Raw genomic sequence first — 55811 nt, 5'->3', positions numbered from 1 at the left:
CAGCCAGCCGCTCTCCCACGGGGCCGAGAGGTAGGCGCTGAGCAGCGCGGTGTGGAGGAGGCCGGCGCCGGCCACCAGCGGGCTGCGTTCGGCCAGGCCGAGGACGAACAGGCCGACACCGAGGACGTACCAGGGCGAGGCGTAGGTGTTCACCAGGAGGTCGAGGTCGAAGTGCCGGCTGTCGGCGAGGACCCGCGCGAGCACCACGGCGGCGGCCAGCGCGCCGACTCCGGCCGTGGCGCCCAGCCAGGTCGTGCGGCGCGGGACGATCCCGCGGGCCTCGCCGCGCCGCCGGTACCAGCGGGCCAGGGCGAACCAGGCCAGCGGGAGCAGTGCGAACCAGACGCCCCAGGCCAGGCAGCGGAGCACAGCCCCGGCGAACTCGCCCTTCTCGCAGGCGGCTCCGGGGGCGTGCGGCACGCACAGGCCGGTCAGCTGGGCGTAGGCGAAGGCCGGGTAGGAGGTGATGTCCCGCCCGTTGGCGCCGAAGTTGAAGGCCTGCCCGGCGACCGGTACGGCCGCCAGCGCGAGCAGGCCCAGGCCGAGCAACGGGACCCCCGCCCCGCTCAGTCGGCTCCTGGCCCTCGCCCGCAGCCCGTTCGTGGCGGCCAGCAACTCGGCCGGGCCGCCCTGCTGCAGTGTGGTCACGCTCCACCCCCTCGGTGCCGTCGGCCCCTCCGACGGCCCGTCAACTTTGCAATGCAAAGTACATTGTGGTCAAGAGTTCACGGGGATGCAGAGCCGGGGCGGTCACGGGGTCGGTTGCGGCGAACGCGGCGGCCCCTCGCGCGGATCGTCCGGTCGGCGGGGAAGCCGTCCGGGATCATCGGATCGAGCAGCTCGCACGCGGGAGCCGGTCGTGCATGATGACCCGATGAAACGTAGCGACCGGCGCTTCCACGTCATCGTGCTGTCGAACTTCGCCAGGGGCTTCGACAAGTACGCCTTCGCCTACGGCAAGGCGGGCATCCCGGAGAGCACCCATCCCGACCGGTTCCACCTGCTGACCCGTGCGGAGCTGGGCATCGGCGTCGGCAAGGCACGACGCCTGCTGGAGCGGCTGGCCATCCCGGGTGACCGGCTGCTGGTGCTGGAGACCGCGGTGGACCCCGACGAGCTGGTGCCCAACGCGGCGACCGGCCTCGGCATGGAACTGCACGAGGCCCGCATCCGGCTGTCAGCCGTCCACGAACTCGACCACGCGGACGACCCCGACGACCCCGACCACCCGGCCACCCTCGACGAGCCAGCCACCGCGAGCGAAGCGGGCGACGGGCTCACGCTGCGCCCGACGACCGTCGAGGACGCGATGGCGGCCTCCCTGCGCCTGCACGGATCGGCAGATCGTCACTACGCCGACCTGAGACCGCGCTCGGTCTCGCTGCTGCCGGTCGCCTCCGCCTGCCAGGCCCGGTGCTCGTTCTGCTTCTCCGCGGCGTCGATCTCCAGTGACCAGGCGCCGGCCCGGGTCCCGTGGGACGCGGTCGCCCACTGGCTGGGGCGCGCCCGTGCGGCGGGCGCCGAGCGTGCGGTGATCACCGGTGGAGGGGAGCCCACGCTCATACCCTTCGACCAGCAGCTGCGGCTGGTGTCCGCCTGCTCGGCGGCCTTCCCGAAGGTCGTCCTGATCACCAACGCGCACACCCTGGCGAAGGGCGGGCACGCCGACCGGGCCGACCGGCTGGCAGCCCTGGACGCCGCAGGCCTGAGCGTGCTGGCGGTCTCCCGGCACCACCAGGACGACGCCGTCAGCGAGCGACTGATGGCGCTGCGCACGCCGGTGGGCTCGGTGATCGACACCTGGCGGGTGGAACGCGACCGCTGGCCGTCGCTGCGGACGCGGCTCATCTGCGTGCTCCAGCACGGCGGCGTGGTCGACGCGGCCGGCGTCGCCGACTACCTCTCGTGGGCCGCGGCCCTGGGTGTCGAGGAGGTCTGCTTCAAGGAGCTCTACGTCTCCACCAGCACCGAGTCGCTCTACTTCGACCGCGCCGCCAACGTCTGGAGCCGGGAGCACCAGGTGTCACTGTCCGTCGTCACCGGGTTCGCCGAGCAGCACGGCTTCGAACTCGCGAGCCGCCTGCCCTGGGGTGCGCCGGTCTACCGCGGCAGCTGGGACGGCCGGCCGATGCGGATCGCCGCCTACACGGAGCCCAGCCTGCTCTGGGAGCGCACCAGCGGGGTCGCCCGCAGCTGGAACGTCCTGGCCGACGGGCGCTGCTACGCCTCCCTGGAGGACCGGGCCAGCGAGATCCTGCCGGAAGGGGCGGTGGCATGAGGTTCGACGAGTTCCAGGACTTCCGGCAGCGGCAGCTCGACGCGTCCCCGTCGCTGCTGGACGCCGCCGAGACCAACCTGTACCGGGCGCTCGCGCCGATGCGGCCGGAACCGCCGGACGACGCGCGTACGGTGCACCGGTGCGATCTCGCCCGTGCCTGGCTGCGGCGCTACGAGCTGCCGGAGGAGTGGTCCGGTCGCGCCATGGTCTGTCGAGGGGTCCGCCACGGGCTCGACGTGGTGTTCCGCCGGCTGCGCGCCGTGCGGGCGAGGGTGTGGCTGCCCGCGGACGTGTACCCGGTCTACTTCGAGCTGGCCCGCGCCGCGGGCCTGGCGCCCGCGGCCTACCCGACGCTGCCGTCACCGGTCCTGCCGGGGGCGCCGGCGGACGACCGGCCCGAGTACCTGCTGCTCGCCAACCCCAGCAAGCCGCTCGGCCGGTACCTGTCCGACGCCGAGGGCGCCGAGGTGATCGCCTGGCTGCGGGAGTCACCGCAGCGGCGCCTGCTGATCGACGGCGTCTACGACCTGGGCGCACCGTTCGCCGCCGGCACGCGGCGGTTGCTGGACACCGGTCGTGCGGTCCTGCTGCACTCGGTCACCAAGGGATGGCTCTGGCCGCGCACCTTCGGCGTGGTCCTGCTGGGCCCGGATCAGGCCGAACTGGCCGACTCGTTCCGCGCGGACCCGCCGACGCCCGAGCAGTTGAGGCTCGCCGACCGCCTGCTGACCGTGCACGGCGACGTGCCCGGGCAGATCGCCGCCGAACTGGCCGTACGGGCCGAGCGGTTGTTCGACCGGCTGCCGGCCGACGTGCTCGGGGCGATCGCGCCGGGGAGCCGGACCTGCCCGGGCAACTACTTCTTCCCGGTCGACGTCCCGGCGGAGACGCTCCGCCGCGCGTACGGCGTGCTCGCCCTGCCGGGCGGCGTCTTCGGCGAGACCGGTTGGTCCGGCTCCGTCCTGACCAGCCTCGCCGACGCCTTCGGCCCGACGCCGTCGGCGGTGCGACCGGGGTGACGCCCCCGGTGGTCCCTCAGTGCTGGGCCAGGGCCTCCAGGACGCGGTCCAGGGAGGTGCCGAGGCCCCAGCGGGTGGAGAGCTCTTCGAGGGTCATCGGGTCGAGGGGTTCGCGGGGGAGGACCGGGTCGAAAGCGGGGAGGGGGGCGTCGTCGGCGACGCGGACGACCTTCGGGGCGACGTCGAGGTAGGCGGCGCCCTCGACGATGTTGCGGCGGCGTGCCGGGGTGAGCTTGGAGGCGAGGTCGAGGGCGGCGGCGCGGATGGCCGGGAGGTCGCCGTACTCGTTGATCAGCTGGGCGGCGGTCTTCTCGCCGATGCCCTTGACCCCGGGCAGCCCGTCCGACGGGTCACCGCGCAGGGCGGCCATGTCGGCGTACTGGGCGCCGCGCACGCCGTACTTCTCCAGCAGCAGCGCGTCGTCGGTGACCTGCAGGTTGCCCATGCCCTTGACCGGGTAGAGCACGGTGATCCCCCGGGCGTCGTCCACCAGCTGGAAGAGGTCGCGGTCGCCGGTGACGATCTGCACCGGACCCTCGGCGCGGGCGGTGAGGGTGCCGATCACGTCGTCCGCCTCGTAGCCGGGGGAGCCGACCCGGGCGATGCCGAGCGCGTCCAGCACCTGCTCGATCACCGGGACCTGCGGGGCGAGCGTGTCGGGCACCTCCTCCTCGCCGTCCACGGCGGCCTCGGCGACCCGGTGGGTCTTGTACGAGGGGACGAGGTCCACCCGCCACTGCGGGCGCCAGTCGGCGTCCATGCAGGCCACCAGCCGGTCGGGGCGGTGGTCGTGGACCAGCCGGGCGATGAAGTCCAGCAGGCCGCGGACGGCGTTGACCGGCTCGCCCTGCGGCGAGCGCAGGGTGTCCGGTACGCCGAAGTAGGCCCGGAAGTACAGGCTGGCGGAGTCGAGCAGCATCAGTCGCGGTGCGGTCACGTCACAGATCATGCCGCACCGCGCTGACGGAGTCCCGGTTCTCGGCGCTCCCGCGGCCCGGTTCCCGGTGCTCGTGCGGCCCGGTTCTCAGTGCTCGTGCGGCCCGGCGCGGTGGACCGGGCCGTGGGCGTCGGCGCAGTGTTCGGCGGCCGTGTCGCCCGGTGCGGCGATCTGCAGCAGCGCGCCCGCCTCGTCCTCGCCGACGTGGTCGACCTGGAGGGTGCTGTGGGTGATGCCGTACTCGTCGGCCAGTCGGCGCTGGAGCCGGCGCCGGACGGCGTGGCAGTCGCCGCCGGGGGTGACCAGGACGTGCGCGGAGAGCGCCGGCTGGCCGGAGGTGATCTCCCAGATGTGCAGGTCGTGGATCTCCTCGACCAGCGGTTCGGTGACCATCCGGTCGGCCACCGCGTCGGGGTCGATCCCGGCGGGGGCGGCCTCCAGGAAGATCCGCCCGGAGTCGCGGACGAGGCCGATGCCGGCCTTGAGCATCAGCGCGACGACGATCAGCGAGGCGATCGCGTCGGCCCGCTCGAAGCCGGTGGTCAGGACGACCACACCGGCGATGGCGGTGGCGATGAACGCGTACAGGTCGGTCAGGACGTGCTGGAAGGCGCCCTCGACGTTCAGCGAGCTGCGGTTGGCCTTGGACATGCACCAGGTCGCCGCGAGGTTGACGACGATCCCGACCAGCGCGGTGACCAGCACCAGCGAGCCGGCGACGTCCGGCGGTTCGAGCAGCCGGGTGACGGCCTCGTAGCCCAGCCAGGCCGAGAGCACCAGCAGGGTGACGCCGTTGGCCTGCGCGGAGAGGATCTCGGCCCGCTTGAGGCCGTAGGTGTAGCCGCCGCGGGCCGGGCGGGCGGCGAGCCGCATCGCGACCAGGGCGAGCACGATCGAGGCGGCGTCGGTGAGCATGTGCGCCGCGTCGGAGATCAGCGCGAGGGACTGGGCGGCGAAGCCGACCACGACCTCGCCGGCCATGAAGACGACGATCAGGGCGAGCGCGCCGAGCAGCCAGCGGCGGTCCGCGTCGGCGGCGACACCGTGCGAGTGCCCGCCGTGGCCCCCGTGTCCGCCGTGCGCGTGTCCGCCGCCGTGCCCGTGCCCGTTCGACTGTGCGTGGTCATGCGCATGATCATCGTGCGAATGCTCGTGCCTGGCCATGGAAGTCCTCTCTGGGCGCACGAAGGCGAACGGGGGTGCGGCGCGACCGCCCCGCAACCGAAGTGAACCGCAGAATCGACAAAGATCCAAAGGCTGTACTGGTGACCGTTGTCGTTGCCGTTCGGCCGGCCGGACGCGGTGCACTCCGCACCCCTCCGACCAGCCGATGTCGCCTGCGCCCGCGCCCAGTTGAGCTACCCCAGCGCGACCGGGTCCAGGGCCGCCGAGCCCGGGACCGCGGCATCGGCGACGGCGGCGTCCAGGGCCGTGGCGTCCAGCGCGGCGGCGGTGGCCGCCCGCACCAGGGCCCGCATCAGCCGCAGGTCGTCCCCCTGCTCCGGATGCCACTGCACCCCGAGCGTGAACCCCGGCCCCTCCACCGCCTCGACCGTGCCGTCCGGCGCGTGGGCGCTCACCCGCAGGCCCGTGCCCACCCGGTCGACGGCCTGGTGGTGGAAGGTCGGGACCTCCAGCTCGCACTCCGGCAGCAGCCCGCCCAGCAGCGTGCCCGGTACCGGCCGCACCAGGTGCGTGCCGTACCGTCCCGGCGACCCGCCGTGCACGTTCACCGGCAGCACGTCCGGCAGGTGCTGCACCAGCGTTCCCCCACACACCACGTTCAGGACCTGCATCCCGCGGCAGACCCCGAGCAGCGGCATCCCCGCGGCCAGCGCCGCCCGCAGCAGGGCGACCTCCCAGGCGTCGCGCTCCGGCGAGTCCACCTCGGTCGCCGGATGGGCCGGCTCCCCGTAGTACGCCGGGTCGATGTCCGGCCCGCCCGCGATGACCAGCGCGTCAAGCCGGGCCAGCACCTCCGGCGCCCGCTCCGGGGCGTCCGGTGGCAGCAGGACGGCGATCCCGCCGGAGTCCCGGACGTACGCGGTGTACCGCTCGGGCACGAGGGCGACCCGGCGGCCCCGCCAGTCGCTCCAGCTCGCGTCCACGAGGTAGGTGCTGACGCCGATCAAAGGCCTGCGATTCATGGCGCGCATTCTCCTCCCGAACCACCTGATCCACCGTCAACCACGCATATCGGCGCGCCACACCAGTCCGCCCTCTTCCGCCCCGCGAGTCGCAGGCCGTACGGTTCACTGTGACTGCTTGATCTCGAAGAGTGATCGAAGGAATGCAGGACGTCGAGGAAGGAGGGCTCCGCCATGTCCGGGAACGCCGCCCCCGAGAACGCCGGCCCCGGCAACACCGCACCCGGGAACTCCAGGCCCGGGAGCGCCACCCCGCGGAGCGCCGCCCCCGGGAACGCCGCGCCGGAGCGCACCACGTCCGGGACCACCGCCGCGGCCGTGCCACCCCGGCCGCCGCTGACCCTGGACGAGCTGCGCACCCTGGTGGACGCCGGCGAGGTGCACACCGTCGCGCTCGCCTTCACCGACATGCAGGGCCGGCTGCAGGGCAAGCGCTTCGCCGCCCGGTTCTTCCTCGACGAAGTCGCCGAGCACGGCGCCGAGGCCTGCGACTACCTGCTGGCCGTCGACGTCGACCTGAACACCGTGGACGGCTACGCCTTCTCCTCCTGGGCCACCGGCTACGGCGACTTCGCGATGCGCCCCGACCTCGGCACCCTGCGGCTGACCCCATGGCAGCCCGGCACCGCCCAGGTCACCGCCGACCTCGCCCGGCACGGCGGCCACCCGGTGGACGCCGCCCCGCGCCAGCTGCTGCGCCGCCAGATCGCCCGGCTCGCCGAGTACGGCCTGGCCGCCGACATCGGCACCGAACTGGAGTTCCTGGTCTTCCGCGACACCTACGAGCAGGCCTGGCTCGGCGGCTACCGCGGCCTGACCCCGGCCAACCTCTACAACGTGGACTACTCGATGCTGGGCACCGCCCGGGTCGAGCCGCTGCTCTCCCGGATCCGCAACGAGATGGCCGGCGCCGGCCTGGTCGTGGAGTCCGCCAAGGGCGAGTGCAACCTCGGCCAGCACGAGATCGCCTTCCGCTACGCCGACGCCCTCACCACCTGCGACCAGCACAGCGTCTACAAGACCGGGGCGAAGGAGATCGCCGCCCAACTCGGCTGCGCGCTCACCTTCATGGCCAAGTACGACGAGCGCGAGGGCAACAGCTGCCACATCCACCTCTCGCTGCGCGACGCCGTCGGCGCCCCGGCCTTCGCCGACCGCGACGGCCGGATGACCGACACCATGCGGCACTTCCTGGCCGGCCAGCTGAAGGTGCTGCGCGAGTTCAGCGTGCTCTACGCCCCGAACATCAACTCGTACAAGCGCTACCGCCCCGGCTCCTTCGCACCGACCGCCGTCGCCTGGGGCCGGGACAACCGCACCTGCGCCTACCGGGTGGTCGGCCACGGCCCCGGCCTGCGGATGGAGAACCGGGTGCCCGGCGGCGACGTCAACCCCTACCTCGCCGTGGCCGGGATGATCGCGGCCGGTCTGTACGGGCTGCAGCGCAAGCTGGAGCTGCCCGCGCCCTGCCTGGGCAACGCCTACGCGGTCGAGGAGTACGCCCGGGTGCCCGGATCGCTGCGCGAGGCCGCCGACCTGTGGGCGCAGAGCGAACTGGCCCGGGAGGCCTTCGGCGACGACGTCGTCGACCACTACCTGAACATGGCCCGGGTCGAGCAGGCCGCCTACGACGGCGCCGTCACCGACTGGGAGCGCTACCGGTCCTTCGAACGGATGTGACGCATGACCGACGGAAGTGGAGACATGACCGACGGAGGCGGGGCCAGGAACGTCGTCATCCAGAGCGAGGAGTGACAGCCCGATGAGCGAGAAGCACGCCGCGCGGGACGGGGTGGTCTGCCGTCGGCTGGTCGGCCGCACCGCCGTGGTCACCGGCGCGGGCAGCGGCATCGGCCTGGCCGCCGCCCGCCGGCTCGCCTCGGAGGGGGCGAAGGTGGTCTGCGCCGACCTCGACGAGGAGACCGGACGGGCCGCCGCCAAGGAGGTCGGAGGGCTGTTCGTGCACACCGACGTCGCCGATCCGTACATGGTCGAGGCGCTCTTCGACGAGGCGTACGAGACCTACGGCAGCGTGGACGTGGCCTTCAACAACGCGGGCATCTCGCCGCCGGAGGACGACTCGATCCTGACCACCGGCCTGGACGCCTGGAAGCGGGTCCAGGAGGTCAACCTGACCTCGGTCTACCTGTGCTGCAAGGCCGCCCTGCCGTACATGCGCCGGCACGGACGCGGCTCGATCATCAACACCGCCGGCCTCGTGGCCCGGATGGGCGCGGCCACCTCGCAGATCTCCCACACCGCCTCCAAGGGCGGGGTGCTCGCGATGTCCCGCGAGCTGGGCGTGCAGTTCGCCCGCGAGGGGATCCGGGTCAACGCGCTCTCCCCGGGGCCGGTGGACACCCCGTTGCTGCGCGAGCTGTTCGCCGAGGATCCGGAACGGGCGGCCCGCCGACTGGTGCACGTCCCGCTCGGCCGGTTCGCGCGGGCCGAGGAGATCGCGGCCGCGGTGGCCTTCCTGGCCAGCGACGACTCCTCGTTCATCACGGCGAGCGAGTTCCTGGTGGACGGCGGCATCTCCGGGGCCTACGTCACCCCGCTCTGAGGGCCGCCGTCGGGGACCGCCACGCCTTCTCACCGTAATCTCATCGAAAGCCGCGGGAATTCCGTGCCGCGCTGATTTCGCGTTTATCCGGCTGCCTTTAGATTCTCTGCTGTGAGTGAGCAGATTCCCGCCGGGTGGTACCCGGACCCGAAGGCCACCACCGGCGACCCGGCGACGCAGCGGTGGTGGGACGGCAAGGGCTGGACGGGCGCCACCCGGCCCGCAGTCTCGGACGTCCCGGAGCCGGACGTCCCGGAGCCGGACGTCCCGGAGCCGGACGCCCCGGAGCCGGGCGCCGCGTCGGCGTCCGGTGCGGCGGCGGCCCCCGCGGCTCCGCACGCCCCGGAAGCCTCGGACGCCCCGCAGGCCTCGGCGGCCGGTGAGCACGGGGCGGGGACGGCCGAGCAGCCCACCGTGCTGGAGGGGGAGGTCCTGGAGAGCGGCCCGACCGTCCGCTACCCGGAGCCGCCGCCCTTCGGTGCCGCATTCGGCGCGGCCGTGCCGCCGCGCAAGGCCCGGCGCAAGCCGTCGAAGCTGGTCGTGGCGACCACCGTCGCCGCGCTGCTCGGCCTGGGCGCGGGCTCGGGGATCACCTACCTCGCCATGGACGGCCACGACGACAAGTCCAAGCCGGTCGCCCAGCACACCCCCCGCGGCAACTTCGGTCCCTGGGGCGGCTACCCGGGCTCCGGCGGCGGCGACGGCAGCAGCCAGGACGGCCAGGGCAACGGTCAGGGCAATGGCAAGGGCAACGGGAACGGCAAGGGCAACGGCAACGGCAACGGCCAGGGGAACGGCAACGGCCGGGTCCGGCCCGGCGCCGACACCGCGATCGACATGGTGAACAGGCTCACCCTGCCGGTCCCGAACGGCTGGCAGGCCGACACCACCGACAACGGCTACGCCATGATCACCGTCGGCCCGTACGACTGCCCCGACGGCAGCGGCAACGAGTGCACCCTCGGCGGGGCGAACACCGGACGGATCGACGGTGCGGGCACCGACGCCCAGACGGCGGCCAAGGCCGACATCGACAAGGCCGCCAAGGACTCGTACGTCGGCATCACCGGCCACCAGGAGCTCAAGTCCGAGGCCGTGAAGGTCAACGGCAAGGACGGCTACCTGGTCCGCTGGAAGGTGGACGTCGCCAAGGGCAACCCCGGCTACGTGCAGACCGTGGTCTTCCCGTCCGCCGACGGCAAGGCGCTGGTCTCGGTGCACTTCGGCTTCGACATCGCCGACAAGGCGCCGGACGTCGCCGTGATGGACACCATCGTCAAGGGCATCACCGACTACAAGGGCAAGCTGCCGAGCATCCCCGGGCTGCCCGGCTCGGGCGCCGGCCCCGGCGGCGCGGGCGGCGGCGCCGGAGGCACCGGGGGCACCACCACCTGAGCCCGCGCTCCTCACACGGCGGCGGCCCACCCGGGAGGCAGACCTCCGGGGTGGGCCGCCGCCGTCATGCGGTCACGGGAACCGGGCCGGACGGGGGTGTGACCGGCCCGGCGCCCGCGTCCGGCGTCAGGAGTCGCGTCGAACAGCCTCGACACGACGGCGCCGGAGCACCATGCCGGCCCAGCCGACGCCGATCGCGGCGGCACCGGCGAGCAGCAGCGGGCCGGTGGCCGAGGTGCCGGCCACGGCGGCGGAGGTGGTCGGGACGATCTGGCCGGCCGGGGCGTTCGGGTCCCCGCCGTGGCCGTGGTGGGCGACTGTGGACCTGGGCGCGTCGGCCGCGATCTGGGCGTCGCTGGGCGCGGCCGGGGCCTGCGCGGCGAGCGCCGGGGCGGCAGCGGCGGCGGTCGAGCCGAAGTCGACGTCGGAGCAGCTGTAGAACGCCTCCGGGCTGTCGCTGCGCTGCCAGACCATGTACAGCAGCTGGCGGCCGGTGCGCTGCGGCAGGGTGCCGGAGTAGGTGTAGTACCCGTCGGTCGCGGTCCGGGTGACCTGCACCTGGGCCACCGGGGTGGGGTCGAGGTCCGACCACTTCAGCGGCTTGGCGGGGTCGTAGCTCGGCTTGGTGATGTAGACGGTCTGGGTGCCGACGTGCGGCGCGGTGGTGCGGAACTGGAAGTTGAACGCGCCCGCCTTGACCGGGGTGGCCGGCCAGTCGGTGCGCGGCCAGTCCAGGGCCTGGTACTTGTCGCGGTTGGCCGAGCAGAGCTTGCCGTCCGGGATCAGCGCCTGGTGGTTGCCGGCCGCGTTGGCGATGTTGACCTCGTTCCAGTCGTAGAGCGGCTGGGTGCCGCTCGCGGCCACGAGGTCCTTGCAGACCTGGGACACCGGGTGCTCCGGGCCCTCCGCGTAGCAGGCGGCGACCCGGCTGACGGGGTTGGTCATCGTGCCGTGGGCGCTGGCGGTGCCGGCGGTGGTCGCGGCCACCGCGAGGACCGCGGCGCCGACCACGCCGACGGACAGGGCACTTCGCTTGATGGACATGGGGTGGGGACTCCTTGACCGTCGTGCCGGGCGAGTTGTGGGGGAGAGCGGGCACGCCTGCCCGTTCGGGGGCCGGTCGGCCCGGATCGCGGCCCCCGGCCCGAGCGTAGGATTGGTCTGGACCAGAGCGCAATAGCCGCGCGTGGACCACTTGTTGACGGACTGTAGGCCCCGGAACAGCGCAAAGGCCCGATGGAAGGCTGTTGTTAGCCGTTCCATCGGGCCTGGTTAAGGCTGGGGAAAGGTCAGAAGTTCAGGTCGCCGTTGATCGTCTCGGTCGTGACGACCTTGCCGTGGCCGACCTGGAGGACGGTGCCGTGGACCGTCATGTCCTTGAGCTCGTTGTGGTAGACGGTGACCTGCTCGGGCCGCTTGGGGATGAACTCGTCCAGGATCGCCTGGAGTTCCTCGGCCATCGCCGGGTTGTCGGCCAGCAGCCGGCGCAGCTTCGGCTCCCACTCGCCCTGGGCGCTCTGGACGGCGGACTCGCGGCTGTCCTCCGGCGCTGCGGCCAACTCGGCCCTGGTCTCGTCCAGATCCTCGGAGATCGACTCCGCCCTGCGGCCGAACATCGCGGCGACACGCGGCTTGACCCGGTCCCAGGCCGAGGTGACCATGAGGCCGGCCAGAGCGGTCGCGCCCCTCGTGGCGATGTCCGTGAACTCGGGGTCCATGCTGCTCCCTTGTCGTACCGTTCGGTCGGCACCACGGTAGGGCAGAGACGGGCGAACCGTCAGAGAAATGTCTTCCCCTCACCCCGGTACGTCGGCACGGTCCGGACGACGCGTTCGCCCTCGATCAGGTGCAGCTCCGCGAAGCGCTCGCACAGCTCGCCCGCCTTGGCGTGCCGGAACCAGACGCGGTCGCCGATCAGCAGGTCGTCCGCGGCCGGGCCGAGCAGCGGGGTCTGGACCTCGCCGGCGCCCTCCATGGGGTCGTAGCGCAGGCCCGGCGGCAGGTACGGCACCGGCGAGCGGTCCGGGCCGGCCGCGCCGGAGGCCGGGTAGCCGCCGCCGAGCACCGTGACCACGCCGACGCCTGGGCGGCGCACCACCGGCTGGCCGAACAGGGCGGCCGGACGGCCCCGGAAGGAGCGGTAGTTGTCGAACAGCTGCGGCTGGTAGAGCCCGGAGCCGGCCGCCACCTCGGTGACGGCGCGCTCGGCCACGGTGGACTCCACGCTGCCGGTGCCGCCGCCGTTGACGAACTCCAGCTCGGCGACCTGCCGCAGCCGTCGGACCACCGCCGCGCGACGCTCGGCCAGTTCGGTCCGGGCCTTGGCCTGCATCAGCCGGATCAGGTGCGAGCGCACCGGCCGTCCGGGCACCCGGTCGCCCACCCCGGCGACGTGTCCCTCGTACGCCATCAGGCCGACCACCCGGAAGCCCCGGCGGCGCTGGACGAGTTCGGCGAAGGCGCCGAGGTCCTCGGGGGTGCGCAGCGGCGAGCGCCGGGCGCCGACCCGGACCCGGCCGCCGAGCAGGTGCAGGGCGGTGTCCAGTTCCAGGCAGACCCGGACCTCGGCGTCGCCGGCCCGGGCCTTGTCGATGAGGTCGAGCTGGTCCGGGTCGTCCAGGACGACGGTGACCTCCCGGGCGGCCGCCGGGTCGGCGGTGAGGGCGGCGAACCCGTCCCGGTCGGCGGAGGGGTAGGCGAGCAGGACGTCCCGGACGCCGGTGCGGGCGAGCCAGAGCGATTCGTCCAGGGTGAAGCTCATCACCCCGGCGAAGCCGTCCACGGCCAGCACCCGCTCCAGCAGTGCCCGGCAGCGCACCGACTTGCTGGCGACCCGGATCGGCTTGCCGCCCGCCCGGCGCACCAGGTCGGCGGCGTTGGCGTCGAAGGCGGCGAGGTCGACGACGGCGACCGGCCCGTCCAGGTGGGCGGTGGCGCGGTCGTACCGGAGGCGGTCGGAGACCGGGGTGGGCGCGGGTGCGTCGAGGATCACCATGGGCGCAGGGTGCCACAGCGGCCTACCGGTGGGTAGGGGGCGCGTGCAGGGAAATCGGGCCGGTCGGGTGCGGTGGCATAGGGTCGGGCGGGTGGACCGCAAAGACTTCTCCAACCCGGCGTTCGTCGGCAAGAACATCCCGAACCCCGGCTTCGGTGACGACGACGGCACCGCCGACCCGGCGCTCGTCGAGGCCCTCGCCCGCTGGTCGCAGGACCGCGCCGCCGAGCCCGAGGTGCTGGCGGCGCTGACCCCCACCCGGCTGATGGTGCCGATCGTGGCGATCCTCGGTGAGGTCGAGGTGGACGAGCACGGGCACAAGCACGAGAAGACCAGCGACATGGCCGTCCCGGTGCTGGAGGCCCCGGACGGGCGCCGCGCGCTGCCGGCCTTCACGTCGCTGGAGTCGCTCGCCCGGTGGCGCGCCGACGCCCGCCCGGCGCCGACGGCCGCCCCGCAGGCCGCGATGGTGGCATTCTCGGAGCGCGCCGACACCCTGTTGATCGACCCGGCCGGGCCGGTGGCCTTCCAGCTGAGCGGTGCGCGGCTGCGGGCGCTCGCGGAGAACCGTCCGTTCGTGCCGCCGGTGCTGGACCCGGAGGTGCGCGAGGCGGTGCGGGCGCTGCTGGCGGCCGACCCGGACGTGGTCAGCGGGCTGCTGGCGGCCTCCGGGGGCTCGGACGGGGTGCTCGCGGTGGTGTTCGACCCGGCGCTGGACCAGCCGGGGCTGCAGGCGGCCGCGCAGCGGGTCGGTCAGGCGGTGGCCGCGGACCCGGTGCTGCGGGTGCGGCTGGACCGCGGGCTGGACCTCGCGGTGCTGCCGGCGAGCGCCGAGCTGCCGGGGGAGCCGCTGTTCCGGCGCTAGGAGCGGTGGGAAACGCCGAAGGACCACCTGCTCGCGTGAGCGGGTGGTCCTTCGCGCATCAGGTCAGGAGTAGACCGGCCCGGTGAACTTCTCGCCGGGGCCCGCGCCCGGCGCGTCCGGGACGACGGAGGCCTCGCGGAAGGCGAGCTGCAGCGAGCGCAGGCCGTCGCGCAGCGGGGCGGCGTGGAAGTTGCTGATCTCCGGGGCGCCGGCGGTGACCAGCCCGGCCAGCGCGGTGATCAGCTTGCGGGCCTCGTCCAGGTCCTTGTCCTTCTCGCCGCCCTCGGCCAGACCGCACTTGACGGCGGCCGCGCTCATCAGGTGCACGGCGACGGTGGTGATCACCTCGACGGCGGGGACCTCGGCGATGTCGCGGGTGAGGTCGTCGAAGCCGATCGCGTCGTCGTCCGTGCCGGGGGTCTGGGTGGGCTCGCTGCTCAAGGGGGGCTCGTTCCGTCGTGCCGTGTGGGTACACGTGGAGCGTACAAGGGCTCCGTGGCGCGCCGGGAAGGCACTGCGCCGGGGCGGAATGGCGTCGGGCCTCCCGGCGCTGTATGCTTCGAGACTGACCGGCCGGGATCCCGCATGGGCGCCTGGCCAGCAAGTGGAGGCTCCACTGAGGAGGCCCGAGAGGGCAACCGCGAAAGTCTCCCACCCGATCGGCCTCGCGGTCGACGGGTCCCGGTCCGCGACGGGCGCCTGGCGCCGAGTCGCCGCAGCGCCCCTCACCGGGCGCAGCCCCCGGTTGTGTGGAGCCCCGCTTGTACCGAGCGGGGCTTTTTTCGTGTCGCGGGTGCGACGGTGCCGGAAGGTGCCGGGCAGCGCAGCACGAATGAAGCCCCGCCCAGTGGTCGAGTCCACTACGTGCGACCGCCGTCCGACGGCCGCATCGCAGAAGGTGCAACCGAGGAGGCCCCATCAGCACCGAGCCCCGCATCAACGACCGGATTCGCGTTCCGGAGGTGCGACTCGTCGGTCCCAGCGGCGAGCAGGTCGGCATCGTGCCGCTTGCCAAGGCGCTGGAGCTCGCGCAGGAGTACGACCTCGACCTGGTCGAGGTCGCGGCGACCGCCCGGCCGCCGGTGTGCAAGCTCATGGACTACGGAAAGTTCAAGTACGAGTCGGCCATGAAGGCTCGTGAGGCGCGCAAGAACCAGGCGCACACGGTCATCAAGGAGATGAAGCTCCGGCCGAAGATCGACCCGCACGACTATGACACCAAGAAGGGTCACGTCGTCCGGTTCCTCAAGCAGGGCGACAAGGTCAAGATCACGATCATGTTCCGTGGTCGTGAGCAGTCCCGCCCCGAGCTGGGCTTCCGCCTGCTGCAGCGGCTCGCCGACGACGTCCAGGACCTGGGTTTCGTCGAGTCCTCGCCGAAGCAGGACGGCCGTAACATGATCATGGTTCTTGGCCCGCACAAGAAGAAGACCGAGGCGATGGCCGAGGCCCGCGCCCTCGCGGACGCCCGCAAGGCCGAGCGTCAGGGCCGCACCGCCGGTTCCGACGCCCCCGCGGACGAGGCCGTGGCCGAGGACACCGTTGTCGACGACGCCGTGACCGAGGCGCAGGACGCCCCGGCCGAGGCGCCGGCCGTCGAGGCCGACGCTCCGGTCGAGCAGCCGGCCGCGTCCCAGGGCGCCTGAGCCTTCACGGCCCAGGGCAGCCCGGGAGACCGGCCCCAAGGGTGACGGGGCAGCCCGCCCGGTCACCACAGATCCATCCAGTTCACGCCCGTGTGGCAGACGCTGCGCGGGCGTGAACGGGACCGACGAGGAGATACGGCGAAATGCCGAAGCAGAAGACGCACAGTGGCGCCAGCAAGCGCTTCAAGATCAGTGGCTCTGGCAAGGTGCTGCGCGAGCGCGCCGGTCGCCGCCACCTCCTGGAGCACAAGCCCTCGACGCTGACCCGCAAGCTGGCCGGGACGATCGAGCTGGCCCCCGCTGACGCCAAGAAGATCAAGAAGCTTCTCGGCAAGTGATCGCCCTCCCGCCCGGCGCGAGCCGTGTGCGGGGCAGCTGATCCTTCCCGACCCATTCGATTGACGGACCACGTGAAGTAGTCCGTGGTCCAACCCAAGGAGTAATGAAGTGGCACGCGTCAAGCGGGCAGTCAACGCCCACAAGAAGCGCCGGGTCATCCTGGAGCGCGCCAGCGGCTACCGTGGCCAGCGTTCGCGCCTGTACCGCAAGGCCAAGGAGCAGGTCACCCACTCGCTGGTCTACAACTTCAACGACCGCAAGAAGCGCAAGGGCGACTTCCGTCAGCTGTGGATCCAGCGCATCAACGCTGCGGCCCGTGCCAACGGCATCACCTACAACCGCTTCGTGCAGGGCCTGAAGGCCGCCAGCGTCGAGATCGACCGCAAGATGCTGGCCGACCTGGCCGTCAACGACCCGGGTGCGTTCGCCTCCCTGGTCGAGGTCGCCCAGAAGGCGCTGCCGGCCGACGTGAACGCCCCGAAGGCCGCCGCCGACGCCGCCTGATCTTCCGAGATCGGTTGAGCTCTGACCGGACCCGCAGGCTCTCCTGCGGGTCCGGTTCTGCATTTCCGCCCCTCAGCGCCCTCCGTCCGCCTGCGCCTCCAGAGATCGAGACCATGCCGAGCACCGACACCCCCCTGCTGACCTCCCTGCGCTCGCCGCGCGTCGTCGCCGCCCGCCGGCTGGCCAAGCGCAACCAGCGCACCAAGGAGCGCCGCTTCCTGGCCGAGGGCCCGCAGGCCGTCCGGGAGGCCGTCGCCTTCGGCAGACTGCCGGGCACGGGCGAGCACGCCGTGGTCGAGGTCTACGTGACCCCGGAGGCGGCCGAGCGGCACGCCGGCATCGTCGAGGCCACCCTGGCGGAGGGGCTGCCCGTGCTGACCGCCACCGACGAGGTGATCGCCGACATCTGCGACACCGTGACCCCGCAGGGCATCGTGGCGCTCTGCCGCTTCATCGACACCCCGTTCGACGACGTGCTCGGGGCCCGCCCGAAGCTGGTCGCGATCCTCGCCCACGTGCGCGACCCCGGGAACGCCGGCACGGTGCTGCGCACCGCCGACGCGGCCGGCGCGGACGCCGTGGTGCTCACCGACGCCTCGGTGGACCTCTACAACCCGAAGGCCGTCCGTGCCTCCGTGGGCAGCCTCTTCCACCTGCCGGTGGCCGTCGGCGTGCCGGTCGAGGAGGCCGTCGGGAAGCTGCGCGAGGCCGGGATCCGGGTGCTCGCCGCGGACGGTGCGGGGGAGCGCGACCTGGACCAGGAGCTGGACGAGGGCACCCTGGGCGCGCCCGGCGCGTGGGTGTTCGGCAACGAGGCGTGGGGGCTCCCGGAGGAGACCCGCGCGCTCACCGACGAGGTCGTGCGCGTCCCGATCCACGGGCACGCCGAGAGCCTCAACCTGGCCACCGCCGCGGCCGTCTGCCTGTACGCCTCGGCCCGGGCGCAGCGCTCGCCCGGCGGCTGCCGTTCGAACGCCTGACGCACCCGGGGCGCACCGGATCACCCCGTGGCACGCGGGTTCGCGGGGCGGATCCCGCCGGGCCGGGGCGATCCGCCCCGCAAGCCCTACTGCGGGGGCCTGCGAGGCGCTAGGGTCTGCCTCGGTGGGGGGATAGGCACGGTGGGTAATCGGGGAGGCAACCCATGGTCGGCAGCGGGCCCGAGCTCGACCCGGACGACCTGCCGGACGGCCTGGTGGTCGCCGACGCGCTGGGCCGGGTGGTCTGCTTCAACCGGGCCGCGGCCCGGCTCACCGGCGTGCTCCCGGAGGTCGCGCTCGGCTGCGCGCTGGAGGACGTCCTCCCGCTGGAGGACCTGGACGGCCGCCGCTGGTGGCAGCTGACCGACCCGTACGGCGGCCTGGCCATCCGCACCCGCCAGCCGGAGCGCAACCTGCTGCTGCCCGGCGGCCACGAGGTGCTGGTCTCCGCCCGGTACGTCCGCGCGGTGCCGTGCGGGCCGCTGGAGCGCCTGGTGGTCGCCCTGCGCGGCACCGAGGCCCGGCGCCGCACCGAGCGCAGCCACGCCGAGCTGATCGCCACCGTCGCGCACGAGCTGCGTTCCCCGCTGACCAGCGTCAAGGGCTTCACGGCGACGCTGCTGGCGAAGTGGGAGCGGTTCACCGACGGGCAGAAGCGGCTGATGCTGGAGACCGTGGACGCCGACGCCGACCGGGTCACCCGGTTGATCGCCGAGCTGCTGGACATCTCCCGGATCGACGCCGGGCGGCTTGAGCTGCGCAAGCAGGTGGTCGACCTGGCCGCGGCGGTGCGCCGGCACGTCGAGCGCAAGGTCGCCACCGGGATCCCCGAGGAGCGCTTCGACGTCCGGGTCAGCGAGCCGCTGACCGTCCTGTGGGCCGACCCGGACAAGGTCGACCAGGTGCTCGCCAACCTGCTGGAAAATGCGGTGCGGCACGGCGAGGGAACTGTCACGATCGAGGTGGCACCGGCCAAGGAGGTCGTCGAGGCGCCCGTCTGGGAGCGCTCCGGCACCCCGCCCCGCATCGTGGAAGGCACAGCGGTTACCGTGAGCGACGAAGGAAGCGGCATCCCCGAGGAGTCGATGCCGCGCGTCTTCACCCGCTTCTGGCGCGGCTCCAAGCGCGGCGGCACGGGCCTGGGCCTCTACATCGTCAAGGGCATCGTGGAGGCCCACGGCGGATCGATCCGCGTCGACCGCGCGCCCGGCGGCGGCGCCCGGTTCCGATTTATCCTGCCCGCCGGCGTTCCGGACTTCATGCTCTGAGAGAGCTCGGACGACCAGCAGAGCCCGCTCTGACCGGTCGCCGGAGTCCCGCCGGACGGGCATCGCGGCAGCGGCGCTACGCGCTGCGACTACACTCGACCTTTGGCGTCGAGCAACGCCCTGCGCGGCTGAGCCGCGGACACCCACTCCCGTGAGCCTCCGGTGAACGGAAACCGGCTGCCCGTGCCCCGGCCCCGCCGGGCGTGGCGCGAAGGCGAACCCACACACCTGAGCACGGACGAGCAGGAGCACGGGAAAGATAGAGATGTCGGCACCCAACAAGTCGTACGACCCGGTCGAGGTCGAGGCCCTCAAGCCCGAGGTGGTGGAGCAGGCGCGGGACGAGGCCGTCGCCGCCTTCGCCGCCGCCAGCACCCTGGACGAGCTGAAGCAGGCCAAGGTCGCCCACACCGGCGACCGGTCCCCGCTCTCGCTCGCCAACCGCGAGATCGGCGCCCTGCCCCCGCACGCCAAGGCCGCCGCCGGCAAGCTGATCGGCCAGGCCCGCGGCGCCGTCAACCAGGCCCTCGCCAAGCGGCAGGCCGAGCTGGAGGCGGAGCGCGACGCCCGCGTGCTGGTCGAGGAGGCGGTGGACGTCAGCCTGCCGTACGACCGCGCCCCGCGCGGCGCCCGGCACCCGCTGACCACCATGGCCGAGCGCATCGAGGACACCTTCGTCGCGATGGGCTACCAGGTCGCCGAGGGCCCCGAGGTCGAGGCCGAGTGGCTGAACTTCGACGCCCTCAACCTGGGCCCGGACCACCCGGCCCGCTCGATGCAGGACACCTTCTTCGTCCAGGCCCCGGACGGCTCCGCCGACTCCGGCGTGGTGCTGCGCACCCAGACCTCCCCGGTCCAGGCCCGCACCATGCTCGACCGCGAGCCGCCCGTCTACGTGATCTGCCCCGGCCGGGTCTACCGGACCGACGAGCTGGACGCCACCCACACCCCGGTCTTCCGCCAGGTCGAGGGCCTCGCGGTCGACGAGGGCATCACCTTCGCCGACCTCAAGGGCACCATCGAGGTCCTGGTCGAGAAGCTGATCGGCGACCACCTGGAGCTGCGCTGGCGGCCCTCGTACTTCCCGTTCACTGAGCCGTCGGCCGAGGTCGACCTGCAGTGCTTCGTGTGCCTGGGTGCGAGCGTCGGCAACCCGGACCGGCCGTGCCGCACCTGCTCCTCCGAGGGCTGGATCGAGCTCGGCGGCTGCGGCGTGGTCAACCCGCGGGTGCTCGTCGCCTGCGGTGTCGACCCCGAGCGCTACAGCGGGTTCGCCTTCGGCCTGGGCCTGGAGCGGATCCTGATGAATCGTCACAACGTCGCCGACATGCGCGACATGGTCGAGGGTGACGTGCGCTTCACCCTCCCGTTCGGGATGGAGATCTGATGCGCGTCCCGCTTTCCTGGCTGCGCGAGTACGTCGACCTGCCGACCGGCGCGACCGGCCGTGACGTCGCGGAGCGCCTGGTCCGGGCCGGCCTGGAGGTCGAGACCGTCGAGCAGATCGGCGCCGACCTCAAGGGTCCGCTGGTGGTCGGCGAGGTGCTCTCCATCGAGGAGCTGACCGGCTTCAAGAAGCCGATCCGGCACTGCTTCGTCAACGTCGGCGACGCCAACGGCACCGGCGAGCCGCAGGAGATCGTCTGCGGCGCGACCAACTTCGCCGTCGGCGACAAGGTCGTGGTCGTGCTCCCGGGCGCCGTGCTGCCCGGCCCCTTCCCGATCGCGGCCCGCAAGACCTACGGCCAGACCTCGGCCGGCATGATCTGCTCCGCCCGCGAGCTGGGCATGGGCGACGACCACAACGGCATCATCGTGCTCCCGCCGGAGTACGAGCCCGGCACCGACGCCATCGAGCTGCTCCAGCTCGTCGACGAGGTGCTCGACATCGCCGTCACCCCGGACCGCGGCTACTGCCTGTCCATGCGCGGCGTGGCCCGCGAGGCCGCCGCCGCGTACGGGCTGCCGCTGGCCGACCCGGCGCTGCTCGACGTGCCGCCGGCCAACTCCTTCGGCTACTTGGTCAAGGTCAACGACCCGGCCGGCTGCGACCGCTTCGTGGCCCGCACGGTCGTCGGCGTCGACCCGAACGCCAAGTCCCCGGTCTGGTTGCAGCGCCGCCTGCAGAAGTCGGGCATCCGCCCGATCTCGCTGACCGTCGACATCACCAACTACGTGATGCTCGAAGTCGGCCAGCCGCTGCACGCCTACGACAAGCAGCGCGTCAACGGCCCGATCACGGTGCGCCGGGCGGAGCAGGGCGAGAGCCTGACCACCCTCGACGGCGTCGAGCGCAAGCTCTCCGCCGAGGACCTGCTGATCTGCGACAACAGCGGCCCGATCGGCCTGGCCGGTGTCATGGGCGGCGCGTCGACCGAGATCCTCGACCCGGCCGCCGGTCCGGGCACCACCGAGGTGATCATCGAGGCGGCGCACTTCGACCCGGTCGCGATCGCCCGCACCGCCAAGCGCCACAAGCTGCCCTCCGAGGCGTCCAAGCGCTTCGAGCGCGGCGTCGACCCGGAGGCCGCCCGCGCCGCCGCGCAGCGCGCCGTCGACCTGCTGGTCCTGATCGCCGGCGGCACCGCCGAGGCCGGGGTCACCGACATCGCCGCCCCGCACCCGGTGCGCACCATCACCATCGCCGCCGACCTGCCCGACCGGGTGGCCGGCACGGAGTACGGCCGCGAGACCGTCACCCGGCGCCTGCAGGAGGTCGGCTGCTCGGTCTCCGGCGCCGACGTCCTGGAGGTCACCCCGCCGACCTGGCGCCCCGACCTCACCGACCCGTACGACCTCGCCGAGGAGGTCATCCGGCTGGAGGGCTACGACAACGTCCCCGCCCGGATGCCCGACGTGCCGCCGGGCAAGGGCCTGACCGAGGCCCAGCGGGTCAACCGCCGGATCGGCGTCGCGCTGGCCGGGGCCGGCTACGTCGAGGTCAACAACTACCCGTTCCTCGGCGAGGCGGCCTGGGACGCGCTCGGCCTGGAGTCGGACGACCGCCGCCGCCGTACGGTCAAGCTGGTCAACCCGCTCAACGACGAGGAGCCGGCGCTGCGCACCACGCTGCTGCCGGGCCTGCTCGGTGCGCTGCGCCGCAACATCGGCCGCGGCAACACCGACCTGGCGGTCTTCGAGTCCGGCACGGTCTTCCTGCCCAAGGACGAGCTGTCCGTGGCCCCGCGCCCGGCCGTCGACCACCGGCCCAGCGACGAGGAGCTGGCCGAGCTGGACGCCGCGCTGCCGGACCAGCCGCGCCGGATCGCCGTCGCCCTCGCGGGCGAGCGGCTGCCGTCGGGCTGGTGGGGCAAGGGCGCCCAGGCCTCCTGGGCGGACGCCGTCGAGGCGGCCCGCACGGTGGCCCGCGCGGCCGGCGTCGAGCTGACCGTCCGCCAGGGGCAGCTGGCGCCCTGGCACCCGGGCCGCTGCGCCGAGCTGGTCGTCGCCGGCACCGACCGGGTGGTCGGCCACGCCGGCGAGCTGCACCCGCGGGTGGTCAAGGCGCTCGGCCTGCCGGCCCGCTCCGCCGCGATGGAGATCGACGTCGACCTGCTCACCGCCGACGGCGCCGAGCGGGTCAGCGGCCCGACCGTCTCCGGCTTCCCGGTGGCCACCCAGGACGTCGCGCTGATTGTCGACACCGCGGTTCCGGCCGCCGACGTCGAGGCCGCGCTGCGCACCGGCGCAGGCGAACTGCTGGAGGCCATCCGGCTGTTCGACGTGTTCACCGGTGAGCAGGTGGGCGAGGGCAAGAAGTCGCTGGCGTACGCGCTGCGCTTCCGTGCCGTCGACCGCACGCTGACCGCGGACGAGGCCACCGCCGCCCGTGAGGCGGCCGTCGCCGAGGCCGTGGCCCGTACCGGAGCGGTGCTGCGCGGCGCCTGATGCCGTAACGCCCGAGCAGGGGCCCCGCCCCCGGACCACCCGGTCCGGGGGCGGGGCCCTTCGTGTTGCCCGGATTCGACCGCTTCGACCGCGCTCCGGCTTGACGCGGCATCAGGCCGTCGTTTATCTCTTTACCTATGGAAGTAGATAAAGGCGATGACCGGCCCTCTCCCATCGAGTTCCGCCTGGACCCGGCCTCCGGCGTCCCGACCTACCTGCAGCTCGTGCAGCAGGTCGAACAGGCGCTGCGGATGGGCTGGTTGACCGAGGGGGACCGGCTGCCCCGGGTGCGCGAGGTGGTGGCCGGGCTGGCGATCAACCCCAACACCGTGCTCAAGGCGTACCGCGAGCTGGAGCACCGCGGTCTCGCGGCCGGCCGCCGGGGCCAGGGCACCTTCGTCCGGGGGCTGCCCGCCGGGGTGGTGCCGCTGCGCGAACGGGCCGCGCTGCGGCGGGGGTTGCTGGACTGGATGCGCTCGGCGCGGACCGCCGGGCTGGACGACGAGGGGATGGTCGCCGTGTTCGAGGACGCGCTGCGCGACCTGCGTGAGGGGCGCGACGGGGTGGTGGCGTGATGACGGGGGACACCGTGATCGACTGCGGCGGGATCGGCAAGCGCTACCGCCGCTCCTGGGCCCTGCGGGACTGCAATCTCGCAGTCCCCGCCGGGCACGTGGTGGCGCTGGTCGGCCCGAACGGCGCCGGCAAGACCACGCTGCTCGGCCTGGCCGCCGGCCTGACCCTGCCGAGCGAGGGTGCGATGACCGTCCTCGGTGACCAGCTCCCCGGCTCACCGAGGGCCCTGGACCGGATCGGCTTCGTCGCCCAGAACGCCGCGCTCTACCCGGGCCTGCCCGTACGGGACCTGCTCGCGATGGGCCGCCACCTCAACCGCCGCTGGGACGACGCCCGGGCGCGCACCCACCTGGAGGGCCTCGGCATCCCGCTGGAGCGCCGGTACGGCCGCCTCTCCGGCGGCCAGCAGGCCCAGGTCTCGCTCGCCCTGGCGCTCGCCAAGCGCCCCGAACTCCTGCTCCTGGACGAGCCGTTGGCCGCCCTCGACCCGCTCGCCCGGCACGACTTCATGGCCGTGCTGCTGACCGCGGTGGCCGAGGACGGCCTCTCGGTGGTGTTCTCCTCGCACGCCGTCAACGAGCTGCAGCAGAGCTGCGACTACCTGGTGGTGCTCGGCGGCGGCCGGGTCCAGGTGGCGGGGGAGGTCGACGACCTTCTGGGCGGCCACCGGATGCTCACCGGCCCGACCGCCGAGGCGGACCGGATCGCCGAGCAGCTGCCGGTGGTCCGCGACCGCCGGGCCGACGCGCAGTCCCACCTGCTGGTGCGCACCGGCGGCGTGGACGCCCCGGTCTCCGCCGGCTGGCGCCAACAGCGCGTCGGTCTGGAGGAGTTGGTGCTCGCCTACCTGCGCGAGCCGACCGCCTCCGCCCTTCCCGGCCCGCGCGGGGCCGTCCGTCCGAGCGAGAAGGCCCTGCTGTCGTGAGTTCCCTGACCCTCGCCCCGCCCCGCTCCGCCGTCCTGCGGGCCGCCGGGCTGCGCCACCGGCCGGCGCTGCGGACCCTGCTGGGTGTCCTCGCCGGGCTGCTCCTCGTGCTGGCCGTCACCGGGTACTACGTCCATGCCGGACTCGACCGGTCCGGTGCGGCCGGGTGCGACATGGCGCTGCGTAGTTGCAACGAGCGCTGGAAGGTGTTCCTGCGCGGGTACGGCCCCGTGCTGACGGTCGGCGGGAACCTGGTCTACTTCCTGGGCGGCGCCCTCGGGGCGTTCGTGGGAGCTCCGCTGCTGGCCCGCGAGTTCGAGCACGGCACGGTTCGGTTCGCCTGGACCCAGGGGGCGGGGCGCACCCGGTGGACGGCCGGCGGGCTGGTGCTCGTCGGCGGCGTGCTGGCCGTGGCGACGGCCCTGACGGCCGCGGTGCTCAACTGGTGGATCGCGCCGCTGGCGACGCATGCGGGCCGGTTCACCCCGCTGGCGTTCAGCAGCGCTCCGCCCGCGCTGGTCGGCCGGGTGCTGCTGGTCTTCACGCTGTCCGCGCTCGCCGGGGCGGTGCTGCGGCGGACGGTCGTGGCGGTGGGGATCGGCGTGGGGGCCTCGGTGGTGACCAACCTGGTGGCCGAGTCGCTGCGGTTCCACTACCGCACGCCACTTGAGGACGCCGTCCACACGCTCGCCCAGGGCTCGCTCGACCACCGCTGGGAGGGCCGCCTCTGGGTCACCGACCCGGCGGGGAACCGGCTCGACCTCAACCGGCTGTACGACCTGGGCGGCGACTACTACGGGGCGGAGAAGCTGTTGAGTGAGAACGGCTACTCGCTGCACGAGTCCTACCAGCCGGACAGCCGCTACTGGTCCTTCCAGTTCGTCGAGTTCGGCTGGACGGCCCTGCTCGCCGTCGTCCTGGGTGCGGCGGCGGTGTGGTGGGTCCGGCGCCGGGCGGTCTGACCTGCGGGTCCGTGGCGGGCTTGAAGAGTTTTCGTCAAAACCCTTGCGCGAGTGCGGCCGGACAGCGTTTCCTCTTCGTTAGGAAAGTTTCCTAACCCACGAGGAATCGGAGCGTCCCATGCGCCCTCAGCCCCGTCGTGCCCTCCGCATAGCCCTCGCCGCCGCCCTGGTGGCCGCGCCCCTCACCGTCGCGGCCACCTCGGCGGCCCAGGCCGCCCCGGCCCCGGCCGTCCAGCTCACGGGCGTCGGGCTGGACGACCCGCACAAGAAGGACATCGCCATGCAGCTGGTGTCCAGCGCGGAGAACTCGTCGCTGGACTGGAAGGCCCAGTACAAGTACATCGAGGACATCAAGGACGGGCGGGGTTACACCGCCGGCATCATCGGCTTCTGCTCCGGCACCGGTGACATGCTGGAGCTGGTCGAGCACTACACCGACCTCAAGCCCGGCAACGTCCTGGCGAAGTACCTGCCCGCGCTGAAGAAGGTCAACGGCACCGACTCGCACGCCGGCCTCGGCTCCGCCTTCGAGCGCGACTGGGCCGCCGCCGCCAAGGACACCGTCTTCCAGCAGGCCCAGAACGACGAGCGCGACCGGGTCTACTTCAACCCCGCCGTCAAGCAGGCCAAGGCCGACGGCCTGCGCGGGCTCGGCCAGTTCGCCTACTACGACGCCATCGTCATGCACGGCCCGGGCAACAGCTCGGACAGCTTCGGCGGCATCCGCGCCGCCGCCATGAAGAAGGCCAAGACCCCCGCCCAGGGCGGCGACGAGGCCGCCTACATCAAGGCCTTCCTGGACGCCCGCAAGGTCGTCATGAAGAAGGAGGAGGCCCACTCCGACACCAGCCGGGTGGACACCGAGCAGATGGTCTTCCTCAACGCCAAGAACTTCGACCTCAACCCGCCGCTGAAGTGGAAGGTCTACGGCGACAGCTACGCCATCAACAGCTGAGCCCTCACTGCCCCGACGGCGGGCGACCCCTCTCCTCGGGGTCGCCCGCCGTCGGCTTTCGGCTTCACACTTCCTTCGGGAGTCGACGCCGCTCCGGAGCTGTCCGGCGGCCTTCCTGCGGCGATGCGTGCGGATCATTCGCTTCATAACGAATCGGGCGGGAGGGCGGCGAAGTCTCCTTCACTTATTGACGCATCGGTCCGGTGACGCTTGACTCCCTGGCACTGCCGCGATGTCGCGGCGCCGTACAGGAGGCACCACCGATCATGAACAGACCCACGCGTCTCGCGGCCGCGGGCACGGCCGCCGTGTCGCTCGCACTCACCCTCGCGGCCTGCGGTCAGACCGTCGCGTCGCAGCAGCCGGGGGCCGGCGGGAGCGAACGGAGCATCGGTCTGCTTCTGCCGGAGAACACCTCCTCCACCCGCTACGAGGCCTTCGACAGGCCGCTGATCCAGCAGACGGTCACCAGCCTCTGCCCGAGGTGCACGATCGACTACGCCAACGCGGACGGGAACGAGAGCACCCAGAAGCGCCAGTTCGACGACATGCTGGCCAAGGGCGTCAAGGTCATCCTGCTCGACCCGGTCAACGCCAAGACCACCGCCCCGTGGGTCGAGGCCGCCACTGCCAAGGGCGTGAAGGTCGTCGCCTACGACCGGCTGGCCGCCGGCAAGGTCGCCGCCTACGTGTCCTTCGACAACGGGCGCACCGGTGAGCTCCAGGGTCAGACCCTGTTGGACGCGCTCGGCCCGAAGGCCGCGTCGGCCAATGTCGTGATGATCAACGGTGCCGAGTCCGACCCCAACGCGGCCCAGTTCAAGGCGGGCGCGCACCGCGCGCTGGACGGCAAGGTCAAGAAGATCGCCTACGAGCAGTCCGGCGAGTGGAAGCCGGAGGTGGCCACGGCGAAGATGAACGAGGCCATCCAGAGCCTGGGCAAGGACGGCATCCAGGCCGTCTACGCGGCCAACGACGGCATGGCCGCGGCCGTCATCGAGTCCCTGAAGGCGGCGGGCATCAAGAACGTGCCCGTGGGCGGCCAGGACGCGTCCATGGACGCGGTGCACCGGGTGCTCACCGGCGAGCAGGCCTACACCATCTACAAGCCGTACAAGCCCGAGGCCGACGCGGCCGGCAGGATCGCCGTCCAGCTGGTCGAGGGCCTGGACATCAGCTCGACGGCGACCTCGATCACCGACAGCGGCGGGCTGCACATCCCGTCCCTGCTGCTGACCCCGATCGTGGTGACCAAGGCGAAGGTGCAGGCCACGGTGGTCGGCGGCGGCCTCTACAAGGCCGCCGACATCTGCACGCCGCAGTACGCGGACGCCTGCGCGGCGGCCGGCGTCAAGTAGTGCGAGGACCGGCGCCCCGCCCCGCGGGGCGGGGCGCCGGCCGCGTCGCCGTCGGCCGGAGCCGCCTTCGTGCGGAGGCGTCCTTCGCGGGTCAGGCGCTCGCGGTGTAGTCGTAGAAGCCGCGGCCGGACTTGCGGCCGAGCAGGCCCGCGTCGACCATCCGGGAGAGCAGCGGGGGAGCGGCGTACAGCGGCTCCTTGTACTCGTCGTACATCGACTCGGCGATCGACACGATGGTGTCCAGGCCGATCAGGTCGCACAGCCGCAGCGGGCCCATCGGGTGGGCGCAGCCGGCCTCCATGCCCTTGTCGATGTCGGAGGCGGTGGCCACGCCCGACTCGAACATCCGCACCGCGGACAGCAGGTACGGCACCAGCAGCGCGTTGACCACGAAGCCGGCCCGGTCGCGGGCGCGGATCGGCTCCTTGGCGAGCACCTGGGAGGCGAAGGCCTCGACGCGCTCGGTGGTGGCCGCGGAGGTGGTCAGGGTCGGGATGACCTCGACCAGCTTCTGCACCGGCGCCGGGTTGAAGAAGTGCAGGCCGATCACCTGCTCCGGGCGGGAGGTGGCGGCGGCCAGCTTCACGATCGGGATCGAGGAGGTGTTGGAGGCGAGGATCGCGTCCCGGCGCACGATGACCTGGTCCAGGGTCTGGAAGATCCGGACCTTGATGTCCTCGCGCTCGGCCACGGCCTCGACCACCAGGTCGCGGTCGGCGAAGTCGGCCAGGTCGACGGTGAAGGACAGCCGGGCCATCGCCTCGTCCCGCTGCTCGGGGGTCAGCTTGCCGCGCTTGACCGCCGTGTCCAGGGAGTTGGTCAGCCGCGTACGGCCGAGCTCCAGCGCCTCACCGGTGGCCTCCGACACCAGGACGTCCAGCCCGGCCCGGGCGAAGACCTCGGCGATGCCCGACCCCATCAGACCGCAGCCGACTACTCCGACGCGCGCGATGTCACTCACTCAGTTGCCCTTCGGTGGTGCTGGGGGTCGCCCAGCGACTGGTGGCCCAGCGAGCTGCTGGTCAGCGGGTCGGTGTACCGGAATGGGTGCACCGGTCACCGCCCCGACGACGTTACTACTCCGTACCGGCCAGTAGGTCACCCCCTCCCTGGCGGAGTGCCACCGCGGGTGGGTCCTCCGAACGGGTGAGGCGGCGGTCCCGGCCCGTGCGCCCGGGGCGGCTGCCGCCCGGTGGCCGACAGAATGCCGCAGACGGGGGCCGGGGACGGACAGCGGAACAGCGGACAGGGCCGGGGGCGGGAAGGGAGCACACGGTGTCGACGGGATCGCTCGCAGGACAGGTCGCCCTGGTCACCGGCGCCGGTCGGGGCATCGGCCGGGAGATCGCCATCGGCCTGGCCGCCGAGGGGATGGCGGTGGGCCTGGTCGGCCGCACCCACGAGACGCTGACCGACACCCTCAAGGAGTGCGTCAAGCGCGGCTCCCGGGGTGTCGCCGTCACCGCGGACGTCACCCGCCCCGGATCGGTGCGCGAGGCGGTCCGGCTGGTCGAGCGCGACCTCGGCCCGATCGACCTGCTGGTCAACAACGCCGGCCTGGTCGACCGCGCCGAGGTGCCGATCTGGGAGACCGACGTCAACCAGTGGTGGCAGGTGATCGAGACCAACCTGCGCGGCCCCTACAACCTGCTGCGCTGCGTGCTGCCCGGCATGGTCGACCGGCGCAGCGGCCGGGTGGTCAACCTCAACTCCGGCTTCGCGCTGCGCCCGGACGGCAACTACACCGCGTACGCGACGTCCAAGGGCGCGCTGCTCCAGCTCTCCGACAACATGGCGGACTCGCTCGCGCAGCACGACGTCGTGGTCCTGGACATCAGCCCGGGCGCGGTGGCCACCGACATGACCGCCGGGATGCCGATGTTCCAGGACATGAAGACCTGGGGCTCCATCCCGTACATGGTCGCGGTCACCGTGGACGCCGCCCGCGGCCGCTTCGACGGGCTGCACGGGCGGTTCATCCACGCCGGGCGGGACGACCTGGAGGAGATGGTCGGCCGGGCCGACGCGATCCGAGCCTCGGACGCCCGCACCCTGCGGCTGCGCCCGTACAAGGACGACGATCCGATGGCCTGACGGGCTCCCGACCCCTCAGGCGCAGAGCTGGCTGGCGGTCACCGGCTTGAGCCCGGCCTTGGCGAGGCCGTCCAGGATGGCCGGCAGCGCGTCCACGGTGCACTGGTGGCCCATGTGCAGCGCGACGACGGAGCCGCCGCGCACCGAGTTCAGCACCCGGCGCTGCAGCTCGGCGGCCGAGGGGTCGTTGTAGTCGCGCGGGTCGACGTCGAAGGACAGCACGTGCTCGTAGCCGACGGCCCTGGCCTGCTCGCGCACCATCGGGGTGGCGTACTGCGCGGCGGACGGCCGGAACCAGCGGCCGATCGAGCCGGTGAGCCGCTGCAGCCGGTCGGCGCACTGGGCGATCTCGGCGCGGGCCTGGTCGGGCGTCATGGCGGAGATGTTGAGGTGGTTCTGGGTGTGGTTGCCCAGCTCGTGGCCGCCGTCCAGGATCCGCCGGGCCATCTGCGGCTGCTGGTCGAGCCAGCTGCCGACGACCATCACGGTCAGCTTGGCGCCGCGCTGCTCGGCGATCTCCAGCAGCGCGGTGGCCAGCTTCGGGTCCCCGCTGCCGTGGCAGGTGAGCGCCACGTTCTTGCCGGTGCGCGGCCCGTACACGACCTCGACGGGGGTGCCGGGCGGCAGCGGCGGCAGCGGGGGCGGGGTCGGCGGGGCGGAGGCCTGGGCGGCGGCCGGGGTGGCCTCGGCGGTGGGCTGGGGCTCCGCCGGGGTGGTCGGGGCGGGGGAGGCCGGGCCCTCGCCGCCGTTCCACGCCGGGTCGGTGACGTGCTGCGGGTCGACGGTGCCCGGGTGTGCGGCCAACGCCCCGGGGTCGGCCCGGCGGGGTACGTCGGTGCCGCAGGCGGTGAGGAGGCCACCGGCGGCGGAGAGGGCGGCCAGCTTGGCGGCGGTGCGCAGTACGGTGCGGCGGTCGGCAGTCATCGGCAGCCAGCATAGAGAGCACGGCCGGGGCGGGCGATCCGGTATGACCGGTCCCCACCGTCTTGACGTGCACACACTCTGTCTACGGGCGTTGCGTAAACCTGAACTACCGCTGTTTCCACGGTGTGTCGTTGGATACGATCACCGCGCACCGCGTGTTGACGGGCGGTCGCACAATTCCGGCAATGCGCATTGGGGGCGGAACAGGATGCACGACGACACCACGGCCACCGGCCAGGCGGGCGGCACCGACTGGGGCTGGGCCAGGGCGGACGACTGGCAGCCGCCGAGCGAGCTGGACACCGGCGTCCCGCACACCGCCCGGATGTACGACTACTACCTCGGCGGCAAGGACAACTTCGAGGCCGACCGCAAGGCCGCCCAGGCCGCGATAGCCGCCTACCCGGCGCTGCCGCTGCTGGCCCGCACCAACCGGCAGTTCCTCGGCCGCGCGGTGGAGTTCGCGGCCGACCGCGGCATCCGCCAGTTCGTCGACATCGGCACCGGCATCCCGGCCGTCGGCTCCACCAGCGAGGTCGCCCAGCGGGTCGCCCCGGACGCCCGCGTGGTGTACGTGGACAACGACCCGATCGTCGCCACCCACGCCCGCGCCCTGCTCGCGAGCCACCCCGCCGGGCACACCTCGGTGATCGAGGCCGACCTGCGCGACCCGGCCGCGATCCTCGCCCACCCCGGGCTGGCCGCCGCCGTCGACCTCTCCCGGCCGGTCGCGCTGATGCTGGTCGCCGTGCTGCACTTCATCCGCGACGAGGACGGCGCGCAGCAGATCGTGCGCACCCTGCGCGACGCGCTCGCGCCCGGCAGCGCCCTGATCCTCTCGCACGGCAGCCCCGACTTCGCCTCCCGCGAGAGCGCAGCCGAGGGCACCCGGATCTACCGGAGCGCCAGCGCCCCGCTCGTGCTGCGCCCCCGGGCCGGTGTCGAACCCTTCTTCGGCGACTTCGAGTTCGCCGGCCCCGGGCTCGTCCAGCTCCCGCTCTGGCGCCCCACCGCCGGCCACGTCCCCACCACCGAACTGCCCGAGGGCTGGCAGGACGTCTCCGCGTACGCGGGCGTCGCCTTCAAGCCGTAGCCCCGCGGGCCGACCCGCAGGGGACCGAGCCCGGTCCCGGCGCCTCCCTCCTGCGCCGGGACCGGGTCACCGCAGCCTACGCACCCGCACTGACAACTCCTCACCCGCCCCGGTAGCCTGCGGCGTGACCACCGCCCTGCCGCCGCTGCCCGCCGACGTCGCCGACCTGCTGCGGGCCCTCGCGGCGCCGCCCCGGCTGGTCGCCCACCTCGCGCTGGTGCACGAGGTCGCCGAGGAGATCGCCGACTTCTGCGCCCGCGAGGGCCTGGAGTTCGACCGCGAGGCCGTCCGCTACGGCGCCGCCACCCACGACATCGGCAAGACCCTCCACCCGGAGGAGCTCTCCGCGCCCGGCTCCGCGCACGAGGCCGCCGGCCACGCCCTGTTGATCGCCCGCGGTGTCCCCGAGCGGCTCGCCCGCTTCGCCCGCAGCCACGCGCGGTGGGGCGAGCCCGGCACCACCGTCGAGGAACTGCTGGTCAGCCTGGCCGACAAGGCCTGGAAGAACAAACGCGTCCCGGACCTGGAGGACCGCCTGGTCGACCGGCTCGCCGCCGCCGGCGGCCGGGAACGCTGGGAGGCCTTCCTCGCCCTGGACGACCTGCTCACCCGGATCGGCGAGGACGCCCCGCGGCGGCTCGCCGTCCAGGCCGGGCACCCCGTACGAACCGGGAGAAATTGACGCGACAGCGCTCGCGGCGCGGTGTTAGCTTCCGGGCATGGAACCCCTGAGCGAGAACGAGATCCGCGCGTCCTTCGTCAACTGCTCCAAGGGCGAGGCCCGTCGGCTCAACCTGCCCCGGGGCCTGGCCGAACTGCCCTGGGAGAACCTGGACTTCCTCGGCTGGCGGGACCAGGGCGCCCCCGACCGCGCCTACCTGGTGGCCCGGCACGGCGGCGAACTCGTCGGCGTGACGCTGCGGGTGCCGACGGTCCGGCGCAGCCTGACCAAGACCAACGTCTGCTCGCTCTGCATCACCGCGCACGCCGGCACCGGCGTCGCGCTGCTCGCCGCCCGCCGGGCCGGCGCGGCCGGGCGCGAGGGCAACACGGTCGGGACGTACATCTGCGCCGACCTCGCCTGCTCGCTGTACGTACGCGGGTTGAAGAAGTCCGCCCTGGTCACCAGGCCCGACGAGTCGCTGCCGCTGGAGGACCAGATCGCCCGGACGGTGGGCAACCTCGACGCCTTCGTCGCCAAGGTGCTCACCGACACGTCCGTCGGGTCCGCCGTGTCCGCGTAGCGCCCCGTGTCCGCCCGGGGCGCCGGAGCCCCGGGCTCACTGCCCGCGCAGCTGGTCCAGCTCGCGGCGCTCCCGCTTGGTCGGGCGCCCGGCCCCGCGGTCCCGCTGCCCGGCCGCCGCGACGAACTCGCGCGGCGGCCGCGGCGGGCTGTTGTCGACCAGGCACTCCGCGGCGACCTCGGCACCGACCCGCTTGCGGATCAGCTTCCGCACCACCACGACCCGCTCGTGGTTCTCCTCGCGGACCCGGACCTCGTCCCCAGCCTTCAGCGCCTGGGCCGGCTTGGCCCGCTCCCCGTTCACCCGGACGTGCCCGGCCCGGCAGGCGGCCGCCGCCAGCGCTCGCGTCTTGACCAGCCGGACCGACCAGATCCAGCTGTCCACCCGCACGCTTCCCTCGTGTTCAGCCATCCTCGGAGCCTACCCAAGCGTCCGGTCCTTCCCGGGCCGCGCGGCCGGGGGGCGTGCAGGCGGGACCCGCGCGGCCGGGGGCGCGCCCCGACGTCCGTGCGGCGGACGGGCGTCCGCGCCGCCGTCCGCCGGCCTACGCCGCGCGCGGCGCCTCCTGGACCGCCCAGCCGTTCCCGTCCGGGTCGTTGAAGAACACGAAGTTGTTCCAGGCCTCGCCGTGCCCGTTCACCCGGGCCCCCGCCACGAAGTGCTGGACGGGGCTGACCTCCACGCCCCGCGCCCGCAGTTCGGCGTGCGCCTTCTCGATGTCCGCGACCACCAGTTGGAGGCCCTTGACGGACCCGGGCGGGGAGTCGATCACCCCCTTGCCCACCACGATCGAGCAGGGCGAGCCCGGGGGAGTCAGCTGGACCACCCGGACCCCGTCCCGCAGGCGGGTGTCGTGGTCCACCGTGAAGCCGGCCTGCTCCTCGTAGAAGAGCTTCGCGCGGTCCACGTCGGACACCGGGACCACCACGACTTCGAGCTTCCAGTCCATCGCCCTCACCCCTCTCGGTCGGGCTCTTCCAGTATCCGTCCGGCGGCTGTCATCCAAAACTGTTCCCCGGTGCCCGTCCGATAGCCTGAGAACACGATGAATCCGCAGACCACGCCCGCCGCGACCCCGCCGGCCACCCTGCTGGCCACCCCGTGGGGCGCCCTCGACCTCACCCGCTTCCCCGAGGACCCGCGCGAGCGGCTCCGGGCCTGGGACGCCGCCGACGAGTACCTGCTGCGCCATCTCGCGGGCGAGGCGGCGAGCGCGGCCGGCGCCGCGACCGAGCTGGCCGACCGCCGGATCGCCGTCCTCGGCGACCGCTGGGGCGCGCTGACCACCGCGCTCGCCGGATTCCGGCCGGTCCAGATCTCCGACTCCCACCTCGGCCGGCAGGCCACCCTGGCCAACCTGGCCCGGGCCGGCGCCGACGTCGACGAGGACCGGCTGCTCACCACCCGGGACACCCCGCCGGAGCGGATCGACGTGCTGCTGGTGCGCGTCCCCAAGAGCCTGGCGCTGCTGGAGGACCAACTGCACCGGCTCGCCCCCGCGATCCACCCCGGCACCGTGGTGATCGGCGCCGGCATGGTCACCGAGATCCACACCTCCACGCTCCAGCTCTTCGAGCGGATCCTCGGCCCGACCCGCACCTCGCTCGCCGTCCGCAAGGCCCGGCTGATCCTCTGCACCCCTGACCCGGCGCTGGACCCCGGCCCGAACCCGTGGCCGCACCGCTACGCGCTGCCGTCGGACATCGGCCCCGCCGCCGGCCGTACGGTGGTCAACCACGCCGGCACCTTCTGCGCCGAGCGCCTCGACATCGGGACCCGCTTCTTCCTCGCCCACCTGCCCACCCCCGCCCCGGGCGCCCGGGTGGTGGACCTCGGCTGCGGCAACGGCGTGGTCGGCACGGCCGCGGCGCTCGCCGGGCCGGGCGCGCAACTGCTCTTCGTGGACGAGTCGCACCAGGCGGTGGCCTCCGCCGAGGAGACCTTCCGCACCAACCTGGGACCGGACGCCCCGGCCGAGTTCCTCACCGCCGACGCGCTCGCGACGGACGCGGTCGCCCCCGGCTCGGTGGACCTGGTGCTCAACAACCCGCCGTTCCACTCCCACCAGGCCACCACCGACGCCACCGCCTGGCGGATGTTCACCGGCGCCAAGCGGGCGCTGCGGCCCGGCGGCGAACTCTGGGTGGTCGGCAACCGCCACCTCGGCTACCACGTCAAGCTGCGCCGCCTCTTCGGCAACTGCCGGCTCGTGGCCGGCAACCCCAAGTTCGTGGTGCTGAGCGCCGTCAAGCGCTGACCCGGCGCCGTCGAGCGCTGCCCCGTCCCGCCCCGCCCCGGCTGTGTCCGGGCGGGGCTTCGGCACATACTCCTTGCATGAATTTTCCGTCCCGCGTATATTCATGCCACGACTAAGGAGGAACGCCATGGCATTGCGAGTCGCCGTCGCCGGCGCGAGCGGGTACGCGGGCGGCGAGGTGCTGCGCCTGCTGCTCGGCCACCCGGAGGTGGAGATCGGGGCGCTCACCGGCGGCTCGAACGCGGGCACCAGGCTGGGCGCGCTGCAGCCGCACCTGATCCCGCTCGCCGACCGCGTCCTCGAACCCACCACCCCCGAGGTGCTGGCCGATCACGACGTGGTGTTCCTGGCGCTGCCGCACGGTCAGTCCGCCGCCGTCGCCGAGGCCCTCGGCCAGAACGTCCTGGTGGTGGACTGCGGCGCAGACTTCCGGCTCAAGGCCGCCGCCGACTGGGAGCAGTTCTACGGCTCCGCACACGCCGGCACCTGGCCCTACGGCCTGCCCGAACTCCCCGGCCACCGCGCCGCGTTGAAGGGCAGCAACCGGATCGCCGTGCCCGGCTGCTACCCGACGGCCGTCTCGCTCGCGCTGTTCCCCGCGTACGCGGCCGGGCTGGCCGAGCCGGAGGCCGTGGTGGTCGCCGCCTCCGGCACCTCCGGCGCGGGCAAGGCCGCCAAGCCGCACCTGCTGGGCAGCGAGGTGATGGGCAGCGTCAGCCCGTACGGCGTCGGCGGCGTGCACCGGCACACCCCCGAGATGGCCCAGAACCTCACCCCGCTCGCGGGCGAGCCGGTCACCGTCTCCTTCACCCCCACCCTCGTCCCGATGCCGCGCGGCATCCTCGCCACCTGCTCCGCCAAGGCGAAGCCCGGCGTGACCGCCGAGAGCCTGCGCGCCGCCTACACCGAGGCGTTCGCGGACGAGGCGTTCGTCCACCTGCTGCCCGAGGGGCAGTGGCCGCAGACCAGCAGCGTCTACGGCGCCAACACCGCCCTGGTCCAGGTCGCCCTGGACGCCGCCGCCGGGCGGATCATCGCGATCAGCGCGATCGACAACCTGGTCAAGGGCACCGCGGGCGGCGCGGTGCAGAGCATGAACATCGCCCTCGGCCTTCCCGAGGAGCTGGGCCTTCCCGTGAACGGAGTCGCACCGTGAGCACTGCCACCAACGTGGGCGTGACGGCAGCCAAGGGCTTCCGCGCCGCCGGTGTGACGGCCGGCATCAAGGCCTCCGGCACCCCCGACCTCGCCCTGGTGGTCAACGACGGCCCGTCGCTCGCCGCGGCCGGCGTCTTCACCGCGAACCGGGTCAAGGCCGCGCCGGTGCTCTGGTCCGAGCAGGTCCTCAAGGGCGGCCTGGTGTCCGCCGTCGTCCTCAACTCCGGTGGCGCCAACGCCTGTACCGGCCCGCTCGGCTTCCAGGACACCCACGCCACCGCGGAGAAGGCCGCCGAGGAGCTGAAGCTCAACGCGGGCGAGGTCGCCGTCGCCTCCACCGGCCTGATCGGCGTCCGGCTGCCGATGGACATCCTGCTGCCGGGCGTGACCCAGGCCGTCGGCGAGCTCAGCGAGGCCGGCGGCGAGGCCGCCGCGATCGCCATCAAGACCACCGACACCGTGCACAAGACCGCCCAGGTCACCAGCCCGGCCGGTTGGACGGTCGGCGGCATGGCCAAGGGCGCGGGCATGCTCGCGCCGAGCCTCGCCACCATGCTGGTCGTGCTCACCACCGACGCCGCCGTCGACAGTGCCGGCCTGGACGCCGCCCTGCGCGGCGCCACCCGCACCACCTTCGACCGGATCGACTCCGACGGCTGCATGTCCACCAACGACACCGTGCTGCTGCTCGCCTCGGGCGCCTCCGGCGTCACCCCGGACGGGGCCGAGTTCGCGGAGGCCGTCCGCACGGTCAGCGCCGACCTGGCCCGCCAGCTGATCGGCGACGCCGAGGGCGCCGGCAAGGACATCCGGATCGACGTCACCGGCGCCGCCACCGAGGACGAGGCGGTCGAGGTCGCCCGGACGATCAGCCGCAACAACCTGCTCAAGTGCGCCATCCACGGCGAGGACCCCAACTGGGGCCGGGTGCTGGCCGCGATCGGCACCACCTCCGCCGCCTTCGACCCGAACGAGCTGGACGTCGCCATCAACGGCGTCTGGGTCTGCAAGGACGGCGGCGTCGGCGAGGACCGCGACCTGGTGGACATGACGGGCCGCGAGGTCGTCATCACGGCGGACCTCAACGCCGGCCCCGCGAGCGCCTCGGTGTGGACCAACGACCTCACCGCTGACTACGTTCACGAGAACAGCGCCTACTCGACCTGATCCACGTCACTCCGTCCGCGACATCCTGACCCGCGGCAGCACCGAGCCGCGGCAGCACCGAGCCGCGACGTCCTCCCCCGGCCTCCGGCCCGGGGACCCCCATCGACGAGGGAATCCCGTGCAGATCGCACCCAAGGGCGAACAGGCCCGCAACAACACCGCGTTGCCCAAGGCCATGACGCTGATCGAGGCGCTGCCGTGGCTGGAGCGCTTCCACGGCAAGACCGTCGTGATCAAGTTCGGCGGCAACGCCATGGTCGACGACGAGCTGAAGGCCGCGTTCGCCCAGGACGTCGTCTTCCTGCGCTACGCCGGCCTCCACCCCGTCGTGGTGCACGGCGGCGGTCCGCAGATCAGCGCCCAGTTGGACAGGCTCGGCCTGGAGTCCAGCTTCACCAACGGCCTGCGGGTCACCACCCCGGAGACCATGGACGTGGTCCGGATGGTCCTGGCCGGCCAGGTGCAGCGCGAGCTGGTCGGCCTGCTGAACGAGCACGGCCCGTTCGCCGTCGGCATGACCGGCGAGGACGCGCACACCATGACGGCGGTCAAGCGCTACGCCGTGGTGGACGGCGAGCAGGTGGACATCGGCCTGGTCGGCGACATCGTCAACATCGAGGCCGGCGCGGTGAAGGCGCTGATCGCCGACGGCCGGATCCCGGTCGTCTCCTCGATCGCACGGGGCGCCGACGGCCACGTCTACAACATCAACGCCGACACCGCCGCCGCCGCCCTCGCGGTCGCGCTCGGCGCCGAGATGCTCGTCATCCTCACCGACGTCGAGGGCCTCTACAAGGACTGGCCGAACTCCGACGACGTGATCAGCCAGCTCAACGCGAGCGAGCTGGAGGAACTGCTGCCCGGCCTGGCCAGCGGCATGCTCCCCAAGATGGAGGGCTGCCTGCGCGCCGTCCGTTCCGGCGTCGGCACCGCCCGCGTCCTGGACGGCCGGGTGCCGCACAGCCTGCTGCTGGAGATCTTCACCGACGAGGGCATCGGCACGATGGTCGTGCCGGACGACGAACCGACCGTGACCGGGGGACTGGCATGACGCACAACGAGCAGCTCGCCGAGCGGTGGCAGCACAGCTTCACCGACAACTACGGCACCCCGCGGATCCCGCTGGTGCGCGGCGAGGGCAGCAAGCTCTGGGACGCCGACGGCAAGGAGTACACCGACCTGCTCGGCGGCATCGCCGTCAACGCCCTCGGCACTGCCCACCCGGCCGTCGTCGAGGCGGTCGGCAGGCAGATCGCCACCCTGGGCCACGTCTCCAACCTCTTCATGGCCGAGCCCACCATCGCCCTCGCCGAGCGCCTGCTGGAGCTGGACGGCCGGGCGGGCGGCCGGGTGTTCTTCTGCAACTCCGGAGCCGAGGCCAACGAGGCCGCCTTCAAGATCAGCCGGCGCACCGGCCGCACCCACCTGGTCGCCCTCCAGGGCGCCTTCCACGGCCGGACCATGGGCGCCCTCGCGCTCACCGGCCAGCCCGCCAAGCAGGACCCGTTCCGCCCGCTGCCCGGCGACGTCACCCACGTCCCGTTCGGCGACGTCGAGGCGCTGCGCGCGGCCGTCACCACCGAGACCGCCGCGGTCTTCCTGGAGCCGATCCAGGGTGAGAACGGCGCCGTCCCGCTCCCGGACGGCTACCTGAAGGCGGCGCGCGAGATCACCCGGGCCACCGGCACCCTGCTGGTCCTGGACGAGATCCAGACCGGCGTCGGCCGCACCGGCCACTGGTACGCCCACCAGGCCTTCGAGGGCGTCGAGCCGGACGTGGTCACCCTGGCCAAGGCGCTCGGCGGGGGGCTGCCGATGGGCGCCGTCCTCGCCTTCGGGCCGGCCGCCGAGCTGCTCACTCCGGGCCAGCACGGCACCACCTTCGGCGGCAACCCGGTGGCCGCCGCGGCCGGGCTCGCGGTGCTGGACACCATCGAGTCCGAGGGCCTGCTGGAGCACGTCCGCAAGCTCGGCGAACGGCTGCGGCACGGCGTCGAGGCGATCGGCGACCCGCTGGTCTCGCACGTGCGCGGCGCCGGCCTGCTGCTCGGCATCGTGCTCACCGCTCCGGTCTCGGCGAAGGTCCAGGCCGTCGCGCAGCAGGCCGGCTTCCTCGTCAACGCGGCCGTCCCGGACGCCGTACGGCTGGCTCCGCCGCTCGTCCTGACCGAGCAGGAGGCGGACGCCTTCCTCGCAGCCCTGCCGGGCATCCTCCGGACGGTGCGCGAGAACGCCCCGGCCGATGCGAGTTGACCGTCGTCCGGGAGAATAATCACATGACCGCTTCCCATTCCGGCCCCTCCGCCGCCGGCCCGACGCCGCAGGTCCCGCAGACCCGCACCGCGCGCCACCGGCGGATCGTGGACCTGCTCACCCGCCAGCCCGTGCGTTCGCAGAGCCAGCTCGCCAAGCTGCTCGCCGACGACGGGCTCGTGGTCACCCAGGCCACCCTCTCCCGGGACCTGGACGAGCTGGGCGCGGTCAAGATCCGCAACCGGGACGGCGCGCTGATCTACGCCGTCCCGGCCGAGGGCGGCGACCGCACGCCGCGCGCACCGATGGGGGAGTCGGCCAGCGAGGGCCGGATGGCCCGGCTGGCCGGCGAGCTGATGGTCTCCGCGACGGCCTCCGGCAACCTGGTCGTGCTGCGCACCCCGCCGGGCGCCGCCCAGTTCCTCGCCTCGGCGATCGACCAGGCCGAGGTGTTCGAGATCATCGGCACCATCGCCGGCGACGACACCGTGCTGCTGATCAGCCGCGACCCGGCCGGGGGCCAGGCGCTCGCCGACCACCTCATGCAACTCGCCCAGGCGAAGGCGCAGTAGCGCCCGGAAACCCACGACCCCGGCCGACGGATCCTCGGCCGGGGTTTTGTGTTCCATACGCCATCGTGCATACTTATGCCGTCCGTTGCACATGCATGAAGGAGCCACGCGATGACCGCCCAGCAGTCCTCCGACGTCCGCCTCTGGGGCGCGCGCTTCGCCGACGGCCCGTCCGAGGCGCTGGCCAGGCTGTCCGCCTCGGTCCACTTCGACTGGCGGCTCGCGCCGTACGACATCGCCGGCTCCAGGGCCCACGCCCGGGTCCTGCACAAGGCCGGGCTGCTGTCCGACGACGAGCTGTCCGCCATGCTCGCCGGCCTCGACCGGCTGCTCGCCGACGTCGAGGCGGGCACCTTCACGGGCACCGTCGCCGACGAGGACGTCCACACCGCCCTGGAGCGCGGCCTGCTGGAGCGCCTCGGCGCCGAGCTCGGCGGCAAGCTGCGGGCCGGGCGCTCGCGCAACGACCAGATCGCCACCCTGTTCCGGATGTACCTGCGGGACCACGCCAAGACCATCGGCGGCCTGCTGCTCGACCTCCAGGAGGCCCTGGTCGGCCTCGCCGAGGCACACCCGGACACCGCCATGCCGGGCCGCACCCACCTCCAGCACGCCCAGCCGGTGCTCTTCGCCCACCACGTCCTCGCGCACGTGCAGGCCCTCGGCCGGGACGCCGAGCGGCTGCGCCAGTGGGACGCCCGCACCGCCGTCTCGCCGTACGGTTCCGGGGCGCTGGCCGGCTCCTCGCTCGGCCTCGACCCGCAGGCCGTCGCCGCCGACCTCGGCTTCGAGGGCGGCTCTGTCGGCAACTCGATCGACGGCACGGCCTCGCGCGACTTCGTCGCCGAGTTCGCCTTCGTGACCGCGATGATCGGGATCAACCTCTCCCGGATCGCGGAGGAGGTGATCATCTGGAACACCAAGGAGTTCGGCTTCATCACGCTGCACGACGCCTTCTCCACCGGCTCCTCGATCATGCCGCAGAAGAAGAACCCGGACATCGCCGAGCTCGCCCGCGGCAAGTCCGGCCGCCTGATCGGCAATCTGACCGGTCTGCTGGCCACCCTCAAGGCGCTGCCGCTCGCCTACAACCGGGACCTCCAGGAGGACAAGGAGCCGGTCTTCGACTCCTGCGACACGCTGGAGGTGCTGCTGCCCGCGTTCACCGGGATGATGGCCACCCTCACCGTGCACCGGGAGCGGCTGGAGGAGCTCGCCCCGGCCGGTTTCTCGCTCGCCACCGACATCGCCGAGTGGCTGGTCAAGCAGGGCGTGCCGTTCCGGGTCGCGCACGAGGTGGCCGGCGCCTGCGTCAAGGTCTGCGAGGCCGAGGGCATCGAGCTGTCCGACCTGACGGACGAGCAGTTCGCCGCGATCTCGGAGCACCTGACGCCGCAGGTGCGCTCGGTGCTCAGCGTGCACGGCGCCATCGCCTCCCGCGACGGGCGCGGCGGCACCGCCCCCTCCGCGGTCGCGGTCCAGCTCGCCGAGGTGAAGGCGGACCTGGCGCGGCAGCAGGAGTGGGCCCGGGGCTGACCGGGGGTCGGCGGGAGGAGGGGCGCGGCGGTCCGACCGGCGCGCCCCTCCGGCGTCCGCGCCACGGCCCGGGCGTAACCGGCCCCGCCCCGGTGCGTCATGCACGGTGTGTGCACCACCCTTCCCCCCGTCCCCTCCGCCGAGGACGTCTACCTCGCCGAACGCCGCCGCCGCGTGGTCCGCGAGACCGTGGCCGCCCTGCCCGGCCGCTGTCCGCAACTGATCGCCGCCCTCGCCGAGGATCCGCCGCCCACCTACCGCGAGCTCTCCGAGCGCCTCGGCATGCCCCGCGGCTCCATCGGTCCCACGCGCTCCCGCTGCCTCGCCTGCCTGCGCACGTTGCTCCGTGCGGAGCGTTACCCGTGAGGTGCCCCGGGGTCCTCCGGGCACCCGCGCCGCCCCCCGGAGCCGGGCGTGACCCTCGCCACGTCCGGCCCCGCGAAGGTTGAGGGGAGCTGACACCCGGGTAGAGCGCTGGCGAACGCAGCTCTTGACGGTGCCGCGATCACTCGGATACTGAGCGTGAGCGCGCCACCCTCTGCGCGCAGGGCACGACGACTGGGGAGGCCCCTTCACATGGGCATGAGCGTGATCATCTCGGCCGCGGCGGCCGAGGACGCGGAGCAGATCCTCAAGCTCCAGTACCTCGGGTACCAGCCCGAGGCCGAGCTGTACGGCGACTGGGCGATCGAGCCCCTGACGCAGAGCCTGGAGAGCCTGCGCGCCGAACTGACCGAGCAGCACTTCCTGGTCGCCCGGCTGGGTGACGAGGTGGTCGGCACCGTCCGCGGTCGCATCGACGCCGACGGCGTCGGCCGGATAGGGCGTCTGGTCGTCCACCCGCGGATGCAGCGCCACGGCCTGGGCGGCCGCCTGCTGGACGCGCTGGAGCGCCGGCTCGCCGAGGACGGCCCGGTGTCCGCCTACCGCCTGTTCACCGGCCACCGCAGCCTCGGCAACCTGCGCCTGTACGCCCGCCAGGGCTACCGTCAGACCCGGGTCGAACAGGTCAACAGCCGGCTGAGCTTCGTCCACCTGGAGAAGGCCGTGGGCACCCCGCTCGCCGCGACGGCCTGACCCCGTCGCACCGCGCCCCCCTCGGCGCCGCCACCATCCGGACGGTCCGGTGGCGGCGCCGAGTCATGTCTTCCCTGGTCACAGCGGTTTGTGTCCGCATTGCGGACAGCGACCGCCAAATAATTGGGCGTACCCCGAACCATCTGTTTTACTGGCTCACATGACTGCGACGACGAACTGCACCCCCACCGGCACGCTGCCGGCAGGTGAGCGTGCCATGTGCCGTCGAATGTGTCACTGCTGAGGGCCACCGCCCCCGGCACCCCCCGTACGGGTGCCTCCCCTCGCGCCCCGAAGCGAGACTCGGCGCCGCTCCCGCCCGTGTGAGCGCGCCCATCCTCCCGGACCCCTTCCCTTGCCGTGCCCGCCCACTCGCGGGCACCGGTGACTCGTGAGGGCCGCGCCGCCGCGCGTCCCGGCCGCCCGGCGGCCACGACCAAGGGCGTCAGGTCCGGATCCCCCCGGCGGAGCGCCGCAGGAAACCGCCGACCGGAACCCGGTCGGGCGGTCGACCCGTGCCGCCCGCCCCCGACCCACGGAAGCAGCTGTGATCACCACCACGGACCTCACGAAGGTCTACCGCTCCCGAGGCCGCGAGGTGACCGCCCTCGCCGGTGTCGACCTGCACGTCCGCCCGGGCGAGGTCTACGGCGTCGTCGGCACCAGCGGTGCCGGCAAGTCCACCCTCATCCGCTGCGTGAACATGCTGGAGCGACCGACCTCCGGCACCGTCACCGTGGACGGGGTCGAGCTCACCGCGCTGCCCGGCGGCGAGAACCGGGCCGGACGGGAACTGCGCGAGGCGCGCCGCCGGATCGGCATGGTCTTCCAGCACTTCAACCTGCTGTCCTCGCGGACGGTGCAGCAGAACGTCGAACTCCCGCTGGAGATCATCGGCCTGGACCGCACCCAGCGCCGTCGCAAGGCCGCCGAACTGCTCGACCTGGTCGGCCTCGGCGACAAGGCCCGCAGCTACCCCAACCAGCTGTCCGGCGGCCAGAAGCAGCGCGTCGGCATCGCCCGCGCCCTGGCCGGCGACCCCAAGGTGCTGCTCTCCGACGAGGCCACCTCGGCGCTCGACCCGGAGACCACCCGCTCGATCCTCAACCTGCTGCGCGAACTCAACCAGCAGCTCGGCCTCACCGTCCTGCTGATCACCCACGAGATGGACGTCATCAAGTCCGTCTGCGACTCCGCCGCCCTGATGCGCGGCGGCAGGGTGGTCGAGTCCGGTGCGCTCACCGACCTGCTGGCCGAGCCCGGCTCCGAGCTGGCCCGCGAGCTGTTCCCGCTCAGCGAGTTCGGCACCGGCCACCCCGGCTCCACCGTGCTGGAGATCACCTTCCAGGGCGACACCTCGGCCCAGCCGTTCGTCTCCCAGCTGGCCCGCACCTACCAGATCGACATCAACATCCTCGGCGCCGCGGTGGAGACCATCGGCGGCCGGATGGTCGGGCGGATGCGGGTCGAGCTGACCGGCGGGCACCAGGACAACGTGGTGCCGATCGGCTACCTGCGCGAGCAGGGCCTGCAGGTGGACGTACTCGGCGCGGCGGAAGGAGCGGTGGCATGACCTGGGACGAGATGTGGGCCCTGATGAGGCCCGCCACGGTGGAGACCTTCCAGATGGTCGGCGTGTCCACGGTCTTCACCGTGCTGCTCGGCCTGCCGCTCGGCGTCCTGCTGGTGCTCACGTCCAAGGGCGGAGCGCTCCAGAACCAGCCGGTGAACAAGGTGCTCGGCGCGATCGTGAACCTCGCGCGCTCGCTGCCGTTCATCATCCTGATGATCGCGCTGATCTCCTTCACCCGCTGGCTGACCGGCAACTCGCTCGGCTGGCAGGCCGCCACCGTGCCGCTGACCGTCGGCGCGATCCCCTTCTTCGCCCGGCTCGTCGAGACCAACGTCCGCGAGGTCGACCGCGGCCTGGTCGAGGCCGTGCAGGCGATGGGCGGCGGCACCTGGACGCTCGTCCGCAAGACCTTCGTCCCCGAGGCCCTTCCCGGCATCGTCGCCTCCGTCACCACCACCGTCATCGCGCTGATCGGCTACTCCGCGATGGCCGGCACCGTCGGCGGCGGCGGCCTCGGCGACCTCGCCTACCGGTACGGCTACCTGCGCTTCGAGACCGCCTTCATGTGGATCATCGTCGCCGAGATCGCGCTCATCGTCACCGCCGTCCAGCTGGCCGGCGACTACCTCGTGCGCCGCCTGGCCAACCGCGGCCACGGCGGGGGCCGGACCCGCCTGCTGCGCCTCCCCGGCGCCGCCACCGCCGACGAGGACCTCGTCGCCTCCTAGGCCGCGTCACCTCCCAGGCCTCGTCGCCTCCCAGACCTCCCACGTCCGATCCCCGGGCGCGGCTCTCCGTATCACGCAGAAAGGCACTTTTCGTGCGCAACGTTGTGAAGTTCACCAGTGTCCTCGCCACCGCCGGCCTCGCCCTCTCGGTGGCCGCCTGCAGCAGCTCGGGCTCGTCCTCCTCGGACCCGAACGCGCCGCTCAAGGTCGTCGCCAGCCCCACCCCGCACGGGCAGATCCTCAAGTTCGTCAAGGACAACCTCGCGGAGAAGGCCGGCCTCAAGCTGGACATCAAGGAGGTCACCGACTACGTGACCCCCAACACGGCGGTGCAGGACGGTTCGGCCGACGCCAACTACTTCCAGCACGTCCCGTACCTGGAGGACTTCAACAAGAAGCGCGGCACGGACGTCGTCTCGGTCGGGACCGTGCACCTGGAGCCGCTCGGCGTCTACTCCAAGAAGGTCAAGGCGATCACCGACCTCCCGGACGGTGCCACCATCGGCCTGCCCAACGACGCCACCAACGAGGGCCGCGCGCTCAAGCTGCTCGCCGACAACAAGCTGATCACCCTCAAGGACGGCGCCGGCACCGCCGCCACCCCGGCCGACGTGACCGGCAACCCGAAGAACCTCAAGTGGAAGGAGCTGGAGGCCGCCCAGCTGCCCCGCTCCATCGCCGACGTCGACGCCGCCGTCATCAACGGCAACTACGCGCTGGACTCCGGCCTCAAGCCCGCCACCGACGCGCTGGTGCTGGAGAAGGCCGAGGGCAACCCGTACGCCAACATCCTCGCCGTCAAGAAGGGCAAGGAGAACGACCCGCGGGTCAAGAAGCTCGCCGAGCTGCTGCACTCCGACGAGGTCAAGAAGTACATCGAGGACACCTTCCAGGGCTCGGTCGTCCCGGCGTTCTGATCCGTCGTACCGCCGCCGTACGCCCCCGACGCCCGACCGGGCCCCCGCCGCACCTCGGCGGGGGCCCGGTCGGGCAGTATGCACCAGGGACACCTTCGGGCGACCGCGTTCTGACGTACCGTCGTGCGCGCGGCGCACCGCGTGGTACCCGGAGTGCGACGGAGGCGTACGGTGTTGTGTTCACGACCCGGCGAGGAGAGACGGCATGGCAGCGAGCTTCCCCGAGACCGCCATCAGCACCGAACGGTTGCTGTTGCGTCCCCTTGCGGAGGACGACGCCCCCGGCCTCTCCACGATGATGGCCGATGACCTCGTCCTGGCCTGGACCGACCTCCCGCACCCGTTCACCGAGGCGTACGCCGCCGAGCTCGCCCGCACCCTCGCCCCCGCCCACCGGGCCGCCGGGCGCGGCATCGTCTTCGCCGTCACCGAACACCTGACCCAGCGCCTGGTCGGCCTGGTCGAACTGCGCAACACCGACTGGCGGCTGCGCAGCACCGAGATCTCCTACGTCACCGCCTCCTGGGCGCGCGGCGAGGGGTACGCCCCGGAGGCCGTCCTCGGGGTCGCCCAGTGGCTGTTCGAGGACCGCGGCTTCCTGCGCCTGGAGATGCGCACCGCCGCGGGGAACACCGCCGCCCAGCAGGTCGCCGGGAAGATCGGTGCGATCAGCGAGGGCGTGCTGCGCAGCGCCTGGATAGTGCGCGACGAGCCCGGCGAGGTCGTGGTGGGGGTGCCGTCCGGCCGCCGGGCCGGGGGAGAGAGCCGCAGCGACCTCATCCTGTGGAGCCTGCTCCCGGAGGACCTGGAGTCGCCCGAGCTGCACCGGGACGGCTGGCACGGCGACCGCCGCTACGTGCTGCGCGACTGAACCCGCGGCACGGGGGCCGCCGGACCGCGTCCGCTCGGACCGCGCCCCGCCGGACCCGCCGGTTCGGACCCGCGATGGGCCCCGCCCGGCCGGACAGCCGCCGGTCACCCGCTCGCCACGGACATGTGTACGAGATGTCCGCCCCCGGGGGATCACACCCGGTAGCCTCTGACCGGCGCCGCACCACCGCGCACCGCGGCGCACCGAGTGGCGCACCGAGTCGAGGGAGAACGGCCGCAGATGGCTGACCGGATCACGGTCATCGGGTGGGACGGCACGCCGCTGACCGAGGCCGCCGGTGCGGCCCTCGCCGCGGCGACCCTGGTGGCCGGGGCCCCCTACCAACTGAGCGCCCTCCCGGTGCCGGACGCCGCCGAGCGGATCGCCCTCGGCGACATCCGGCAGGCCGCCCGCCGGATCGCCGAGCACCGCGGTGCCGCCGTCGTGGTCGCCGAGGGAGACCCGGGCTTCTTCGGTGTGGTGCGCACCCTGCGCCGTCCCGAGTACGGCCTCGAACTGGAGGTCCTGCCCGCCGTCTCCTCCGTCGCCACCGCCTTCGCCCGGGCCGGCATGCCCTGGGAGGACGCCCAGGTGGTCAGCGCGCACGGCGGCCGGCTGCGCCGCGCGGCCAACATCTGCCGGGCCCACCCCAAGGTCGCGGTGCTCACCGCCCCGGGCGCCGGGCCCGCCGAACTCGCCCTGATGCTGCGGGGGGTGCACCGGACCTTCGTGGTCTGCGAGGCCCTCGGGACCCCGGACGAGGACGTCACCGTCCTCACCTCCGACCGGATCGCCGACCACGTGTGGCGCGACCCCAACGTGGTGCTGGTGATCGGCGGCGGCGCCCAGGCCGCCGCGGTGGACCAGGCGGCCGGGTGGCTGGCCGGGCGCCCGGTCGGCTACCCCGGCGCGGAGCGCGGGTGGGCGCTCCCCGGTGATGCCTACGCGGGCGCCGGGCGCACGGGTGGTGGGACCGGCGCGTCGGAGGAGCTCCCCGCGCACGTACGCGCCCTGGTGCTGGCCCGTCTGGGTGCACGTCCCGGGGACCTGGTCTGGTCGGTCGGCGCGGGCAGCGGCGCCCTCGCGGTGGAGGCGGCCCGGTTCGGCGCCGCCGTGGTCGCGGTCGAGGGCTCCCGTTCGGCCTGCGCCCGGCTGGCCGTCAACGCCCGCCGGTACGGCGTCGAGGTGGAGGCCGTGTACGGCGGCGGTCCAGAGGTGCTCGGCGGCCTGCCGGAGCCGGACGCGGCGGTGGTGGAGTCCGGCGGACCGGAGGTGGTGCGAGCGGTGCTGGCCCGCAAGCCGGCGCGCTTCGTCGCCCTGGCCCGGACCTTCGCCGAGGCGGAGGAGATCCGCCGGGCGATCGACGGGGCCGGCTACCGGGCGGACGGCGCGCTGCTCCAGTCGACCCCGCTGCGGTCCGCGGGCGAGGGCGGCGGGCTGGAACTGGGGGCGGGCGGCACCGGTGCACTGGTGCTCTGGGGTGAGCAGATCGTGTGAAGGCCTCGGGCGTGCGCCGGGGCGCGGCGGTCGCGCGGGCGGTGGTCCGCGCACGGCGCGGACGGTGATCCAGGTCGCATCCGGACACTGATTCGAGAGGTGACCGCGCCGGGCCGGTAGTGTGACGTCCTGGGCGGCTGCAGCGGTCGGCGACCCACCCGATTCGGTCGGTTTGTCACCTTTTTGACGTGGTGCAGGCCGGTTCCGCTCGGAGTGTGGGCAATTCGACGAGCTTCGTGCCGGACCTGGAGAATGCCGTAGGGTCCGGTGCGGTCGTGCCGGTTGCTCCGGGTTGTCGTTGTTTCAGACGATGCGTCGCCCCGTGCGGGCGGTGCACCGGGCCGGGGTGCCGCAGCGCGCCGGAAGGACTTGGGCCGCAGCGCTACGGCGCGGCGGCCGCGTGTGGTTGAGGGGCGGGTCGGTGCAGGCCCGGCCCGTGCGGATGGGCGCTGCGATCGGTGATCGTGTCGCCAAGGGCGCGGCAGCGGCCTGGAAGGAGCTTTGACAATGACCGATGGCGGCCACGTCCCGGGCGAGGGACTGCCGGAGCACCTGCACGCCGGGCCTGACCCGCTCGGCGGACCGGAGGGCGTCGCGGGCGTTGCACCTCTGCAGGGCGTCGCGACGGACGGCGGAATGATCCCGAACCCGGCGGCCCCGGTCGGCGGCATGCCCGGCGCGATGCCGGGCATGGGCACCATCCCGCCGCAGGGACAGCCCGGCTACGCCGTCCCCGGCGTGCCGGCGCCCGGTCTCCCCGGCGAGGGGTGGGGCGTCGATCAGGGCGCCCCGCGCCCGGCCTTCCACTTCCTCGACCAGCCCGACTCGCCGGACGGCCTGGACGACGATGACGACGTGCTGCTGATGCCCGGCCCGCAGGGTTCCTGGGGCGAGCCGATGGCGGCCGTCCCCGCCGAGCAGATGCCGCTCGCGCCGCAGCAGGACGGCACCCCGGTCGAGCCGTCCTGGCCGCCGGTGGACCCGCCGGTGCTCGGCGCCGAGCAGGTCCAGCAACAGCCCGTCCAGCTGCAGCAGCAGATGCAGCAGCCGATGACGCAGGCTCAGCCGCCGCGTCGCCCGCTGCACGCCGGCCCGCCGATTCCGGACCCGTCGCTGATGACCGGTCAGGTGCCGGTCCGTTCGCTGGCCGACCGCGGCCCGTCGCAGGGCGGCACGCCCGCGCACGGCATCCCGGTCGTCGGCCGGCCGCCGATGGCCGAGGCCGCCTTCCAGGCTCCGGCCGCCGTGCCGCACGCCGCTCCGGGGGCGCCCGTGCCGCCGGTCGTTCCGCTGGTCCCGGGTGCTCCGGTGGCGGACGGTCAGCAGCTGCCGCTCGCCCCGGACGTCCAGCAGCCGCTCCAGGTGCCGCTGGACTCGCAGTCGGTCGAGGGCGTGTTCGCCGTCGAGACGGTCGGGGCGATCGAGGTGATCGAGGTCGTCGAGACGCCGGAGGCCGTTCAGGCCGCCCAGGTCGTCGAGGGCGCCCAGGTCGCGCAGGCCGTGGCGGCGCCCGAGGCCGTCGTGGAGGCCGTGGCCGTCGCGCCGCAGGCCGTCGTGGTCGAGCCGGTCGCCGAGCAGGCCCAGGCCCAGGCCGCCGTCGCTGAGGTCGCCGTCGAGTCGGTCGCGGTCGAGTCGGTCGCGGTCGAGTCGGTGGTGGTGGAGCCGGTCGCCGCCGAGTCCGCCGCCGTCCAGTCCGTCGCCGTCGAGGGTGCCGTCGAGCAGGCCGGGACCGAGGCCGCGGCTCCGGCCGGACAGCCGCGCCGGATCTCCGCCTTCCTCGCCGCACCCACCCCGCACGGTCTGCCCAAGGTCGAGGCGGCCCAGGGTCCGGCGGCCGAGGAGGCGGCCCCGCAGCAGTCCGTGCCCATAGTGGCCGCCGACGCGCCGCAGGCCGTCGAAGGCGGCGAGGCCGTCCAGGCCGCTCCCGTCGCCGAGCCCGCCCAGGGCGCGGAGGCCGCCGAGGCCGTCGCGCCGCAGGCCGTGGAGGCCGCTGCGGTCGCGCCGGAGGTCGTCGCCGAGCCGGTCGCCGAGACCGCCGCGGGCACCGGTGAGATGCCGTCCGGGCAGGCCGTCACCGAGACCGTCGCCGAGACCGTCACCGAGGCTGTCAACGAAACTGCCGCCGAGGCCGAGCAGCCGCAGGAGGCCGCGCAGGCCCAGGCCCCGGCCGAGACGCAGGCCGGGACTCCGGCCGAGGCCCCTGCCGAGCCGGTCGCCGAGGCCCAGGTGTCGGCGGAGGCTCCCGCCGAGGGTGTCACCGAGCAGGTCCAGGCCGAGGCCGCGGGCGACACCGCAGCCGCGACCACCGCCGAGCCCGCCGCCGCCGAGCCCGCCGCCGCGGGCGAGGCGGCGCAGCCGGCCGAAGCCACCGCGCAGGAGCCGGAGCAGCAGCCCGCTGCCGAGGCCGCCGAGGCGTCCGCTCCCGCCGCCGAGCCCGCCCAGGGCGCGGAGGCCGCCGAGGCGGCTGCGGTCGCGCCGGAGGCCGTCGCCGAGCAGGCCCAGGCCGCCGCCGAGCCGGTCGCCGAGCAGGCGCAGGCCCCGGCCGAGGTTCCCGCCGACGTAGCCGTCGAGACCGTCGAGACCGTCGAGCAGGCCCCCGAGACCGCCGTCACCGAGGAGCCGCAGGCCGAGCAGCCGGTCGCCGTCGAGCAGCCCGCCGACCGGCCCGCCGCGGAGGACCAGGCCGCCGTCGAGCAGCCCGTCGCCGAGGAGCCGCAGCCCGAGGAGCCCGCCGAGCCGCGCGGCCCCGCCGCCCCGGGCTACGACGAGGCCGGCCGCGACGCCGTCCACCAGGTGATCCGCGAGCGCCGCGACATCCGCAACGGCTTCCGCTCGGACCCGATCCCGCACGAGGTGCTGATCCGCGTCCTGGAGGCCGCGCACACCGCGCCCAGCGTCGGCTACTCGCAGCCCTGGGACTTCGTGGTGATCCGCTCGCGCAAGACCCGCAAGCGGATGCACGCCCTGGCCGAGCGCCAGCGCGAGGCGTACGCGGACTCGCTGCCCAAGGGCCGGGCCAAGCAGTTCAAGGAAATCAAGATCGAGGCCATCCTCGAAACCCCGGTCAACATCGTGGTGACCGCCGACCGCACCCGCGGCGGCCGGCACACCCTCGGCCGGCACAGCCAGCCCCAGATGGCCCCGTACTCGGCCGCCCTGGCCGTCGAGAACCTCTGGCTGGCCGCCCGCGCCGAGGGCCTGGGCGTCGGCTGGGTGAGCTTCTTCGACGACGAGGAGCTGGTGCGCGAGCTCGGCCTGCCCGAGCACCTGGAGGTCGTGGCCTACCTGTGCGTGGGCTTCGTCGACTCCTTCCCGGACGAGCCCGAGCTGGAGCAGCAGGGCTGGGCCAAGAAGCGCCCGCTGTCCTGGGTCGTCCACGAGGAGCAGTACGGCAACCGCGCGCTGCCCGGCGAGGAGCCGCAGAGCCTGCTCGCCGAGACCCTGCGCGGCATCCGCCCGCTGGACGCCAAGGCGCTCGGCGAGGCCTGGGACCGCCAGAAGCGGATGACCAAGCCGGCCGGTTCGCTCGGCATGCTGGAGATCATCTCCGCCCAGCTGTGCGGCCTGTCCCGCAAGTGCCCGCCGCCGATCCCGGAGCCCGCCTGCGTGGCGATCTTCGCCGGTGACCACGGCGTGCACGCCCAGGGCGTCAGCCCCTGGCCGCAGGAGGTGACCGCCCAGATGGTCGGCAACTTCCTGGCCGGGGGAGCGGTGATCAACTCCTTCGCGAAGCAGATCGGCACCGAGGTCTGCGTGGTCGACGTCGGCGTGGCCGCCGAGCTGCCGGAGGCCGTCCAGCAGGGGCGCGCCACCGGCCTGCTTCCGCGCAAGGTCCGTCCCGGCACCGCCGACATGACCCAGGGCCCGGCGATGACCCGCGAGGAGGTCCTCCAGGCCGTCGAGGTCGGCATCGAGACCGCCCGTGACCTGGTCGCGGCGGGCAACAAGGCGCTGGTCACCGGCGACATGGGCATCGCCAACACCACCGCCTCGGCCGCCCTGATCTCGGTGTTCACCGGCCTCGACCCGGCCGAGGTCACCGGCCGCGGCACCGGCATCGACGACGAGACCCACGCCCGCAAGATCGAGGTCATCCGCGCCGCGCTGGCCCTCCACCAGCCCGACCCGAGCGACCCGATCGGTGTCCTCGCCGCCGTCGGCGGCCTGGAGCACGCGGCCATCGCCGGCTTCCTGCTGGGCGCGGCCTCGCTGCGCACCCCGGTGGTGCTGGACGGTGTCATCGCCGGTTCGGCCGCCCTGGCCGCCAAGGCGATCGCCCCCGAGGTGCTGGCCGCCTGCATCGCCGGGCACCGCTCCGCCGAGCCCGGCCACCAGGCCGCGCTGGCGAAGCTCGGTCTGCGTCCGCTGATCGACCTGGACCTGCGGCTCGGCGAGGGCACCGGTGCCCTGCTGGCCCTGCCGCTGGTGCAGAGCGCGGCCCGGGCGATGCACGATGTAGCCACCTTCGACTCCGCCGGGGTCACCGAGAAGGCCTGACGCACACTCGCACCGCTCCGCGGACCGGCCCGAGGGCGCGCCGGCCCGCGGAGCGGCGTCTCGCCGTACCGTCCCCACCCCCTCACCCCGATCAGGAGCCCCGCCGATGACCGCGCCCACCCCGCACCCGAGCACCGAGGGCCGAACCCCCTACCCGGTCGGCCTGCTGCTGGCCGGCCGCCGCGTCGTCGTGGTCGGTGGCGGCCAGGTCGCCCAGCGGCGGCTGCCGGCACTGATCGCCACGGGGGCCGAGCTGCACCTGATATCGCCGGCCACCACCCCGGCCGTCCAGGCGATGGCCGACGCCGGCGAGCTCACCTGGCACGCCCGCCCGTACCGGGACGGCGACCTGGCCGACGCCTGGTACGTCCTGGTCGCCACCGACGACCCGGCCGTCAACGCGGCGGTCAGCGCCGAGGCCGAGCGCGGCCGGGTGTTCTGCTCCCGCAGCGACGACGCCTCCGCCGCCACCGCCTGGACCCCGGCCAGCGGCCGCGACGCGGGCGCCACCGTGGCCGTCCTCACCGGCGACCCGCGCCACTCCGCAGCCCTGCGCGACGCCATCGTGGACGGCCTGCGGGACGGCTCGCTGGCCGCCCGCCAGTACCGCTCGCACGGCGCCGGCGTCGCCCTGGTCGGCGGCGGCCCCGGTGACCCGGACCTGATCACCGTGCGCGGCCGCCGCCTGCTCGCGGACGCCGACGTGGTGGTCACCGACCGCCTCGCCCCGCGCGAACTGCTCGCCGAGCTGCCCGAGCACGTCGAGGTGATCGACGCCTCCAAGATCCCGTACGGCCGGTTCATGGCCCAGGAGGCGATCAACCGGACGCTCATCGAGCACGCCAAGGCCGGCAAGTTCGTGGTCCGCCTCAAGGGCGGCGACCCGTACGTCTTCGGACGCGGCGGCGAGGAGCTGCTGGCCTGCGCCGAGGCGGGCCTGCCGGTCACCGTCGTGCCCGGGATCTCCAGCTCGATCAGCGTCCCCGCCGCAGCGGGCGTCCCGGTCACCCACCGCGGCATGACCCACGAGTTCACCGTGATCTCCGGCCACGTCGGCCCGGACGACGAGCGCTCCCTCACCAACTGGGAGGCCGCCGCGAGGATGAGCGGCACCCTGGTGCTGCTGATGGCCGTGGACAAGATCGGCGCGATCGCCGCCCGGCTGGTCGAGTACGGCCGCCCGGCGGACACCCCGGTCGCGATCGTCCAGGAGGGCACCACCGCCGCCCAGCGCCGGGTCGACGCCACCCTGGGCACCGTCGCCGCGGTGGTCGAGGCCGAGGGCGTCAAGCCCCCGGCGGTCATCGTCGTCGGCGACGTCGTCAACGTCCTGGCCGCCGCCTTCCCGCGGTAGGCCCGGCCCCCGGAGTGCCCGGCCGCTGGAGTGGGAAGTCGGCCCGGCCGACTTCCTATTCCAGCGGCTGCTCCGTCCAGATGACCTTCCCGGTCGCCGTGTAGCGCGTTCCCCAGCGGTCCGCGAACTGGGCGACCAGGAACAGCCCGCGCCCGCCCTCGTCCTCGGTCGCCGCGTACCGCAGGTGCGGCGAGGTGCTGCTGCCGTCCGACACCTCGCAGATCAGCGCACGGTCCCGGAGCAGCCGCACCCGGATCGGCCCCGAGCCGTACCGGATCGCGTTGGTCACCAGCTCGCTCAGGATCAGCTCGGTGACGAACGCGGCCTCGTCCAGCCCCCAGGCCTCCAGCCGCCGGGCCACCTCGCCCCGCACGGCACCCACCGCGGCCGGGTCGGACGGCACGTCCCACTCCGCCACGTGGTCCGAGGCCAGCACCCTGGTCTGCGCCACCAACAGCGCGATGTCGTCCTGCGGGTGCGACGGCAGCATCGCCCCCAGCACGTCCGCGCAGGTCTGCTCGGCGGTGCGCGGCGGGCCGGTCAGCGCCGTCCGCAGCAGGTCCAGCCCCTCGTCGATGTCCCGGCTGCGGTCCTCGACCAGCCCGTCCGTGTACAGCACCAGCCGGCTGCCCTCCGCCAGCTCCAGCTCGGCGGTCTCGAACGGCAGCACCGCCAGCCCGAGCGGCGGCCCGGTCGGCAGCTCCGGGAACACCACCCGGCCCTGCGGATCCACCACGGCAGGCGGCGGGTGCCCGGCGGTGGCAAGCGTGCACCGCCGCGACACCGGGTCGTAGATCGCGTACAGACAGGTCGCGCCGGTCAGCCCCGCGTGCTCCCCGCTCGCCGCCTCGTCCTGGTCGATCCGGTTCACCAGCTCGTCCAGGTGCCCCAGCAGCTCGTCCGGCGGCAGGTCCAGGGTCGAGAAGTTGTGGATCGCGGTGCGCAGCCGGCCCATCGTCGCCGCCGCGTGCAGCCCGTGCCCCACCACGTCGCCGACCACCAGGGCCACCCGGGCGCCCGGCAGCGGGATCACGTCGAACCAGTCCCCGCCGACCCCCGCCTGGGCCGGCAGGTAGCGGTGCGCCACCTCCAGCGCGTTCTGGGCCGGCAGGGTGCGCGGCAGCAGGCTGTGCTGCAGCGTCACCGCCATCGCGTGCTCCCGGGTGTAGCGCCGCGCGTTGTCGATGCACACCGCCGCGTGCGACACCAGCTCCTCGGCCAGGGCCAGGTCGTCCGTCTCGAACGGCTCCGCCCGCTGCGCCCGCCAGAACCGGGCCACCCCCAGCAGCACCCCGCGCGCCCGCAGCGGCACCCGGACCAGCGAGTGCACCCCGTACTCCAGCACCTGCGCCGACCGCTCCGGGTCCTGGTCCCGCCACCGCCGGGCCTCCGCCAGGTC

The 55811-nt window shown here is 73.5% G+C and carries 51 protein-coding genes (2 of these 51 running past the window's edge); 38 read left to right on the top strand and 13 right to left on the bottom strand.

Features of this window, described 5'->3' with window-relative positions; all coding sequences use genetic code 11:
• On the bottom strand, positions 1-648 hold the 5' portion of the coding sequence (locus tag ACZ7KX_RS27355; protein ID WP_470328772.1) for a hypothetical protein. 144 nt of this gene lie to the left of the window's left edge; the window shows 648 of its 792 coding nt (coding positions 1-648); the start codon lies at positions 646-648; its stop codon lies beyond the left edge, outside the window.
• 226 nt (positions 649-874) lie between these two features.
• Between ACZ7KX_RS27355 and ACZ7KX_RS27350 the strand changes: the two genes are divergently transcribed.
• Together ACZ7KX_RS27350 and ACZ7KX_RS27345 are read left to right on the top strand one after the other, a co-directional pair.
• Positions 875-2278, top strand: a complete 1404-nt coding sequence (locus tag ACZ7KX_RS27350; RefSeq protein WP_470328771.1) for a radical SAM protein — start codon at positions 875-877, stop codon at positions 2276-2278.
• Positions 2275-3297 carry an aminotransferase class I/II-fold pyridoxal phosphate-dependent enzyme gene (locus ACZ7KX_RS27345; RefSeq protein WP_470328770.1) on the top strand — a complete coding sequence of 341 codons (1023 nt, stop codon included), beginning with the start codon at positions 2275-2277 and terminating at the stop codon, positions 3295-3297. Before ACZ7KX_RS27350 ends, ACZ7KX_RS27345 begins: the two co-directional genes overlap by 4 nt.
• A 16-nt stretch (positions 3298-3313) precedes the next feature.
• Here the strand turns inward: ACZ7KX_RS27345 and ACZ7KX_RS27340 are convergent, their stop codons facing one another.
• The 3 genes from ACZ7KX_RS27340 to ACZ7KX_RS27330 form a co-directional block, all read right to left on the bottom strand.
• Entirely contained in the window at positions 3314-4216 is a 903-nt protein-coding gene (locus tag ACZ7KX_RS27340) for a 5'-3' exonuclease (RefSeq protein WP_470328832.1), read from the bottom strand.
• A gap of 105 nt (positions 4217-4321) precedes the next feature.
• On the bottom strand, positions 4322-5398 hold the full coding sequence (locus tag ACZ7KX_RS27335) for a cation diffusion facilitator family transporter (protein WP_470328769.1): 1077 nt from the start codon (positions 5396-5398) through the stop codon (positions 4322-4324).
• A gap of 194 nt (positions 5399-5592) precedes the next feature.
• Entirely contained in the window at positions 5593-6381 is a 789-nt protein-coding gene (locus ACZ7KX_RS27330; RefSeq protein WP_470328768.1) for a gamma-glutamyl-gamma-aminobutyrate hydrolase family protein, read from the bottom strand.
• A gap of 174 nt (positions 6382-6555) precedes the next feature.
• On the opposite strand from ACZ7KX_RS27330, the gene ACZ7KX_RS27325 reads away from it, so the two are divergent.
• The 3 genes from ACZ7KX_RS27325 to ACZ7KX_RS27315 all read left to right on the top strand — a co-directional run bounded on the left by ACZ7KX_RS27325 (position 6556) and on the right by ACZ7KX_RS27315 (position 10339).
• Positions 6556-8061, top strand: a complete 1506-nt coding sequence (locus ACZ7KX_RS27325; RefSeq protein ID WP_470328767.1) for a glutamine synthetase family protein — start codon at positions 6556-6558, stop codon at positions 8059-8061.
• Positions 8062-8143: 82 nt separating this feature from the next.
• Positions 8144-8944 carry a 3-oxoacyl-ACP reductase gene (locus ACZ7KX_RS27320; RefSeq protein ID WP_470328766.1) on the top strand — a complete coding sequence of 267 codons (801 nt, stop codon included), beginning with the start codon at positions 8144-8146 and terminating at the stop codon, positions 8942-8944.
• Positions 8945-9055: 111 nt separating this feature from the next.
• Complete coding sequence (locus ACZ7KX_RS27315) at positions 9056-10339, top strand: DUF2510 domain-containing protein (RefSeq protein ID WP_470328765.1); 1284 nt, start codon at positions 9056-9058, stop codon at positions 10337-10339.
• A 126-nt stretch (positions 10340-10465) separates the two neighbouring features.
• Here the strand turns inward: ACZ7KX_RS27315 and ACZ7KX_RS27310 are convergent, their stop codons facing one another.
• From ACZ7KX_RS27310 to ACZ7KX_RS27300, 3 genes are all read right to left on the bottom strand, one after another.
• On the bottom strand, positions 10466-11383 hold the full coding sequence (locus tag ACZ7KX_RS27310) for a lytic polysaccharide monooxygenase auxiliary activity family 9 protein (RefSeq protein ID WP_470328764.1): 918 nt from the start codon (positions 11381-11383) through the stop codon (positions 10466-10468).
• Positions 11384-11628: 245 nt separating this feature from the next.
• Entirely contained in the window at positions 11629-12057 is a 429-nt protein-coding gene (locus ACZ7KX_RS27305) for a hypothetical protein (RefSeq protein WP_470328763.1), read from the bottom strand.
• A gap of 59 nt (positions 12058-12116) precedes the next feature.
• Complete coding sequence (locus ACZ7KX_RS27300; protein WP_470328762.1) at positions 12117-13334, bottom strand: alanine racemase; 1218 nt, start codon at positions 13332-13334, stop codon at positions 12117-12119.
• Positions 13335-13425: 91 nt separating this feature from the next.
• Between ACZ7KX_RS27300 and ACZ7KX_RS27295 the strand changes: the two genes are divergently transcribed.
• Entirely contained in the window at positions 13426-14199 is a 774-nt protein-coding gene (locus ACZ7KX_RS27295; RefSeq protein ID WP_470328761.1) for an SseB family protein, read from the top strand.
• A gap of 63 nt (positions 14200-14262) precedes the next feature.
• Here ACZ7KX_RS27295 and ACZ7KX_RS27290 read toward each other — a convergent pair whose 3' ends face one another.
• Entirely contained in the window at positions 14263-14640 is a 378-nt protein-coding gene (locus tag ACZ7KX_RS27290) for a DUF1844 domain-containing protein (protein ID WP_470328760.1), read from the bottom strand.
• A gap of 476 nt (positions 14641-15116) precedes the next feature.
• Here ACZ7KX_RS27290 and infC point away from each other — a divergent pair, with 476 nt between their 5' ends.
• From infC to ACZ7KX_RS27230, 12 genes are all read left to right on the top strand, one after another.
• Positions 15117-15845 (top strand): translation initiation factor IF-3, encoded by a 729-nt coding sequence (gene infC, locus ACZ7KX_RS27285; RefSeq protein WP_396548468.1) that lies wholly within the window; start codon positions 15117-15119, stop codon positions 15843-15845.
• Between the two features lie 143 nt (positions 15846-15988).
• Positions 15989-16183 (top strand): 50S ribosomal protein L35, encoded by a 195-nt coding sequence (rpmI, locus tag ACZ7KX_RS27280; RefSeq protein ID WP_045701618.1) that lies wholly within the window; start codon positions 15989-15991, stop codon positions 16181-16183.
• Between the two features lie 109 nt (positions 16184-16292).
• Entirely contained in the window at positions 16293-16688 is a 396-nt protein-coding gene (gene rplT, locus ACZ7KX_RS27275; RefSeq protein WP_030055649.1) for a 50S ribosomal protein L20, read from the top strand.
• Positions 16689-16801: 113 nt separating this feature from the next.
• Complete coding sequence (locus ACZ7KX_RS27270; protein WP_470328759.1) at positions 16802-17668, top strand: TrmH family RNA methyltransferase; 867 nt, start codon at positions 16802-16804, stop codon at positions 17666-17668.
• 164 nt (positions 17669-17832) lie between these two features.
• A complete protein-coding gene (locus tag ACZ7KX_RS27265) occupies positions 17833-18936 on the top strand; it encodes a sensor histidine kinase (RefSeq protein WP_470328758.1) in 1104 nt (367 codons plus the stop codon).
• Positions 18937-19201: 265 nt separating this feature from the next.
• Positions 19202-20323 (top strand): phenylalanine--tRNA ligase subunit alpha, encoded by a 1122-nt coding sequence (pheS, locus tag ACZ7KX_RS27260; protein ID WP_470328757.1) that lies wholly within the window; start codon positions 19202-19204, stop codon positions 20321-20323.
• Positions 20323-22824, top strand: a complete 2502-nt coding sequence (gene pheT / locus ACZ7KX_RS27255; RefSeq protein WP_470328756.1) for a phenylalanine--tRNA ligase subunit beta — start codon at positions 20323-20325, stop codon at positions 22822-22824. The genes pheS and pheT overlap by 1 nt, the downstream gene beginning before the upstream one ends.
• 137 nt (positions 22825-22961) lie before the next feature.
• The gene (locus tag ACZ7KX_RS27250; protein ID WP_350523781.1) at positions 22962-23399 is read left to right on the top strand and encodes a GntR family transcriptional regulator; all 438 of its coding nucleotides are present in this window, start codon (positions 22962-22964) and stop codon (positions 23397-23399) included.
• On the top strand, positions 23399-24325 hold the full coding sequence (locus ACZ7KX_RS27245) for an ATP-binding cassette domain-containing protein (protein ID WP_470328755.1): 927 nt from the start codon (positions 23399-23401) through the stop codon (positions 24323-24325). Before ACZ7KX_RS27250 ends, ACZ7KX_RS27245 begins: the two co-directional genes overlap by 1 nt.
• Complete coding sequence (locus ACZ7KX_RS27240; RefSeq protein WP_470328754.1) at positions 24322-25287, top strand: hypothetical protein; 966 nt, start codon at positions 24322-24324, stop codon at positions 25285-25287. Before ACZ7KX_RS27245 ends, ACZ7KX_RS27240 begins: the two co-directional genes overlap by 4 nt.
• A gap of 118 nt (positions 25288-25405) precedes the next feature.
• The gene (locus ACZ7KX_RS27235; RefSeq protein WP_470328753.1) at positions 25406-26242 is read left to right on the top strand and encodes a chitosanase; all 837 of its coding nucleotides are present in this window, start codon (positions 25406-25408) and stop codon (positions 26240-26242) included.
• Between the two features lie 266 nt (positions 26243-26508).
• Positions 26509-27600 carry a sugar ABC transporter substrate-binding protein gene (locus ACZ7KX_RS27230; protein ID WP_470328752.1) on the top strand — a complete coding sequence of 364 codons (1092 nt, stop codon included), beginning with the start codon at positions 26509-26511 and terminating at the stop codon, positions 27598-27600.
• Between the two features lie 91 nt (positions 27601-27691).
• On the opposite strand, the gene ACZ7KX_RS27225 is transcribed toward ACZ7KX_RS27230, so the two are convergent.
• On the bottom strand, positions 27692-28561 hold the full coding sequence (locus tag ACZ7KX_RS27225; protein WP_350523776.1) for a 3-hydroxybutyryl-CoA dehydrogenase: 870 nt from the start codon (positions 28559-28561) through the stop codon (positions 27692-27694).
• 314 nt (positions 28562-28875) lie between these two features.
• Between ACZ7KX_RS27225 and ACZ7KX_RS27220 the strand changes: the two genes are divergently transcribed.
• The gene (locus tag ACZ7KX_RS27220) at positions 28876-29694 is read left to right on the top strand and encodes an SDR family NAD(P)-dependent oxidoreductase (protein WP_470328751.1); all 819 of its coding nucleotides are present in this window, start codon (positions 28876-28878) and stop codon (positions 29692-29694) included.
• Between the two features lie 15 nt (positions 29695-29709).
• Here ACZ7KX_RS27220 and ACZ7KX_RS27215 read toward each other — a convergent pair whose 3' ends face one another.
• A complete protein-coding gene (locus ACZ7KX_RS27215; RefSeq protein WP_470328750.1) occupies positions 29710-30618 on the bottom strand; it encodes a polysaccharide deacetylase family protein in 909 nt (302 codons plus the stop codon).
• A gap of 208 nt (positions 30619-30826) precedes the next feature.
• Between ACZ7KX_RS27215 and ACZ7KX_RS27210 the strand changes: the two genes are divergently transcribed.
• From ACZ7KX_RS27210 to ACZ7KX_RS27200, 3 genes are all read left to right on the top strand, one after another.
• Positions 30827-31711 carry an SAM-dependent methyltransferase gene (locus tag ACZ7KX_RS27210; protein ID WP_470328749.1) on the top strand — a complete coding sequence of 295 codons (885 nt, stop codon included), beginning with the start codon at positions 30827-30829 and terminating at the stop codon, positions 31709-31711.
• A 124-nt stretch (positions 31712-31835) separates the two neighbouring features.
• Positions 31836-32393, top strand: a complete 558-nt coding sequence (locus ACZ7KX_RS27205) for an HDIG domain-containing metalloprotein (RefSeq protein WP_470328748.1) — start codon at positions 31836-31838, stop codon at positions 32391-32393.
• Between the two features lie 37 nt (positions 32394-32430).
• Positions 32431-32955 (top strand): FBP domain-containing protein, encoded by a 525-nt coding sequence (locus tag ACZ7KX_RS27200; protein WP_350523771.1) that lies wholly within the window; start codon positions 32431-32433, stop codon positions 32953-32955.
• A gap of 36 nt (positions 32956-32991) precedes the next feature.
• Here the strand turns inward: ACZ7KX_RS27200 and ACZ7KX_RS27195 are convergent, their stop codons facing one another.
• Positions 32992-33366, bottom strand: coding sequence for an RNA-binding S4 domain-containing protein (locus ACZ7KX_RS27195; protein ID WP_350523770.1), 375 nt, complete (start codon positions 33364-33366; stop codon positions 32992-32994).
• 133 nt (positions 33367-33499) lie between these two features.
• Positions 33500-33904, bottom strand: coding sequence for a VOC family protein (locus tag ACZ7KX_RS27190; RefSeq protein WP_350523769.1), 405 nt, complete (start codon positions 33902-33904; stop codon positions 33500-33502).
• A gap of 96 nt (positions 33905-34000) precedes the next feature.
• On the opposite strand from ACZ7KX_RS27190, the gene ACZ7KX_RS27185 reads away from it, so the two are divergent.
• The 16 genes from ACZ7KX_RS27185 (at position 34001) to cobA (ending at position 54412) form a co-directional block, all read left to right on the top strand.
• On the top strand, positions 34001-35212 hold the full coding sequence (locus ACZ7KX_RS27185) for a methyltransferase (protein ID WP_470328747.1): 1212 nt from the start codon (positions 34001-34003) through the stop codon (positions 35210-35212).
• Between the two features lie 127 nt (positions 35213-35339).
• Positions 35340-36368, top strand: a complete 1029-nt coding sequence (gene argC / locus ACZ7KX_RS27180) for an N-acetyl-gamma-glutamyl-phosphate reductase (RefSeq protein ID WP_470328746.1) — start codon at positions 35340-35342, stop codon at positions 36366-36368.
• Positions 36369-36382: 14 nt separating this feature from the next.
• Positions 36383-37537: a bifunctional glutamate N-acetyltransferase/amino-acid acetyltransferase ArgJ gene (argJ, locus tag ACZ7KX_RS27175; protein ID WP_470328831.1), complete on the top strand. Its 1155-nt coding sequence runs from the start codon at positions 36383-36385 to the stop codon at positions 37535-37537.
• A gap of 175 nt (positions 37538-37712) precedes the next feature.
• Complete coding sequence (gene argB / locus ACZ7KX_RS27170; protein WP_470328830.1) at positions 37713-38588, top strand: acetylglutamate kinase; 876 nt, start codon at positions 37713-37715, stop codon at positions 38586-38588.
• Positions 38585-39790, top strand: a complete 1206-nt coding sequence (locus ACZ7KX_RS27165; protein WP_470328745.1) for an acetylornithine transaminase — start codon at positions 38585-38587, stop codon at positions 39788-39790. Before argB ends, ACZ7KX_RS27165 begins: the two co-directional genes overlap by 4 nt.
• Positions 39791-39813: 23 nt before the next feature.
• On the top strand, positions 39814-40362 hold the full coding sequence (locus ACZ7KX_RS27160; protein ID WP_049652068.1) for an arginine repressor: 549 nt from the start codon (positions 39814-39816) through the stop codon (positions 40360-40362).
• Between the two features lie 111 nt (positions 40363-40473).
• Positions 40474-41898, top strand: coding sequence for an argininosuccinate lyase (gene argH / locus ACZ7KX_RS27155; RefSeq protein WP_470328744.1), 1425 nt, complete (start codon positions 40474-40476; stop codon positions 41896-41898).
• A 108-nt stretch (positions 41899-42006) separates the two neighbouring features.
• Complete coding sequence (locus tag ACZ7KX_RS27150; RefSeq protein ID WP_350523765.1) at positions 42007-42264, top strand: winged helix-turn-helix domain-containing protein; 258 nt, start codon at positions 42007-42009, stop codon at positions 42262-42264.
• A 210-nt stretch (positions 42265-42474) separates the two neighbouring features.
• Positions 42475-42975: a GNAT family N-acetyltransferase gene (locus ACZ7KX_RS27145; RefSeq protein WP_396548374.1), complete on the top strand. Its 501-nt coding sequence runs from the start codon at positions 42475-42477 to the stop codon at positions 42973-42975.
• Positions 42976-43522: 547 nt separating this feature from the next.
• Entirely contained in the window at positions 43523-44548 is a 1026-nt protein-coding gene (locus ACZ7KX_RS27140) for a methionine ABC transporter ATP-binding protein (protein ID WP_470328743.1), read from the top strand.
• Entirely contained in the window at positions 44545-45276 is a 732-nt protein-coding gene (locus ACZ7KX_RS27135; protein WP_396548378.1) for a methionine ABC transporter permease, read from the top strand. The genes ACZ7KX_RS27140 and ACZ7KX_RS27135 overlap by 4 nt, the downstream gene beginning before the upstream one ends.
• 92 nt (positions 45277-45368) lie before the next feature.
• The gene (locus ACZ7KX_RS27130; RefSeq protein WP_470328742.1) at positions 45369-46193 is read left to right on the top strand and encodes a MetQ/NlpA family ABC transporter substrate-binding protein; all 825 of its coding nucleotides are present in this window, start codon (positions 45369-45371) and stop codon (positions 46191-46193) included.
• A 205-nt stretch (positions 46194-46398) separates the two neighbouring features.
• Complete coding sequence (locus ACZ7KX_RS27125) at positions 46399-47064, top strand: GNAT family N-acetyltransferase (RefSeq protein ID WP_470328741.1); 666 nt, start codon at positions 46399-46401, stop codon at positions 47062-47064.
• 240 nt (positions 47065-47304) lie between these two features.
• On the top strand, positions 47305-48561 hold the full coding sequence (gene cbiE, locus ACZ7KX_RS27120) for a precorrin-6y C5,15-methyltransferase (decarboxylating) subunit CbiE (RefSeq protein WP_470328740.1): 1257 nt from the start codon (positions 47305-47307) through the stop codon (positions 48559-48561).
• A gap of 507 nt (positions 48562-49068) precedes the next feature.
• Positions 49069-53058, top strand: a complete 3990-nt coding sequence (gene cobT, locus ACZ7KX_RS27115) for a nicotinate-nucleotide--dimethylbenzimidazole phosphoribosyltransferase (RefSeq protein ID WP_470328739.1) — start codon at positions 49069-49071, stop codon at positions 53056-53058.
• A gap of 106 nt (positions 53059-53164) precedes the next feature.
• Positions 53165-54412: a uroporphyrinogen-III C-methyltransferase gene (cobA, locus tag ACZ7KX_RS27110; protein WP_470328738.1), complete on the top strand. Its 1248-nt coding sequence runs from the start codon at positions 53165-53167 to the stop codon at positions 54410-54412.
• Between the two features lie 55 nt (positions 54413-54467).
• On the opposite strand, the gene ACZ7KX_RS27105 is transcribed toward cobA, so the two are convergent.
• Positions 54468-55811 carry the 3' portion of a SpoIIE family protein phosphatase gene (locus ACZ7KX_RS27105; protein WP_470328737.1) on the bottom strand. Its footprint extends 1401 nt past the window's final position, so the window shows 1344 of its 2745 coding nt (coding positions 1402-2745); its start codon lies off the right edge, out of view; its stop codon occupies positions 54468-54470.

It is taken from the genome of Kitasatospora sp. NPDC038210, assembly GCF_055600605.1.
Note: the sequence above shows the minus strand (reverse complement) of the source record. Positions and strands in the feature narration are given on the sequence as shown.

What these genes read in the sequence shown, in the direction of transcription:
- ACZ7KX_RS27350 (WP_470328771.1), top strand. Translation starts at nt 875, where the DNA reads ATGAAACGTAGCGACCGGCGCTTCCACGTCATCGTGCTGTCGAACTTC.
- ACZ7KX_RS27345 (WP_470328770.1), top strand. Translation starts at nt 2,275, where the DNA reads ATGAGGTTCGACGAGTTCCAGGACTTCCGGCAGCGGCAGCTCGACGCG.
- ACZ7KX_RS27340 (WP_470328832.1), bottom strand. Translation starts at nt 4,216, where the DNA reads ATGCTGCTCGACTCCGCCAGCCTGTACTTCCGGGCCTACTTCGGCGTA.
- ACZ7KX_RS27335 (WP_470328769.1), bottom strand. Translation starts at nt 5,398, where the DNA reads ATGGCCAGGCACGAGCATTCGCACGATGATCATGCGCATGACCACGCA.
- ACZ7KX_RS27330 (WP_470328768.1), bottom strand. Translation starts at nt 6,381, where the DNA reads ATGAATCGCAGGCCTTTGATCGGCGTCAGCACCTACCTCGTGGACGCG.
- ACZ7KX_RS27325 (WP_470328767.1), top strand. Translation starts at nt 6,556, where the DNA reads ATGTCCGGGAACGCCGCCCCCGAGAACGCCGGCCCCGGCAACACCGCA.
- ACZ7KX_RS27320 (WP_470328766.1), top strand. Translation starts at nt 8,144, where the DNA reads ATGAGCGAGAAGCACGCCGCGCGGGACGGGGTGGTCTGCCGTCGGCTG.
- ACZ7KX_RS27310 (WP_470328764.1), bottom strand. Translation starts at nt 11,383, where the DNA reads ATGTCCATCAAGCGAAGTGCCCTGTCCGTCGGCGTGGTCGGCGCCGCG.
- ACZ7KX_RS27305 (WP_470328763.1), bottom strand. Translation starts at nt 12,057, where the DNA reads ATGGACCCCGAGTTCACGGACATCGCCACGAGGGGCGCGACCGCTCTG.
- ACZ7KX_RS27300 (WP_470328762.1), bottom strand. Translation starts at nt 13,334, where the DNA reads ATGGTGATCCTCGACGCACCCGCGCCCACCCCGGTCTCCGACCGCCTC.
- rpmI (WP_045701618.1), top strand. Translation starts at nt 15,989, where the DNA reads ATGCCGAAGCAGAAGACGCACAGTGGCGCCAGCAAGCGCTTCAAGATC.
- ACZ7KX_RS27270 (WP_470328759.1), top strand. Translation starts at nt 16,802, where the DNA reads ATGCCGAGCACCGACACCCCCCTGCTGACCTCCCTGCGCTCGCCGCGC.
- ACZ7KX_RS27265 (WP_470328758.1), top strand. Translation starts at nt 17,833, where the DNA reads ATGGTCGGCAGCGGGCCCGAGCTCGACCCGGACGACCTGCCGGACGGC.
- pheS (WP_470328757.1), top strand. Translation starts at nt 19,202, where the DNA reads ATGTCGGCACCCAACAAGTCGTACGACCCGGTCGAGGTCGAGGCCCTC.
- pheT (WP_470328756.1), top strand. Translation starts at nt 20,323, where the DNA reads ATGCGCGTCCCGCTTTCCTGGCTGCGCGAGTACGTCGACCTGCCGACC.
- ACZ7KX_RS27250 (WP_350523781.1), top strand. Translation starts at nt 22,962, where the DNA reads ATGGAAGTAGATAAAGGCGATGACCGGCCCTCTCCCATCGAGTTCCGC.
- ACZ7KX_RS27245 (WP_470328755.1), top strand. Translation starts at nt 23,399, where the DNA reads ATGACGGGGGACACCGTGATCGACTGCGGCGGGATCGGCAAGCGCTAC.
- ACZ7KX_RS27235 (WP_470328753.1), top strand. Translation starts at nt 25,406, where the DNA reads ATGCGCCCTCAGCCCCGTCGTGCCCTCCGCATAGCCCTCGCCGCCGCC.
- ACZ7KX_RS27230 (WP_470328752.1), top strand. Translation starts at nt 26,509, where the DNA reads ATGAACAGACCCACGCGTCTCGCGGCCGCGGGCACGGCCGCCGTGTCG.
- ACZ7KX_RS27215 (WP_470328750.1), bottom strand. Translation starts at nt 30,618, where the DNA reads ATGACTGCCGACCGCCGCACCGTACTGCGCACCGCCGCCAAGCTGGCC.
- ACZ7KX_RS27210 (WP_470328749.1), top strand. Translation starts at nt 30,827, where the DNA reads ATGCACGACGACACCACGGCCACCGGCCAGGCGGGCGGCACCGACTGG.
- ACZ7KX_RS27200 (WP_350523771.1), top strand. Translation starts at nt 32,431, where the DNA reads ATGGAACCCCTGAGCGAGAACGAGATCCGCGCGTCCTTCGTCAACTGC.
- ACZ7KX_RS27195 (WP_350523770.1), bottom strand. Translation starts at nt 33,366, where the DNA reads ATGGCTGAACACGAGGGAAGCGTGCGGGTGGACAGCTGGATCTGGTCG.
- ACZ7KX_RS27190 (WP_350523769.1), bottom strand. Translation starts at nt 33,904, where the DNA reads ATGGACTGGAAGCTCGAAGTCGTGGTGGTCCCGGTGTCCGACGTGGAC.
- ACZ7KX_RS27185 (WP_470328747.1), top strand. Translation starts at nt 34,001, where the DNA reads ATGAATCCGCAGACCACGCCCGCCGCGACCCCGCCGGCCACCCTGCTG.
- argC (WP_470328746.1), top strand. Translation starts at nt 35,340, where the DNA reads ATGGCATTGCGAGTCGCCGTCGCCGGCGCGAGCGGGTACGCGGGCGGC.
- argB (WP_470328830.1), top strand. Translation starts at nt 37,713, where the DNA reads ATGACGCTGATCGAGGCGCTGCCGTGGCTGGAGCGCTTCCACGGCAAG.
- ACZ7KX_RS27165 (WP_470328745.1), top strand. Translation starts at nt 38,585, where the DNA reads ATGACGCACAACGAGCAGCTCGCCGAGCGGTGGCAGCACAGCTTCACC.
- ACZ7KX_RS27160 (WP_049652068.1), top strand. Translation starts at nt 39,814, where the DNA reads ATGACCGCTTCCCATTCCGGCCCCTCCGCCGCCGGCCCGACGCCGCAG.
- argH (WP_470328744.1), top strand. Translation starts at nt 40,474, where the DNA reads ATGACCGCCCAGCAGTCCTCCGACGTCCGCCTCTGGGGCGCGCGCTTC.
- ACZ7KX_RS27145 (WP_396548374.1), top strand. Translation starts at nt 42,475, where the DNA reads ATGGGCATGAGCGTGATCATCTCGGCCGCGGCGGCCGAGGACGCGGAG.
- ACZ7KX_RS27135 (WP_396548378.1), top strand. Translation starts at nt 44,545, where the DNA reads ATGACCTGGGACGAGATGTGGGCCCTGATGAGGCCCGCCACGGTGGAG.
- ACZ7KX_RS27125 (WP_470328741.1), top strand. Translation starts at nt 46,399, where the DNA reads ATGGCAGCGAGCTTCCCCGAGACCGCCATCAGCACCGAACGGTTGCTG.
- cbiE (WP_470328740.1), top strand. Translation starts at nt 47,305, where the DNA reads ATGGCTGACCGGATCACGGTCATCGGGTGGGACGGCACGCCGCTGACC.
- cobT (WP_470328739.1), top strand. Translation starts at nt 49,069, where the DNA reads ATGACCGATGGCGGCCACGTCCCGGGCGAGGGACTGCCGGAGCACCTG.
- cobA (WP_470328738.1), top strand. Translation starts at nt 53,165, where the DNA reads ATGACCGCGCCCACCCCGCACCCGAGCACCGAGGGCCGAACCCCCTAC.